Origin of the sequence: Haladaptatus sp. T7 (assembly GCF_026008575.1) — an archaeon.
GTDB lineage: Archaea > Halobacteriota > Halobacteria > Halobacteriales > Haladaptataceae > Haladaptatus > Haladaptatus paucihalophilus.
This window is the reverse complement of sequence record NZ_BROP01000004.1, coordinates 115,344-173,014: the sequence shown is the minus strand read 5'-3', so window position 1 is coordinate 173,014 and position 57,671 is coordinate 115,344. Positions and strand designations below refer to the sequence as shown.

Sequence of the window (57,671 nt, the reverse complement as noted above, 5' to 3'; positions counted from 1 at the left end):
AGACTAAAGAAGTCTTCGGCTCTGCTCCTAAGCCCGGGAGCCATTCATCCGAACATGATCGTACTGGAATCTTCTTAGCTCTTGGCGGAGGTGCCAATGGACAGGATGTCAAAATGGACATCACGGATTATGCACCAACAACACTAGGTCTCCTTAATCAGCCGGTTCCAGCACCAATGACTGGATCTATCCGAGATGATGTTTTTGACGTTGATGCAACAGTTAGTGAATACGACGGGAGGGTGGCAGCAAAACGTTCGGTTCGTCAAGTGACAAAGACAGTTAAAAATTCGTAATTGGTAAAATCTGTTAGAATAGAGATGGATGAGAAGGCATCTAACCGCTGCTAATTGTGAATCCAGGGACACAACATATTTAAAAATTGTAATATTAATATACAATAAATATTTATATGGGGATAGAGTACTTAGCACCATATGACAAATGCAATATGTCTAACCAATGTACCATATTATTAGAATTTCTATATGTAGTTTGTATCAGTTAATTATATCAACCGAGATGAGCAATATTCAAGGCACAAGAAATAATCTATTCTATAGTGACCCCATCTCCGTCAGTGCCTAAAATACTCACACCCCTTCTTTTCCCGATTATTGCCGCAGCGGGTGCAATAGTACTCCGAAAAACTGGGCTGCCCTGGATTAATTGGGCACTTTTACTCCTCATTTCGATTTATCTCATTCTTACCTTAACTCAGCCAGAACTCAGCCGCAAGGAAGCGGCAATAGCTTTGTTTGGAATCGCGCTATCGCTGGCTTTTCTTCATGCATTCCGCTCCCCATACATATCAATTAATGGAGATATACCTTTTGAATCATTTGTGTTCAAAGAGACCCTTTCGAAGGGATGGAATCTTACTCGGTATAACGGTAGTGAAAAATGGATGCGATATATCGGATTGACATCGGTGACAGTGTACCCTACTATGGTTGCCCATATCACGGGATGGAAGATCGATGTATTCCGGGTTGGCTATCGAGTAATTGAAGCAACAATACCAATTACCATATTTGCGATCTTCGATCGATTGACTGATCGTCGCACTGCATTTGCAGCAGCTGCACTTTTTCCCCTTCAATGGGTATTTATTACGCTTATCGGAAGCATCGCAAGGATGAATATAGCATATGTGTTATTTTTTGACATAATTCTTTTGCTCACACGACCATCAATCACGTCGGAAAGACGTGATTTTATTTTGGTAATCCTGCTCATAACAATAGTTCCAACACATTATACGGTGGCCATTATATCAATTATTATATTTATTGGATACATTATATTTAAAAGTATAATTGAGACCATTCACAATAGTCTGTTTACAAGTCATCTTTCCGAGGCACCCCCTCTTTCTGGAAACGTTGTATTGATTTTAGGTGGAATTGTCTTTGTTTGGTATGGATATGTCTCTACAGACATTCTTGTCGGAATCGCTAGCGGTATTATTGGTCTAATTGCATCAATAGAATCAATAACAGCCTTTAACATAAGTGGAGGTGGGAACGGAAGTGGAAGTGCTCCACTTGCAGCAACACTAACAAAAGGAGTGTACTACGGAACTATAGGTATTGGTGGAATCGGACTCGTGGCCGCCTGGCGATCTCAAGGTAGAGACTCGCTCTCACCGATGTGGGTTGTATTCGGTATTGTTGCGTTTATTGGTCTCGGTGCGACGTTCATAACAACACGGTTCTTTGGGGGATATGGCCCGTTTCGAATGTTTTACCAATTACTCCCTTTTATTTCTATTCCCATCATCATCGGAGTTAGCGTTTCCGCGAGGGTAGTTAACAATGTTCTTAACATTAACCGTGAGCTACTAGCTCATATTGTTGTTGCAGTGTTTCTGGTTATCCACCTGTTTGCAGGAACATACGCGTTTTACGATTTGACTGGAACTCCCCATGGGGAGTTATTCGCTACAGAGGGAAAGCGGGTGGATACGTCGCTGGTTAATCCGTCAGAGGACGAGATGGCACGGTGGATAAACGAATATGCAACTACCGGAGTTCCGATTTGGGCTGATTATCATGGCGAGCACATCATTGCGAGATATAAAGCAGTTGAGGCCCGGGATGGGTTAGGCCTAGTGGGTGTTCGACGTCAATCGATATCGGACTACATTATTCTGAGAACAGAGAATGTTGATCAATCAATGGTGAATACAAAATACCGAGGAAAGTACGATCTTTCCCGATTAAGACAAGTAATCGAGAAGAAAAACAAAGTATATGCGAGTGGAGCAGAAGTCTACCGTTAATTCTATGTGCTACTATTCATAACTACGGGTTAGATACTCCACATAAATTATCTATGAATAGTATCATTTGGCACTGTCTAATTTGGCACCTCCTCGATCGGCTTTCGTCCATCGAGCGATTGGTGTGGTCAGAGATGGTTGTAGTAGTGTCCAAATAATGCAAGCCATTGGCGGACGCTCCGCCGACTTCCCACGCACGAATTATGGAAGCGGCCAATCCGCATCTTGAGAGTGTGAACACTTTTCGATCAGGTTTCGGTCAGTGTAGTCGGCCTGACCCCTCAATCCAAGTCGTGAGAAGACAGTCCGATAGTCGAACTGGTCAACGAGAAACACGGTGTCTGAGAGATTCGGTTTCTCCTCGAGCAACCAGTCGCGTGGAGCCGGACGGCGAACACCCTGACGGGCATCGCCGTCCGCTCCCAAATTTCTTCTAAATCTGGTGCATAGCACTCGCTGACCAGGTCGGCAAGCATCTTGTCCAAACCATTCAACGACCTGCTCGCTTCTCAAACTGGCTTAACTAGACAAGTACCTATTGTTTGTACATCTTACACTGGTTAAACGATGCCATTCAATGAAGTCATTCTCAGCTGTGGCGGGAATCATAAAACTACCAATTGAAGCTATGAGTTCGGTATGAGACATACTCTGGTTAATTGTGAAGCCGTCCCTCTGTGAGAAGAATTTATTCGTGAAAATACGCTAATATTCTTAAGTTAAATGCCCTTTAGCTGATACAGAACGTCGCCAAATCCAAAAATCCACTCTTCAAGGAGAAAGTAACCACATAACAAGGACAACTGACAACACATCATTTCGGAATCGTTAGTCTCACGGTTGTTTGATAATCTAGAAGGGATTCTCATCAACGCTGAGGAAAGACAAATACCCAGTAAAAAGTCATTTATGCGTTTGTCACCAAGATAATTGAGGAAGATTCCAAATTTGGTTTAGTGTGGGTCGAATAATGTTGATTGTCTAAAATCACATATACCCAAGGTCCTTCAATCGGTCGCTAACGTCTTCTTTTGGCGAGTCTCGTTTATAACTGTCCCCATCAAAAATATCCCTCCGTTCCTCAACAGGAAGTTCCAACCACGGGACAGTCAACAATTTATCAACGTGATTTCCACGCCAATGGAATTGGCCAGAGATGGGTATCGGACTTCCACGTTCGCTAATTAGATGGCCGTGGTCCGATGTGATAACTGTTTTTCCGGGGAGCTCATTGAGCATATCACTAAGCTCTTTGAACGTCCAGGAGAGTGTTTCTTGATAAGCATTTAGATACGTCTCCGAGTCAGTCTCTGGCGTTCCAAGGCGATTAAATTCAACCCCTAGTAAGGGATGACTCTTAGCAGTTTCTCCGATAAATGGTCGATGTGGTTGGAGATAGTGTGCAATCAATCGTTTGTTTGGATATTGCTCAACAGTTTCGAGGACGTCCTTATTCATAGTTTCAGGAAGGATTGTCCCCCATTCTGGATGCCAATCATGTTGGTTCCAGACCTCAATTTCCGCATGAAAGCTGCAGTTGATTTCCTCACGATGTTTGTAATATTGGGGGTTCGCGGATGCATAAACAGTATCCGTGAATTCTTGATTTCGAAAATTCCCCTTTAGAAATTCCACAGTAGCCGAACCTCTCGACTCTACTGCTCGTAGTTCACCGCTAAATGGATTGAGGTCTCGAAATATGTCATAGCGACACGCGTCCAAAAGGATCAAGTTGTCCCAATCCTGAGCCATGATATCAATTCCGTTTGGGTTTATATCGTTACCAGCTCGCTTATGATGGTAGATTCGGTTGAGTTCACGACCGAATATTTCAGGTTCGGATAAAGCAGTCCGAAGATCCTCTATCGAGTACATTTACTTATGATTTATATTCACGCTGTATAATTGTTTCTGAAATCCGGTTGGCTATAAAAAGACACATATTAGTGAAATTCAGAAATGCGATTAAAATAGATTAAGAATCATATGTCATGGTTGATTATTTGTGAGATTTCGTTTCGGACGTCTGTATGGATCCCCACCAACAATCCGTATACGAGAGCGGAAAAAGTCAGAACCAGCGTGAGTTCAGTAAGGTTACTAACATTGATCATATTATCGATGAATTGAATCATAATACCCATAATAACGCTTGCAATCATAAACCAGCTAATAATATTCGGGAGAGTAACACCGATCATCTTATCTATGAAATACCATTTGATCAGTACCATCACCCCATATGACAGCAATGTTGAAATTGCGGCACCTGTGATACCAAATAGAGATACTAGACCGATGTTTAGCAAGATATTACAAGATGCACCAATCAAAGTAGCAATAGCGGTAATACGAGGACGATTCATTGCACGTAAAGAATAACCAACAACCTGATCGACACCTTGTACGATTTTTTGCCCAACAAGAATAACAAAAACAACTCCAGCAAATGCATACTCTGATCCATATACTATAGAAAGAATTTGTTCAGACAAAACTAAGGTGCCAACAAGAGCGGGAAAAACTAGGACCAACGAAACGGCCAACATTTGTTCTATCGTGGTCTGAATTTTGGCATCTTGTCCATTGCTATCCCACGAACTAACTAAAGGAAAGAAGCTAGTTCTGGCCGCATGACCGAGTAAAACAGTAACACCAGCGAGTCTCCATGCAATTTCGTATCCACTAACATAACTCTGAGAAAGGAAGAACCCAATTACGAGAACGTCAGTCCAATTATAAACACGCCAACCAGCCTCGGACACCATTTCAAACTTTGCGTAGGAAAGAAGGGATCGAAAATTGGCAATTGTCGCATTCCCCCAATTAACTCTAGCGATATAAATTGACCAAAAGGAGAGTAGAATCAGAGTTACAATATACGCATAAATCGCTACATCAACAGTCGGTACAAAATATATACCTACCGATCCAAAAATTAATAATCCAAGTTGCTCAGAGGCAATCAATGGTGCTGTTTCAGCTACTCGTAGCTGTCCATTTATTATCCGACGAAATATGGTATAGATATCCTTTGCAATAACACCTATTATGAGTGAATATTGGATATTCGATCCGACATATCCATTTATATAGCTTCCGGATGCGAAAACAATAGAAATAAACAGCAGATAGAGCACCAGTTTTGGAAGTGCAATCGTTGCAAGAATATCTTCAGGAGGCGATCCTTCACTGATTCGTTTTTCGACAGCACCACTAAATCCAAAATCAACAAATAACACAGAAACACCCAAAATAGCCAAGAACAGAAAAAAGACGCCCATTTCATGACTATCAAGGATTCGTGCGAAGATAATTAGCGCTAAGAATGATGCAACTGCATTGATTATCCGAGCAGTCCCAATGCGACCAAATGAGTTCCAAACATTCATAGATATATAATACGATTTAATCTGAATTTAGACATAACCCAGTTCTCTTAGGCGACTTTTAGTTGCTTCATCAATTTCCCGTGACTTTCCTGCTGCAATCGCACGTTGTTTAACTTCCTTTAGACCATCATTAAACGAGGCAGAGATATTCTCGGGGATGCTTGACACTACTAATTCCTGGCAGCAGTGATTATCTGGATCGAAACGATACGTTTCCTCATTACCTAGTGAATCATACTGATATTTTTTCTCATCCTCATATACACATCGAATTGCTCGGTCCCAATACTCCTTTTCAGACGGTGGGTCCTCACCTGCTCCCATTCCAATAAGTTCCGCCATGACAGGCTCAGATTGGATTCTTTGGATTGACTCATCATGTGCAATTGCCGTTATTATATCGCCCAACTGTAGATGAGATATAAGCTCATCATTAGTAATATTTTGTGACTCTTTAGGTAGATTTATTATTTCAAGAGGAACATGGAGTAGTGACTCAGAAAGGCTACTTTTGTGATCAATCAAATAATCCTCTGCTGGATCACCCATATTCTCTCCGTGATCTGCTGTAATTATGAATGTCGTTGGACGATTAGTTTGTGATTGTATCTCGTCAATCATATCATTAACAATGTTGTCCAGATACTCAACACTCGCCTCGTAAAACTCATGTCGATATTGTAAATGAGTACGATACTTTTCGGGATTCTCTTGAATTTCCCAGACGCTTTCACCTTGACTTGTCCAGGTAATTGGTCCTGAAAGATGGTCGCGATCAAGTCCCCAAATATACTCGTAAGGAGTATGCGCATCCATGAAATTTATAAACATAAATTTAGGAGTACTCTGGGACGTTAACTGCTTTGTTGCTTCGCGAGCGATAAGTCGAGCGCCATCATCCATTGGGTTTGGTATCCCAATGGCAGATGTGGTGCTTTGGATTTGCGTAGCAACACCGTTAAGAAGACTTTTGATCGGCTTGTCATCATTTATACATGCCTTGAGATACTCAATATAGAGTCGGGCTCCTCTTGCATCCGTATTATGGAAGAACGCCGTTGCATTCACTGCATCGGCATAAAATTGGTAACGTGGTGCATCTATGAACTCATTGAAGAATTTATCAAATCCATAGGAAGGACCGGCAAAGACATTGGCGCTAATTCCTATAGTTTCGAATGAGTTGGGGATGTCCGATAAAAACGTTTCTTCCTTAGAGATGTCTTCATAAGACTTTTTATGTGTATGAACACCATGTTGACTGGGTAGAAGTCCAGTTAGGATGCTGGCGTGACTAGGTACACTCCAGGAACTTGCAGCACGACATTGTTCATACGAACAGTCTGATCGAGACCGCAGCTGGCTTGCAAACTCATCAAATACATCTTTTCGGACAGAATCCAAACAGATGAGGACAATATTTCGACCCTTCATTATTCAATCCAAATTATGACATAGTTGTCAATACAATCCATAACTATTGGTTGTAGATATTCCATCATCGTATATTAATTTGATGGTTTTGTTTTATTAATCGCGGACTTATACACGGCAAGTGTCTCTTCTCCACATGATTCCCAACTAAAACTACGTGCTCTTTTCCTACTTTTGTCCTTAAGACGGTTCCGTAGATCTGGGTCAGTAAATATATTATTTATTTTCCTAACATATTTTTTTGTATCCTCCGGATTACAAAGTATACCAGCGTTGCCGACAACCTCCGGTAGTGATGCAGCATTAGAAGTAACTACCGGTGTACCTACCGCCATGGCTTCCAAGGGAGGGAGTCCAAATCCTTCGTACCGAGAAGTATTTATATAGATATCTACAGCGGCATACAATGCTGGAAGATCTTCATGTGGAACGAACCCGATGTTGTTTATTTTATTCGAAATATCAAGAGCATTAGAATATGATTCTGAATTTTGTAATGGTTTCGTACGTACTAGATTCACATCATCTGGCAATTTTTTAATTATATCTAATAATGTTCCGATATTTTTAGTTGGTTTGTCAGTTCCAAGGTGGAGTAAATAGCGCGTGTTTTTATTTAAATCATACTTATTCCGAATTTCGGTAATCTCTTTATCAGATACATCTCGATACTGTTGATCAACACCGTTGTATACAAGTGATGTCTTACCTTGAGCAGATGGATATAGCTGGAGTAAATCTTTTTTTGTGAATTCAGAAATTGCAATCAGATTGTCTGCAGTTTTGATACCATGAAACAGAATACGTCCAAGTACTTGATCGATTGGCCCCGTCGGACGCGTTAGCCAGACCAGGTCGTGAATTGTCACAACAGCCGGAGAGAAGGTGTCATAATATGCAAGACTTGCCATATTTTGGTCAGCGATGTGATACACATCGTATGAATCTGGTATAAAACGAGAAAGTGAGAATATAGCAGCAAGACGGGAAGTGCGATCATCAAGCCTGGATAGAAAACCACAGGAATAATGAATTCCTAATGGAACCTGAATTTTTTTCTCGCTCCCATCATATCCTCGCCGAATCAGTTCAACTTCTTTTTTATCAATGTAATATTCTGTAGCCTGCACATTGGAGAATGAATTTAACGTTCGGTACAAAGATCGAACGTACCTTCCTACTCCTTCGTCAGGTGGAACGCTATTTATTAGTGCAACTTTAATTGTCATTATCTACAGCCTCCTTGTATATTTCTAAATAATTTTGGGCTGCTTTTTCCCATGTGAATTTTTCAACTCGTTTTAATCCCCGATTGCGAAGTGAACTTGCAACATCTTGATTATCTAACACCGAGGCAAGTTTATCCGCTAGTGTCGATGCATCTCCAGGAGGAACAAGTTCCGCTGCAGTATCAACAACTTCCGAAGCTGCCCCTCCTTGAACGCAGACGATAGGTAGACCAGCAGCCATTGCTTCAAGATACACAAGACCAAATGATTCACCATATGATGGGAAAGCAAAGACCGAAGCCTCATCATAGAATGCAAATAGTAGATCATCATTAATTTCAGGTATTATTGTGCAATCTTCTTCAAGATTGAAGTCATTTATTGAGCGCCGAATTTTAGGTGCTTCTGGTCCACCGCCTGAAAGAAGAACTAGTTCCGTATCAATTGAATAGTTTTCAAGGAGATGGTTGAAAGCTCGTATTAATGTCACAGTATCCTTGTACCCGTGAAATTTCCCGACAAACAGGATAATATCCGATTCTTCACGTAGATCGAACTTTTCTCGGACATTATGCGAGAAGGAATTGCGGTATGGCTTAGGATTTATGCCGTGATATATGACTTCAGGCTCTTGCCCAATTCTTTTTTGTACTCGAGAACGATTATATTCAGAGATAGTAACGAACTTGCCCATAGATGCAAGGAGTCGTGCTCCTATCTTAGCATCAAGCCAATACTTTATTTTCATCGAAAATTTATTGGTGACATTACTTGGTTCGTCGTAGTGATGAAGAGTATAAACGAACGGGGTGCCCGTTAACACATGACTAGCGAGTGCGGGAAGTCCTAAGCTCCCATAATTAACATGGACAAGGTCATGAGTGCGAAAAGAAACACTATCGCGGATCAAACTACCAACAAGACCCCGTTTATCAGCAACATTTATATTTGATGGCATATCAGTCCACCAATTATGTTCTGTTGGGTTTTGTACAGAGAGAGCAGTTGGATAAACCGTTATCTGGTCACAAAGTGAAGCTAATGCCCGTGTGAGTTCTATAGTTACTCGGCCCTGCCCACCGTAGTCAATGGTTCCTTGAAACCCGACATCCATACAACTATGGCGAACCTCGTCAAGTATGAATTTAACTATCTAAGCACACGTAGATAATATCATATTAATTAATAATATTTATTAATTTAATCATTATATAATTGCCTACTTAGTGAGTGTAGTATTATAGCTGTAAAGCAGGAAAATATGCCTGCGAGAGTGAAGAAAGCTGACGTAATTGCCAGACTCATCGGAAATGTCCCGGTTGATATATAATTTGAAAATGTCCAATAGCCGAATCCGAGGCCTGCAAACGCACTCACAAACCCAGGAACTCCAAGGGAGGTAATTGGTCGGTCACGCTCGACCGTCTTCAATATGTTACTCACGAGAACGAACCCATGGGAGACGGGATTGTGACTGCTCGCATCCTCGACATCGTAATTAATCGTCGTACCGACCTCCTCTATCTCATAATCGTGTTGATGTGCGTGGTAGAGGATATCAGTACTCGCGTTCATGTGGTCACCGATACTTGAATCGGTTGCCAGCGATTCAATCGCCTGTTCGTTATACGCCCGAAAACCGCTTTGAGTATCTTGGACGCGAGAGCGCTTGCGAACAACGCCCATACTGAGATTCGTGAGACCGTTGACGACAGCGAGTCCAAATCGACGATAAAGGGGCATCTCGGTTTCCGAACCCTTGGCGAACCGACTGCCAATGACGATATCGACGTCCGATTCCTCCTGTGTCGCAACGAGTTTGGGGATATCCGACGCGTCGTGTTGTCCGTCGCCATCAAGGATGACGAGATGGTCAACGTTGCGTCGGTGTGCCTCGACGAACGTCGTTTTGAGAGCAGCGCCGTACCCACTGTTTACATCGTGTTCTACGACGGTTGCGCCCGCTTCTCTCGCCCGCTCTGCAGTACGGTCATCGCTCCCATCGTCGACGACGAGGACTGCATCCGCTTGGTCGTTTGCGTCGGCGACCACTTGTCCAATGGTATCAACTTCATTGTACGCGGGAACCGCGGCGAGTGTTGACGTCTCGTTCTCGAACTCTTGCTCGGATTCCGTAATCGCATCGACGCAGTAGCCACCTTCTTTAAACATGGACCGACTTCGGTCGAAATCGATTCGACCTGTACCGGTATGAATGATGAGACCGGGAAACGACAACGACTGTGACGTGGTCTTGAGTGCGTCTCGGAGATCGTCTCTATCGGAATTTCCTACCGATGGAGTAACGACGTCTGCGCCGAGCTTATTCGCAAATCGTACTGCCTCTTTGTTCGGGGTATCGTCGTACGTTACGAACACTCTGTAACCCTGTTCGGTGGCACGAAGAACGCTCCGTGCGATATCGCCGCTGTTTTGATCGGTAGCGACGAGGCCAATTGCGGGGAGTTCTTTTAATTCCTTTAATTTGTAATTGTAGTTTTCCCCAGTTAGCGTTTCGTTTGACATTTTTAGTAAGATTGAATCGGCCGCTAGTCAAGTGTTAGTCAGATGCCGGCATACGATCTTTCGTGCACGTCGTGATTGGTGAGAGCCCACACTCAACACAAACGAATTTCTCACTCACCGTTTGTGTTAATGGTGCATTACAAGCAATACACTTTGCTTGTGCCTCCCGTGCAGCTTTTGGATATCTACTCATAATAAATACCAGTATTGGTACGCACAAAGCATTTTCTAATAACAGATAGGAATGTAGCAATGTTTGAAAAAACCAGAGAGCATTTATTTATAATTTGTTATTTCAAATGATATAATTTAATTAATATTAGAATGGGAATAGAGGGTGAGGAATCAACTTAAATCGATTATCAGCTCTTTAGCTTTCGTCTATCCGCGAGGAATACTTCCGAATCGGTGTAACGATTACAATCAACGGGTGACACAGTGTAGACGATAGCCGAACTCGCATCAGCACGTATACTGCTTTTCTGTTATCGGGATGGTCACGACAAGTGGATCATCTCCACTCACAGTAAAGATAAGATTTCGACGCTGCGACACCGAAACGTACGAACGGCGATCTAACGTCTCAGGGGATGATGGATACAACTGTGCGCCGACCGTCGTCCACGACCGCTGTGCAACGACTGGGCAGTTCGGCACAGGCCCATCATCATGGAGCCAAATGTACACTCCCTTTTTAGAAGGCGTTGAACGACCCAGATAATATTTCGATGCGGTTTCCGTCATATGGCCGTCGCTCGTCCACTGGTCGGTATGCATCGCCGCGAACGTCGCCGTCTCGAACTCCGATTGGGTCACGAGCGGCTGGGCAGACGTCGCTCGCAAGCCACTGAACGCGAGAGGCGCACTTACAACTGAACAGAGAATGACAAACACGACAAGTGCGGCCTGAATCGAACGCGAATTAGATCGTCGAGCCAAGAGGACCACTCCGAGGCCGGCCAACACGGCGAACGGGATGTGGACGAAGGTCTGGGCCCGAATAGCGAGGTCTTGATACGGAACGGTCAGCCCGCCGGTCAGCGCGAAGCCAATTATTGACAGCGTGCCGAGAAGCAAGGCAAAGACTACGGACCCATCGAGACCGGCATCGACGAGCCGCGGAATCCCGCGGACCGCGACGATACCGACGAGAGCGATGGGAAGGACGTACACGAACACTAATTTGTCCGTCGTCGCTGTTCCCGGAAAAATCGGCGTCACAGCGTTCGCGGTGATGAGACCTGCTCCGCCGAGGATCACCACGGACGGCAAATCCCGCTGGATGCGGGGACTCGCCGTCGAGAGCCAGATCGTGAGCATGACGAGGACGATGATCCACGCGACGAACAACCCCGGAGCCGAGGAGATTCGGCTCAACTCGTCGAGTTTGAACGTAGTGTAGTAGACGCTGACGTAGGTCCAGAACCCGGCGACTATCAGCACCATCAACAACCCGCGTCTGTCCGCCGACGAGCGGAGAGAAAGCGCCAAGAGCGAAACGATAGCGAACCCACCGACGATGGTGCTGAGGTTGTGCGTGAGCGGAAAGAGGACGAGTACCAATCCGGTCACCGCCATCCACGAGCGACGGTTCGTTTGGAGCGTACGGGCGAACGCGACGACGCTTAGAACGACGAAGACGTGTCCCAATCCTTCGCTCGTCACCGCCGTCGAGCGGCCGAGGAAGATACCGTTCGTCACCAGAACGATGCCAGCCACGAACGCCGCGATTCGAACGTCGAACCGCGACCACCCGAGCCGAGAGCCGATTCGACGAGTGACGACGACGGCGAAGAGACACACCGTCGCGCCGATGCTCGCGGTGAGAAGTTGAGCGACGTACAGTGGTTCGATTCCCGTCAACTGACTACAGATGGCGAGGAGCGCGGAAAACGTGTACTCATCCGGATTGAAGGACGCGATCGAGGCGGGGATGTGTCCGTGTCGAACCGTCTCGCGGGCGAGTCCGGCAAATTTGAACCCATCCGTATTGAACGCCAACGGACTCCAGTACAGCGGAATCGTGCGCATTGCGAGCGCGATGAGGACGACGGCCAGCGCGACGAGGCCTACCGAACGCCGCTTCCTCATTGGACACCCCTCCCGTCCGACGAGCGTCCCGGCTCGGTCGCCCCGACGGATTGTTTCACCAATCGTGCGGGTTGTCGCCGCGAGAACAGCGCCGCGACGAGTCCCGCACTCAGGAGCATGACGGTGAGACCACCGAGGACGCTTCCGACGACGACACCCGGCGTCAGCGTCGTCGAGATTCGAACCCCGTAGACGACGAGGTAGTTCAGGCGGTCGAGAACGAACAGCGCGCCCGTCCCGAACACCAGCGCCCCGCCCACGGCAACGACGCCGATGCGCAACGCGTCCCCGACGACGAGTCGGAGCACGCGCGTCGGCCACGCACCCGTCGCTCGGTAGACGCCGATAGCCCGTTGGCGCGCGTGGACCGCTTGCGCGAAGACGGCGGTCGTACTCCCGACGGTCATGAGACCCGCGAGGGAGACGAGGACGACGAGCAGCAGTTGCAGGTTTCCGAACGCCGTGGTCAACGCTCGACCGATTCCCGTTCCACCCGCTCCGTCACCACCACCCGCATAAGCGGTAACGAGTCGGTCATCCCCGCTGACGGTGTACGATGTGGAAGCGATGGGTTTCCCGCCTGAGACGAGCGACAGAGAGTGTGAACCGGGAGTCTGTTGCCCGAGTCGAACGGTCTTAACCACGGTGTCGCCGGAAGCGACCGAAACGGTCCGCCGTACGTCCGCACCGCCGCCCGAGAGGCGAAGGTCACGGTCGAGGGTTTGGTTCCACGGGTTGAAGAGTCGAAGGCGGGCACGCGTTTGCGTCAATAGACTCGGCGAGGTCGGTCGAACCTCAACGCTGGCGACGAGCGTCCGGGACGCCGACCCTGACACGTGCACTGTGTGCGTAATGGTCCGGTTTCCGGCGGTGACGCGGACGGTCGAGTTCCCGGCAGCCCCGAACGGAATCCCAACGCTGCCGTTCCCGTCGGTTCGAACCGTCGTGTCCGAGCTGTTCCTCGGAGTGGAGACGCGAACGGAGGCATTCTTCACGGGAGCGCCAGCCACCGTCGAAACCCGGACACGGGGAGTGCTGTTCGGCGGTACGGCCTCCGGCAGCCCACGGATTTGGATTGCATCGGGGGAGAGGACGGTTATCGAGCGCGTCTCATTCCCAACGCCGAGTTTCGCAGTCCCCGGCTCCGGTGTGGGCAAGTGGACGGTTACAGCACGCTGTGAACCCGAATCGAGATGGACGGAGACTGTTTTCGAGGCGTCTCCGAGTCGCGCCGTCACGTTATGCGTCACCGGTTCGTCCCCGAAGTTTCGGAGGCGAATCGTCACCGGCAGGCGTCGAGTCGCTTCGATCCGCGGCGGTGCGGACACGTCAATGCGTTCGACGGGCGTACCGGGATGACCTTCGAGCCGTTTCGACGTCCGAACGACGTGGACGGAGCCGTTCGATCTCGCGGACAGTTGTCGGGCGACGGGAAGTGACACGAGGAACTGATCGTCGTATGGTCCTGGTGCAGTGTAGGTGCCGACGATGTGGACACGTGCGAGTCCAGACTGAGTGCTGCCGCCGAGGGTGATATCGTCCCCTATATCGACTTCCGCGGTCCGCGCCAAATCAGCGCCAACGACGGCTTCGTTCTCGGACTGAGGCGGGCGACCGCGTTCGAGCGTCGCGTTCGAAACGGACGCGAACGCCGAGTAGTTCACGCCGCGGGCGACGACCGGTTGGCCATTCCGGACAGTAAAGAGGAAGATTTCCGCACTCGCCGGGATTCCCTTCTCTCGGAGCGCATCAGCGTACCGCCCCGGTACGGTGCTCGCCATGGGGTGAGGGGCACCCGGCTTCGTAATCGTAGTTCCCTGTGCGCTCATGAGCGGCGTCATGACGCTGGCAATCGACGCCATGAGAAGAATAACGGTGATGAACACGGTCAACGTCGCTACACTTGGGGCGAGCGCACGCCAGTCGAGCAGTTGCAATGTGAACAGTCGGCGAAATCGGGATTGCGTGGGCTTTCGCGTCTGGTCCCGTTCCAGTTCGCCGGTGACGCGCGCAGGCGGTGGGCTGACGGTCGGCCACACGGCGATTGCTCCTGCAACGAGTGCGACGAGTAGCGTCCCGACGTACAGGGGAACTAACACCGTGAGAACCAATCGAGTGACGTGGACCGACAGCGACGTCGGGAGGCCGAGCGAGACGGCCGCGTTGACGGCGACGTTCGGGAGGATGATGCCGAGTGCGTAACCCACACCGATGCCGATGGCGGTGAGCAGTCCGGCCCGCAGTGCAAACAGCGAGAGGACGGTGCGCGGCCGACAACCGGTCGAGCGGAGGACGCGAATCGACTGCCGTCGGTCACGGACGGTCATCTTCATCACGCTGTAGATGGTCACGCCGACGAGCACCGTCCCGCCGACCGCGGTCAGCGTCAGGACGGCGAGGAGCTGGCGCGTGCCGGTGACGAAAAATGCCAGTGCAGAACGGAGCGTGACCCCGCGGGATGGAATTCCATCATCGTTTGCCTCACCATTCCCGGAATCCGCGGGCGTGATGACGTACGCGCCGGACGCACCGAGTTTCCTGACCGTGTCCGACTGGGTGACGTACCAGTCGGAGGGTATCAGTTGCTCGCCAGACGTCCGCGGCGTGACGGCAACGGTGAGGGTTTCTCGGTCGCCAACGAGTCGCTGTTTGCCCTTTGCCGTCCTCGTACCGCTCGATACGCCTGCCGGCGGTGGGGCAGGTATCGAGACGTCTGAATCAGTTTTGAACGCGGACGCCTGTTGTTTCGAGATACCGGCGACGTAGCGCGTTTTGCCGTTCGGTAGTTCCACTGTCGCCATGGGGATGACGAGCGCGTTCTCACCTGCCGCGTCCCGCGCACCGGCGACGGAATCGTAGTGGACGGCGGTTCCGTCCGTGCCGTACTCCGCCGCGATGCTCGTCGTTTGCGTGCTCACGGCGGCGACGACGATGGTCGTCCCCGTCAGGAAGCCGACCGTCACCGCGATAACGAGGATGGCGAGCTTGTCGCGGCGCGACCACCGCGTCAACAGCGCGCGTCGATACCCCACGGAATCACCTCATGGCGACGGCGCGCCTCGTTTGGCGGGGGTAGTTCCGTTGCCCGCGGTTACGTTAATCCAGAGGTGCACTTCCCGATAGGCGTTGTTCGCGGTGGGGTTCGAGGGAGCGCCATCTTTGTACAACAGGTAGAGCACGCGAAGTCGCTCACCCGTCATCTCTGGCGTGATTGTATGGGTTGTTTGCCACGTCTCGTTGTGGCCGAGCGTGGTCTTGAATCGTTGCAGCCGTTGCTGGTCGTTGACCATGGTCGAATTATTCCTCATCGTCACGTTCTGTAACAGCACGACGGCGGTGTAGCGCTCGCGGTCGTGTTCGTGATTCTCGATACCGACGATGACGGGCTTGCTCTCACCCTGGGTGAAGTTTGCCGGGTAGTTGTCGGCGACCAGTTTCCCGTCGTCGTTCTTCGTCAGCAGGTAGAACTCGCTGAACGATTCGCCCTGCTTTGGAACCGCGACGGCGTAGGTCACACTCGCCGTGGCGAGGAGAATACTGAGAACCAAAACGACGTTCAACACGGCATCGGCCCGCGTATCGGGTTCGAACAGTTCGCCCCGTGCACGCCCGAACCACGTCCGGTAGGGAACGGAAAACCGCTCTTCTGTCGGCAGTTGGTTCCGTCGAACCGTCCCAACAGCGGTCATGCACAACGTGAACGCGCTGAGGCTCAACAGAACGGGAACGAGTCGAATCCCCCACGGGGTGAAGTTGAGTACCAATCCGATGAGCGGGACGATTGCGATGCTCGTCCCGAACGACAGCGCCACTCGTTCGAGACCATCGACTCCGGTCCCTGGACGTGGCAGTCGGGAATCTTCGGAATCGGGCGACGGTTCAATCGGCGTCGATTCGGCTGGCGCGTCCTCCGGGAAGAGCGCCGCAATGAACGCGTATCCCGGTGGGAAAAGGACGAATGCGAGACCGACGGCGGGACGGAGCGGTGTCGTGTTCAGACCCGGTATCAGAACGACAGCGAGCGTGAGAAAAACGAAGAGACAGATCGCAGCCAAATCCGCAGGAAGAGAGCGTACTTGCCGAGGGAGAAGAAGCTGAAGGTCGACGTCACGAGCCATTGGTTTCCCATTACTCCCTACCATAATAAAAAATCCCCGATGGGGTAGCGATTTCTCCATTCTTGGCCTGAAAAACCATTTGTCGAAGGAGACAGTGCTCTACTGGTTGAGCGCTCACCATGAATATAGGGATGTAGATAGTAAAATTAGAATTTTAATACATTTGCAAATGTAGGTGTTTGTGAAACTCTCAGAGCATTTTAAGAATTTTCAATATTATTATCCGTAAATTTTGAATACTTCCTGCATCTGATAATCAGTAGAACGCAAACAACCAACCATACATCACAGGAAAATGAATTCTGAATGAACTATACGCGAGCACTCTTGACACGCTGGTCGCGGCGAGACCGACTGGCAGTACTCATCATCGCAATCACTGTTGCATTTCTCGTCGGCGCGACACTCCTGGTCTCGGCGGCGAGCACTCAATCGGCGGCTGTCGCGGGGGGCGCGAGCAACTCGATGGTCGTACACCAGTATCCCTCGTCCGAAATCGCACAGCAGAACGCAGCCGAGAACGATCTCGTCTTCCCCCTCACAATTATCCGGTATAACGGGGCGAACCACACGGTAGTGGGAGTACCAGCAAACGCACCGTCCGAACTGTCTGCCCTCTCGGTATCGTGGCGACGTGCAACCATTCCAGCACCACCGGACACCGGCATTCGTGGAGCAGTCTCGACACCGACCCACCACCGTGTACAAACCAATTCGGGAACTCGTGTCTCCGTTCAGGTCGTACCTTACGTGACGGATGATTCCATCTTCCCGCATGCGTGGTACGTCGCAAATCCATCCACGGTTCGTACGTACGGAGAAACCGGTGCACTCGTCGTACAGACGACCGCGTCGAGCGGGCAAGGCCAGCGCCTCTCGCAAACGGGAACGATAACACCGTCCCTGTCTGCGTATTTCCTCCGCGGAATGGGTGAAGTGCTTCGGGCACTCACCGCGGCGACGATCGCTGCGAGCGTTCTGATTCTCGTCGTCCTCTACAACGTCACGAAGATGTGCGTCCGAGACCGAATCCAATCCATCGCCGTTATTCGGTCAACCGGTGGGACAGCGCGGCGTCTCGTCGGCATCTTTTCGCTCCGGTCCGGTTTATTGGCCTTGCTTGGTTGCGGTTTGGGCTTCGCTATCGGCGTGGCCGCGATACGGGCAGTCGTGAAAATTGCGATACACCTCGGGATGACCTTCTCGCTCGACCCGAGTATCACACCGGTGGTCGTGCGTATCGTACTGCCGATGTTGTGTTGTCTGGTCGGCACCGCGATGCTCGCAGGCGCGAGCGCTGCCTGGTCGACGGTGACACGGCCGCCAGCACAGCTCAATCACGACAACAGCCATCCGTCCGTCACACGAACGGAGCAAGAATCGTGGATGGGTATCAGTGTACTCCCTCGATTGCTCTCGTGGCGAGCAGTGATTCCGACGGCGACGACGTTGACCGTCTTTGCCCTCATCGTTCTTCTTTCAGGGTCGCTTGCTGGGGTGCTTGCGCCGCTCGCTACGGCCTCGACAGGAACCGTCACGGAACCGGGCGCACCGTACCCGATGGCGAGCCGCATCGATACCCAGTACGCAACGGCGTTGCGCGACCAGGGCCTCAATGCGAGCCCGGAAATCATCGCGGTACAGGTTGCTGATGGGCGGCCCTACCTAGCGAGAGGGGCGAACTATTCCGCCTTTGCCGCGGTTTCGAACGCGAGGCTCGTCGACGGACATCCGCCTCGCTCATCGAGAGAGGCGGTCATCGGGCGCGACCTTTCTCGGACGATAAATATCACAATCGGAGATACGGTCCTCGTTGGGGGCAGTACGTCGCCCGCGTTCACACAGGTGAGGGTCGTCGGCGTGTATCGTGCGCCCGGAATACAGGATGACCAACTCATCGTCCCGTTGGAAACCGCACATACCGTCTCGACGAAACCGGGAACGGTTCAATTCATCCGGACAGCGGGCGGCACACCACGGACCGAGAGGGGGCAATCGGGGACGTCCGAGGCTGAGAAGATAGTCATCAGTAACGTGGCTGCCCCACAGGCGGTGGGTGTCGACCAGCAACTCACAGTTACGGTCGGCGTTCAAAACATCGGCACGTCGGAACGGACTCGAACCATCTCGATGTCACTCGGTGAAAAGACACACCACAAATCGGTCACGCTCCAATCGGGTGAACGAACGACGGTTCGGATGAACGCGAGCGTTTCCCACCCGGGCAACTACTCCCTGAGCGTTGGGCCCCATTCACAGCCGATTACCGTCTATCGAAAACCCCCACTCGTCCTTCCGATTACTCCCAGCAAAGCACCACCGGGAGCGAACCTCGGCGTCAACGTTCGAACCAGTACCGAGAAAAACGTCTCGAACGCGAAGGTAACCATCGGGAACATCACCGCACCGACGGACGACCGAGGACAGGCGATAATACCGCTGCCGACGACGCCGGGGACGTATGAACTGACGGCACGCAAAGGAGCGCGGACGAAAACGACCCGCATTCTCATCTCGCCGGACGTCTCGCGACACTTGGTCGCGGACATCGACATTACACCGAACGAGGGGAACGTCGATACGAAACCCGAAGCCGCCATCCAAGTTGCGAATCCCTGGGGGAGAGACATGAAGCGAAACGTTTCGCTCGTCACACCACTCGAAACGCAGAGCCGGATCGGAACAGTTCCCGCATACGGTGTGAAAAGTGTCCCAGCGACGCTCAACGAAACCGATTCATCGAAGCAGTATCCACCGGGCCGGTACATCGCGAAAGTCGTTTCCAACGGAACGGTCCTTGCGACCGATACGTACGACGTAACGGGTGATACGCGGGTACAGTCGACGCTCGCGCAAAACACCGACTATTCGAGCGGGAGTGGACTCGGGCAAGCCGTGGAAGTCGTCTTCGGGAATTTCAAACTCCTCATCGCGGGAATGATGGTCCTCGCAGGACTCACCACTATCGGGAGTACGACGGCGACCTTCGCACAGGAGGTACACGCTCGTCGACGAGCCATCGGCATTCACCGCGCCACTGGCGCCACCAGATGGCAGCTTCTGAAGGTGCTGCTGTGGGACGTGGTTCGGGTATCGATACCCGCCTCCCTCATCGCGATTCTCTGTGCAGTCGGAATCGTCTCTGCCATGTCCCTCGGAGGGATGCTGACGGTCTTCGGAATCCAATTGACGGTGATGACCGAGCCGTTCTTGATCATCGGAACAATCGTCGGAGCATTCGTGCTCTCCTGTCTGAGTGTCTCGGTCGCGGTGCTTCCGTTCCTCCTGACCGACCCCACTGCACTGCAATCCGAGCGGCGCACGCGGTCCCTACCGAAGAAACCGACCTCACGCGGTCTGTTATCGCGGACCTCGTCGATTTTCGTAGTGGGGATAGTCCTGGCGTCCGCATACGGAGTTATTCAGACGGACCGAACAGCCGACAAGGGGAAGGACGGCAACGAGTAGGTTCGGAGAGCCGGTTTCGAAATCGAGAGATTGGTGATTCACGACTGGCGATTGTATCCAGTCGACGCGCGAAAACAACAGAGCAGCGACTTCGGGTGACGCAGAATCATCTCGTGGGTGGATACGTCCCTACCCACTCGTCCACCGAAGAGTCCGTTTTCCGCCGGAGCCGGAGTATTCGAGAGACGCGGTCACGTCACCGCGCGTAGTTCCCTTCGGGACTTCGAAGATGAGGGTTCCCGATTTCGTTGCACCAGCCTCAACCGACCGGGTCGTGTAGAGGCTACGAACGGCACCTTTGGAATCGGTCGGGTCGTATCGTCGCCCGCCGACCGTCACGTAAATCGACATTCCCGACGGAACGCTCTTACGTGAATTCGTGGGGTTTGCGACGGTAAAGTCCACGAAGAGGAACGTCTGGTCGGTCGTTTGCGTCGTCCCGCCGCTCTCGTACTCCGATTTGAATCGGAAGTTACGGACCGTCCCTTCGAGACCGTTTCCGAACGACGCCGTTTCGCCGAGCGTGAGGTCTGCGTTCGTCTGCCCATCAGTCGTGCTCGTGGTAGTCGTGGTCGAATCGGACCGTTCGGTTGTCGTAGCCGTCTCTTTCTGGTCGGTCGTGGTAGCCGTCTCGGTCCGTTCAGTCGTGGTCGCTGTATCGGTGTCTTCGGTCGTAGTGGCCGTCTCAGCGGCCTCTGTAGTGGTCGTTCCCTCCGTCGTCTGTGTCGTCTGTGACGTGGTGGTCGTTCCGGTACCGGAACTCGTCTCGTTCGGTGAACTCTCCGACGAGGAACACCCAGCCACGCTGATTCCGATGCCGGTACTGACCGTCGCGATGAAGTCTCTGCGTTTCACACAAGGGGGACCACCTCTTTGTTAATTATTCTATGCTAGAGAAAGTTATAAAATCGAGCGTTCAAAAATTACGCGATGATATCAAATTTCGGTGGCAAGAGAGTGAATAAAAAGTCGAGGATCACTTGGATAACGGTCACCCGACCAAACTAGTCCGGGGAAAACCATTTTTTACTAACTGGTTGAGTGTCGGTTGGGGGAATCAAAATGAAGCAAACCAGACGACAAGTACTCAGAGCCATCGGCGTGAGCAGCATACCGATTCTCGGGGGGGTTTCGAGCGCACAGGACATGACCACCAGCCAAAACGGGAACGCGAGCCGCGTTCGGGTCATCCACGCGATTCCGGACGCCCCGGAAGTTGACGTCTACGTCGATGGAAATCGCGTCCTACAGAACGTCGCGTTCAAGGACGTGAGCGACTACCTCGACCTCGACGCGGGGAAGCACACAATACAGGTCGCACCGGCAGGGCAAGGGCAGGGGAGTGCGGTCATCGACGAGCAGGTCACGCTCGACGCGAACACCGATTACACGATTGCCGCCGGGGGGACACTCGACAGTCCGCAGGCATTCGTGTTCGTCGACGAGAACGAGGTACCGTCCGGGGACCAGGCGCGCTTGCGGGCGGTCCACCTCTCGCCCGACGCACCGGCCGTCGATATCGCGGCTGACGGCGACGTCCTCGTCGAAGGACTGGAGTTCGGCAACGCCAGCGATTACGTCGAAGTTCCCGCAGGGTCGTACACCATCGAGGTCCGACCCGCGGGCATGAACGATGCCGTCGCCACGTTCGACGTGACCCTCGAAAGCGGCACGGTGGTTTCGGCGTTTGCCGTCGGACTCCTCCAGACGAACGACGAGGCGCAGGCATTCGACCTCCTGCCGACGATAGACGCTTCGAGCGAGACGATGACCACGACGACAACGACGATGTAGCGGTGGCGATAGCGGGCGAAACGACACCGATTTTTTCTGGTAGTTCTCGATGAGAGAGAAAGAGAGTGACAACCTTCGACGCGGCGTCGAGTGGTCCGGCGGTCTCGTCCCAGCAGGGCGGTAACGTTACAGCGCCTGCCAGTGTCGATGAAATAAGCCGATGCCTAAGGACCTCGAACGCGACCTCGGCCTCGTATCGACGACGACTATCAGCATCGGCGCGATGGTCGGGAGCGGTATCTTCGTGTTGCCCGGTCTCGCGGCGGCGAAGGCGGGACCGGCGGTCATACTGGCGTACTTCTTGGCCGGGGTGGTCGTCCTCCCCGCGGCGATATCGAAGGCGGAGATGGCCACCGCCATGCCCGAGGCGGGGGGTACCTACCTGTACATCGACCGGGCGATGGGACCGCTTCCCGGAACCATCGCCGGAATCGGGGCGTGGTTTTCGCTGGTGTTCAAGAGCGCGTTCGCGCTGGTCGGCCTCGGCGCGTACCTCCTCTTGCTCGTGGAGATTCCGCCCGGCCTCCTCACGGTCGTGGGACTGGGAATCGCCCTGCTGCTGGTGGCCGTGAACGTGGTGGGCGTCAAACAGACCGGCAGATTACAGGCGACCATCGTCAGCGTCGTGTTGCTCTCGCTCATCGGCTTCGTCGCCGACGGGAGCACGTACGTCGATGGGGACCTCTACCACCCCTTTTTCTCGCACGGCGGCGGGGGTCTCCTCGCGGCGACCGGATTCGTGTTCGTCTCCTACGCGGGCGTCACCAAAATCGCGAGCGTGGCCGAGGAGGTCGAAAATCCGGGACGCACCATCCCGCGCGCAATCCTCGGGTCGGTCGTCCTGATGATGTTCCTCTACACGCTCACGGTGTTCGTCATCGTCGGCGTCACGCCGCCCGACTCGCTCCACCACAACCTGACGCCGATGGCCGCCGCCGCCGTCCAGTTCGCGGGTGAATCAGCTCGGCTCGCCGTCGCGGGCGTCGCCGTCCTCGCGCTCACCAGCATGGCGAACGCGGGGATTCTGTCGTCGTCCCGATACCCGCTCGCGATGAGCCGCGATTCGCTCGCGCCCAATCGCTTCAGCCGAATCAACGGCCGGTTCAAGACGCCGGTCGCCGCCATCGCGTTCACCGGCGTCGTCCTGCTCGTCCTCATCGCGTTCGTTCCCGTCGACGAGCTAGCGAAGCTGGCCAGCGCGTTCCAAATCGTCGTGTTCGGCCTCATCAACGTCGCCCTCGTCGCGTTTCGGGAGAGCTCGCTGGACTGGTACGACCCCGAATTCGTCGCGCCGGGCTATCCGTGGGTGCAGTTATTCGGCGTAGTCGGGACCGTCGTGTTGCTCACGCAGTTGGGACTGATTCCGCTGGCCGGTGCCGTCGGCATCTTCGTCGTCGGCGTCGGTTGGTACCGCCTCTACGGGCGGGACAAGACGGACCGCGAGGGGGCCGCCCTCGATGCACTCCGACGGTCGATGGGCCAGCAAACGCTCGACAGAACCGAACAGGCGGTCGCCGACAGTCACGAGAACGTCCTCGTCGTCGTCGGCGAGGACACCGACCCGTCCCGAATACGGGCGCTCGTTCGAATGGGCGCGTTCGTCGTCGCAAAGAACGACGGGACGCTTCGAGTCGCCAAGATAGAGGCGGTCCCCGAGCAGACGACGCTCTCGTCGATGGTCGAATCGTCGGAAACCGACATCGAATTCGAAAACCGGGTCACCGAGTCGCTGCCGTCGATAGAAACGTCGGTCGTCGTCGATGAACTCGTGACGCACAATCCGAGACACGCGGTCGTCAACGTCGCCGACGAGATGGACGCGGACGCGGTGTTCGGCGAACTGGAACCCGACTACCTGCACGCGGAGTTGCTCGGCACCGGCATCGACTGGTACATGAACCACGCCCCCTGTGACGTCGGATTCCTCCAAAACCGCGGCCTCGGAGACATCTCGACCGTTACGGTGCTCGTCGAACCCGGCATCTTCAACGCGGCGAAGGTGTCCGTGGCGACGGAAATCGCGACCCACAGCGATGCGACTCTCCACTTCGTCACCGCGGTCGCGAACGACGCGTCGCCTGAACTGGTCGAGGCCACGGAGGATTTCTACGGGGAACTCGAAGACGTGTCGAGCGTGCCAACGGAATGGGAGTTGATACGCACCGACGACCGCGTTGAGACGCTCGTCGGTGCCACGACGGACTCCGACCTCGTCGTCCTCGGCACGATTCCCCATTCGACCCCGTACACGCTGTTGTTCGGCCACTTCTCGACCGACATCAGCGACCGCATCGACGGCAGCGTCCTGTTGTTCCATCCGAACGAATCAGACGGACGGACGTTCGTGCGAAAACTCCTCGAACGAGTCGCCTTTGGGACGACGGAATCGTCGTCGTCGTGACTGCACCCACAAAACGGTGAAATTCGAACCGTCGGCTGGACCGGAGGAGGACCGCGACGCACCGAGTCGAACCCCACTCGAACGTTTTCCCGAACATATTTTCGACGTTCCCCGCCGGTGAGAACGACGGCTGAATTACATATTTCGCGTCGTCGAAGCCCGACTTGTATGAAGGTACAGCGCTCGACGCTCGGCAAACTGCTCGCTATCGTCTTCGTACTGAATCTCATCGTGATGGGAGCGGGTGCGTGGTATTCCTACGAACACGCCCCGCCGATTCCGCAGAAGGTCGTCGGGCCGGACGGGGAGACGGTCGTGACGAAGGCGCAAGTACAGGAGGGAAAACGGGTCTTCCAGTCGGACGGCCTGATGAACCACGGGTCGATTCTCGGCAACGGTGCCTACTTCGGGTCGGATTACACCGCGAACGCGTTGTCGTTAAAGACGAAGTACATGAAGGAGTACTACGCGAAGGAAAAGTACGATAAACCGGTCAGCGCGCTCTCGCCGGAGCAACGGGCGGTCGTCAACGCGACGGTGACGACCGAACTCGAAGCGAGTCGGCCGAGCGACAGCGTGCAGTACTCGGCCGCGGAACTGTACGCCCACGAGCACGTTCGGCAACTGTACGTCGAACGGTATCACGACGGCGACCTCGAACGCGGCGTTCCGAGCGGGATGATCGCCTCGGAGGAGGACGCACGGGACTTCGCCGACTTCGCGATGTGGACGGCGTGGATTTCCCACACCCAACGGCCGGGGAGCGACCACACGTACACGAACGACTGGCCGTACGAACCCGCCGCCGGAAACACGCCCCCGACGGCATCGATGACGTGGAGTGTCATCGCGATGGTGCTGCTCGTCGCGGCGGCCGGAATCGGCGTCTGGCTCTACACGTCCATCGACCTTCCCGAACCCGAGACGAAGGGAATCACGGTGCCGTCGCCGAAGGACGTCGTGGTCTTCCCGAGTCAGAAGACGGCCGCGCGGTTCGTTCCCATCGCCGCCCTCCTGTTCGTCGCACAGGTGTTGCTCGGCGGACTGTTAGCCCACTACTACATCGAGCGGGGCGGATTCTTCGGCCTCGGGTCGCTCCTCGGCGTTAATTTCGTCAAACTGCTCCCGTTCGCCATCGCGAAGACGTGGCACATCGACCTCGCGATTCTGTGGATAGCGACACTCTGGCTCGGCGCGGGGCTGTTCTTACCCCCGCTACTGACCGGACAGGAGCGAGCGAATCAGAGCACGTACGTCAACGTGCTCCTCGGGGCGCTCCTCGTCGTCGCCGTCGGCGGGCTGACCGGCATCTGGTTGGGTGCGAACGGCTACATCGACGGCGCGCTCTGGTGGCTCATCGGCAACGAGGGACTGGAGTACCTCGAAGTGGGTCGCGTCTGGCAGTTCGGCTTGCTCGCCGGGTTCGGACTGTGGGCCGTCCTCGTCGCGCGTGGGTTCAAACCGCTCCTGAAAGCGGAGGAGTCGTTCGGCCTCGCGCACATGATCCTGTACGCGGGCGGCTCCATCGCCCTGCTCTTCACGGCAGGAATGTTCTACACGCCGAAGACGAACATCGTCGTGACCGAGTTCTGGCGCTGGTGGGTCGTCCACATGTGGGTTGAAGGGGCGTTCGAGTTCTTCATCGTCGCCATCGTCGGCCTGACGCTCGTGTCGATGAACCTGTTGCGAAAGCGATCGGCCGAGAAAGCCGTCATGTTTCAGGCGCTGTTCGTGATGGGAACCGGCGTCATCGGCGTCTCCCACCACTACTGGTGGATCGGCCAACCGGACGTGTGGGTGCCCTTCGGCTCCGTCTTCTCGACGCTCGAACTGCTCCCGCTCGTGTTCATTCTCTTCGAAGCCATCGGGGAGTACCGGACGCTCGCGCGGAGCGACGGGTCCTTCCCGTACACGCTCCCGTTCATGTTCATCATCGCCAGCGGGGTCTGGAACTTCGTCGGCGCGGGCGTGCTCGGCTTCTTCATCAACCTCCCGCTCGTCAACTACTACGAACACGGGACGTACCTCACGGTCGGCCACGCCCACGCCGCCATGTTCGGCGCGTTCGGGTTCCTCGCGCTGGGGATGGCGACCTACATGCTCCAGCTCACGACGAAACCCGACGCGTGGACGGAACGGCGACTCCGGTGGGCGTTCTGGCTGTGGAATATCGGCCTCGCGGTGATGGTGTTCGTCTCCGTCCTTCCCGTCGGCTTCCTCCAACTGGAAGCCGCGTTCTCCGGGAGCTACGACGCCGCTCGGAGCCTCGCGTTCTACAACAGCGACGCGGTACAGCTCCTGTTCTGGGCGCGGATGCCGGGCGACTCGATGCTCATCCTCGGCACGCTCGTGTTCGCCTACGACGTGCTCAAAAAGCAGTTCGTGCAGCGCGAGGTGACGACGCCGGTCCCGGAACCGGACGACCAACGCGTGCCGAGTCGGGTGTTCACGGACGACGACGACTGACCCGCCATCGACGGGTTCCAACCGAACCCGGCATCGACCGTTCGGCGGTTACTCCGCCACCTCGTCGGTCACGTACCGTTTGATAATCGTCCCCTCGGCGCGGTGCAGCGTTTCGCTGGCGGTCGATTTTGCGACGTCGGTCATCGCCGCGAGTTCGGTGAGCGTGCAGGTTCGCGGCGAGTCGTAGTAGCCACATTCGACGGCGGTTCGCACCAGACGCTGCTGTCGGTCGGTCAACAGACTCTCGGACGAGGCCATCTCGCGGACGTACTCCACCTCGAACGGGACGCCGAACAGGTCCAGTTGCGTCGCGAGCGCGGACAGACGGTCGCGCGCGGCTGTCACCTCGAACGTCGCGTCACCGTCGGTTATCGTGAGGGGGAGTTCGAGCGGAACCGCGGACTCCTGTACCGAGAGCAGGAGGAGGGGGTCGGTCGTCTCGAACTCGACGAGGCACGTATCGTCGGACGCCCGCAACAGGTCCAAGTGGACGATACCGTCGTGGTCGTCCATCTCGCGGAGTATCGGCGGGAGGTCGGCGGCCGTGAGTTCGAGCAATCCGACGCCGATATCGTCGGCGGGAAGGGCGGCCAGCACCCTGAATTTCGCATCCGGGTACGTCGTCGAGACGTCGCCGATCCACGTCTCGGCGGGAAGCGTGAGCGTGAGTTTCGCGGTTGCCATCGATACCGTACGATATCGTCGGGACCCCCAATAGCTCACGACGAATATGTTCGGGGGACGGTTTTCTGCCGACGGCATCCAACCCGTACCTATGGAAGGCATCTCGCACGACGACGCGGAACCGGTCACCGAGCGGGTTCACCACAATTCGTGGTCGGTGAATCTCGAAAAGCCAGAACACGCCGACGATACAGGACTCGTCTGCTCGCAAGCGGTCGATGCCGTCGAGCACACGGCGCGAGGAAACCACGTGAACGTGGTCACGCACGCGAATCACGGCCACCCCGAAACGTACCTCTTCGACGCGCTCGCCGACGAGTTCGGTTCCGATATCGAGTGTGAATACGTCGATCAGTGCGGGTGCGGCGGCCACGTGACCCGAGTGTACGTCGGCTGATTTACCATGGACGTGAACGACACCCGGAACGGGAGTCCGTCCGTCCCGTCCACCGAACTACTCGACCGAGACGAAGCGGACCCCGAGGCGGTTCGACGAGCGATTCACCGCCGGGGGGCGGAACTCGAACGGCGGGAGGTCGCGCGAGCGGTCGAACGACTCGGCGGCGAGGACGGTCTCACGGCGGAACAGCGAGCAGTCATCGAGCGGATGGCAACCGACATCGTGGACGGCATCGTGGCGACGCCCGATGCGGTGTTGCGAGACGCATCGACGGACGACGATGCGGTGCGAACGGCGATCGAACTCTTCGACCCGGACGGCTAACGGAGTCCGTCACCCGAAACCGACATCGACGAATGAGTCCAGTACATTCATGTTGTCTGAAATGACGTCGAACGAATGACTACGCAGTCCGAACTGCTCAGGGTTCTCATCGTGCTTGAATTCTCAAACGGGGCGACCGGGAGCGACGGCCACGGCACATCGGTGAGAACGCATCGGCGGGTCGTCTATTCGTCGTCAACTCGTCGGCAACCCGTCGGCCACGAACGTCACCCCTGCCGTTTCCGCAACGGTTGAGTCGTCCGACTCGGTATGGACGGTAGTGAGACGCCGCCTGTTCGGAACGCTTTGCGGGCTCGTATTCCTGATGAACTTCGGGCGAACCGTCTTCGCACCGCTGCTCGAACCCCTGACGGTGGCCTTTTCGACCGACCAGGCGACCATCGGCGTTTTGATATCGTTGGTGTGGCTCGGAACCGCACTCCCGCGAATTCCGATGGGGTACGTCCTCACCCGCGTCCCGCGGTATCAGGCCGTTCTCGCGACGGGATTCGTCCTCGCCGGGTCGTCGGGACTCATCGCGGTCGCAGATTCCATCGCTTCGCTTCGCGTCGGGACGTTTCTCCTCGGCGTCGCCAGCGGGGCTTACTTCGTCGCCGCCGTGCCGCTAATCGCGGAACTATATCCGAACGCGGTCGGGCGAACCGTCGGCATCCACGGTGCGGCGTCGCAACTGGCGGCGGTCCTCGCCCCCACCATCGTCGTCGGAATCTTACTCGTCTCCTCGTGGCGGACGGTGTTCATCCTGCTCGCGGCGGTCGCAGTCGTCTTCAGCATCGTGCTGGCGAGCATCGTTCGAGGGTCCCGAATCGCCGACGAGTCCGCCCCGGACCGCGCGTTTCTGTCCGCCGTGCGCTCCCACTGGCGGCTCATCGCGGTCGGTCTCCTGATGGTCGGCGTCGCGGGATTCCTGTGGCAGGGCTTGTTCAACTTCTACGTCGTCTATCTGCACTCGTCGAAGGGGGTATCGACGACGACGGCGAACCTCCTCCTCACCGTCGTGTTCGCGGCCGGACTACCCGCGTTCTGGTTCGGCGGCCGGCTCGCCGACCGCCTCCCCATCGTCCCGTACATCCTCGGGATACTGACCGGATTCGTGGTGTCGGTGGTCGCGCTCACCGCCGCCGGTGGCATCGTCGCGCTAACCGTCGTCTCGGTCGCCATCGGGTACTCGATACACAGCCTGTTTCCGGCCTTGGACACCTACTTCCTCAACTCGCTGTCGGACGAAAACCGCGGCGTCGTCTACGCGGCGTTCACCGGTATTTCCCTGCTGGTCGAGGCGAACGGCACTGCGACCGTCGGCGTGCTCACCGAAGCGGGCTATCGATTCGACGTCGTGTTCATCGGCCTCGCCTCGCTCGTCGGCTGTGTCATCCTCGTCCTCGCAGGGTTGTACACGACGAACCGACTGCCGGGGAATTCGCCACGCGACCATCGCGCGTAGGGTCCTCGAATCGCCGCGCGTCGTTCGATAGCCTATCAGAACCGCATTCGTCCGAGGGACGGCGGGGATTCGGGACCCGTATTGTAAAGAGACTGCCGGTGATACGCCACTGTATGCGAATCGCGCTCATCGCACACGACGAGAAGAAACCCGATTTGGTCGAGTTCGTCCGAGATAACATCGACCAACTGTCGGACGTCGACTGCATCTCGACCGGAACGACCGGACAGCGAATCAACGAGAACACCAACCTCGAAGTCGAGCCGAAAGCGTCCGGACCGCTCGGCGGAGATATGATGATCGGGGCCGCGGTAGCCACCGGGGACTGTCAGGCCGTGATATTCCTCCGCGACCCGTTGACCGCCCAACCGCACGAACCGGACATCAACGCGCTTCTACGGGTGTGCGACGTTCACGACGTGCCGCTGGCGACGAATCTCGCCAGCGCGAACGCCATCATCGACGAGCTAATAAAGCAAGCCTAACCGCCCGACGAAGGGGTCTGGCGTCGAGACGTGACGAGCGTCAGAGAACGCCCTCGTCGGACAGTCGCTCGATATCCGCCTCCGTATAGCCGTACTCGGAAAGGATTGCTTCCGTGTGTTCGCCGAGGAGCGGCGGGTGCGCGCGAACCCGCGTCGGCGTCTTCGAGAGGTGCATCGGACTCCCCGCCATCTCGACGTCGCCCGCGGTCGGGTGCGAAACCGACCACTGCATGTTTCGCGCGTTCACTTGCGCATCGTCGAACACGTCCTGCATGTCCTTGACGTCGCTCGCCGGGACGCCGTGGTCGTCCATCGCCTCCAGCATTTCTGCCGTCGTGAACTCCGCGAACGTCGGTTCGAGGAGCGCATCGAGTTCGTCCCGATGCTCGACGCGGGAGGCGTTGTCACAGAATCGCTCGTCGTCGATGAGGTCCTCGCGGTCGATGGCGCGACAGAACTTCGGCCAGAGGTTGGGCGACGGAACCGCGATTACCACGTAACCGTCCGCCGTCGGATACGCTTGATACGGGGCGAGCGTCGGGTGTTTGCTCCCCATTCGTTCGGGCGGAGTTCCCGTGGCGAAGTAGTTCGAGGCCATGTAGCTCATCCACGCGACCTGACCGTCGAGGAGCGAGACGTCGACCTTCTGTCCCGTTCCGTCCCCGAGTTCGCGCTCGAGCAGTGCGGCGAGGATGGCCTGCGTCGCGTACATTCCCGCGCCGATGTCGGCGATGGCCACGCCCACGCGAACGGGCGGGCCGTCCGCCTCGCCGGTGATGCTCATCAGTCCGCCCTCCGCCTGCATGATGAGGTCGTACGCGGGTCGGTCCTTGTCCGGCCCCCACTCGCCGTATCCCGAGAGGGCACAATAGACGAGGCCGGGATTGTCCTCTCGGAGGGTCCGGTAATCGAGTCCCCACTTCTCCATCGTGCCGACGCGGAAGTTCGAGACGACGACGTCGGCTTCGCTGGCGAGGTCGCGGAAGACCGTTTGCCCCTCGTCACTCGCGAGGTCGAGCGTCATCGAGCGCTTGTTGCGGTTCACGCTGAGGTAGTACGCGCTCTCGTCCGACTCCCCGTACGTCGGCGGGTGCCACTCTCGCGTCTGGTCACCCGTCCCCGGTCGCTCGATTTTGATGACGTCCGCGCCGAGGTCGCCCAACTGCATCGTGCAGAACGGACCGACGAGGACGCGGGACGCATCGAGAACGGTGATTCCGTCGAGGGGACCGATCTCCGTCTCCGGTTGGCGAGCTTCGCCGACCATCTGTTACGGCGCTCCCGCCCACTTCACTGGCAGTCTCCGCTCGACCCGCCGACCGGTGAGAATCGTTCGACCGTCCCTTTGCCGTTTCGTAGCGGAACGGCACTCCGTTTGCGGGACGGAATCTTCAATCGTCATAGGACGCTGTTCGGAAAAATCGCGCTAAACTGTTTCGGTGGGGTCGATTCGGAACGTGAGAGAATACGAAGGCGCGGCGTTCAGTCGTCGATTCGTCTGGACTCCGCGTCCGTGGACAACCCGGTGATGCTCCGTATCGGTTGCCGGGGGTCTCGCCCGCGTTCGAGTCCCAGAGTGACGACTCGAACGACGACGTAGGGACCGACGACCGAGATGGCAGGGAGTATGGTGAACGCCGCGACCACCGCGGCGAGAACGGGAGCTGCGCTCAGGACGAGCCCGTACATCCCGAGCAGGGTGAGTCCGAACAGAGACACGAGGGTCGTGTCTCTCGGAGCACGTCGGGCGGGTGGTGTCCGGTCGGCCGGACGAGATGGTCGTTCGTGTGGCAATCGTCTTGGTGCCTGTCTCATGGGTATGTACCTCTTGTTCGGTCGATATGCGTGCGATACGGCGAGTGTAGTTGCGACAGCGATGCCGCTACGGAGCCATCGGAAGCGAACTCGGTAGCGACGCTCTCACCACTTACGCGGTGCGGCGATGGTCCCCCGTGACATCGGGGGCTGGCTGACCGCCCTTCGAAGTGCGTCCGCCGTCGTAGCCACTGCTATCGGTCTGAACGTGGCTCGGTGGACGAGCGAAGCGAGAGACGGGAATCGCTACGTCGGTGAAGGAATCATGAACTGACAACCTCGCGTATTACGTTCATCGTATCATTGAGTTATAAAATTGCAGTGAATGATGGTATCCATCGACATGGATGAAAACGGCGGTACGGTAGCCGAGGCTACGGACGGCAACTCGTGTAGTGGGGGTTATCGACGCGATGACCCTCTTCGGGCTCAGAGTGCGAACTAACGGACCGTCGGAACCGGCGACCGGTCCAACAGGGTCCCGTCACTCCGACGAATCGAATATCGGACGGTCGTTCGACGGCGCGGATATCTGGGTCAGATAGTAGATGCCAACGAGGAAACACCCCTGTCCCACGGAGAAGAGGAGAAGTAACTCGACCGGAACGTGATACCGTCCGAGCAGACGAACGACGACCAGAGTGACGAACACACCGCCGATGAGAAACCACGAGAGCATTTTCAAACCCTCTTCCAAGAAGAGGAGGTCAGCGAGACGAGCACCCCTCGATTTGACGAGCGAGTCCTCCCAGGCTTCCTGATCAGTACCTTGAATGGACATCGACATATTGCTAAATGATAGCACACGATATCAATACCTGTGATTGTATAACTGACAGTAGTTCGGTATACCATCCCCAATTCGGGTAAGTCGATGCTGACTCCGCTCGAATGGATGCCGTGTGGACGCCTCCACGCCACCGTTTCGTTTGGTATCTTTCGACGACGCGGGCGAGAACGCGACCGCGTCGGGAAAGTCGAAAGGCAGTGCTCGTGACCTCAATCGAGCGTGCCGAACGTCTCCACGAGGTCACCGTTCACGTATCGACGTTGCGTAAATCCGAGCGCGTTCGTGAGCATGGTATGGGACAGGAACGTAGCCGTGTACTCCAGCATGCCGAAGGGATGGGCAACGCGTTGGTACGCGGGCGGTAACATCCCACCGATGACGTGAATCCCGGAACCATCCTCGCGGCGTATCGACCCTGCGGTCACAAGCCGCTCTTGACCGTCGGTGACCCCGGCGACCGTTCCGCCCGCATCCTCGAAGGCCGTGGGAGCAACGCCGGTCGCGGGGGCGTTGGCGATGGGATAGCCGAGCGGGGGGACGTTGAAGAATTCACGCTGGACGTTCCGCGTTCCCATCAACAACGGATGGTCGTCGTTCCGTCGGTCGAAATGAGGGATTTCACTCTCGAACGTGGTAACGTCGTCCGCCGTAATCCCCGCGGCCAAGTCGTTTTCCAGGAGTCCGAGGTGGGAGACGCCGACGTCGGTGAGAACGAGGGTACCGCCGTTCGAGACGAATCGGTCGAGTTCCCGGACGTACGCGTCGTCATCGGCCCCATCCGCGTGAGAAACGACGAGGTTTTCGACGGCGAGTCGGCTGCTCCGCCCGCGAAACAGCGCTCCGTCTTTGATGTCTTCGACGGTTAGCCCTGTCATCCCATCGGTGATATTGCCGTTGCCGTGCTGTTCGTGATGACCGCGCGTCTCACTGCTTTTCCGTCCCCGCCCGTCGGTCATGTACGCTTCGTAATCGGAGAAATAGGCAAGCGGGGAGACGCTGTAGCTCCGTTGTTCGTACCCGAAGACCGATTCGGGGTCGGGGGACATCACGGTGTCCGCGGTACTGCTGACGACCGTCCGATCGACCGTCGCCGTTCCCTCCCGCTCGCCACCGAGCGTTTTTACCTCGACCGTCCACTCGCCGCTGGATGGCGTCGGAATCGACCATTCGGCCGTCCGTCGTGGCCGGTCGCTAGCGGAGTCGTGCGAGCGCACGACCCGTCCGGTCGCGTCGCGGAGTTTCGTGAGGATGGGGCCGGTCGGCGAATCGACGGTTATCGAGAGTTCGTGCGTTCCGTCCGGAACGGAAACGCTCGATGCGGTCCACTGCTTGCCAACTCCGAGCTTTTCCCTGGCCGTCGTCGTATCGATATCCTCGAACGAAAGCGCACTCGACCGTCGCGTGAGGGAGTCGGTCTCGACGTATGCGGTCGTCGCGTTGCCGGTTCGGATGTCGGCGGTCACGTCGTTCGCGGCGTGTTCGGTGACGGTTCGAATCACCTCTTGGAACCCACGCGCTTGCAGGTCTACCAACCACGGTCGGAACACCATCCGGTCGAAGACGCGATTATCCCACCCCATCTCGTGAGCCATCATCGTGACCCCGAGGCCGCCCTGGTCCTCCGGGTGGCTCATCCAACTGATGAGCGTCCCCGAGGTCGTATACTGAATCGTGTCGAAGATGGTGCCGTATTCGTACCCCGATTCCGGAACGGAGGTGTCGTATCGGTCAACGTACTCCGGTGGAACGCCGTAGCCGTCGATGAGATACTCCCTGTTCAGGGCCTCGAACTGCTCACGACGGGCGTCGAGGTCACTCTCGATTTCGTCTCGGACCCGGATATTCGCCCGTCGATTGAGTTCGTAGATGTCGTGGAGTTCGCCGTGGTCGTACTGGTCGTTGACGATGAGTCCCTCGATGAAGTTCGAGGACCAGAACATCCCGTGGAGGTCCGACCCGTAGTTGAGGTTGTCGTACCCTCGAAGCGCCTCGACGATATCGAGTGAGTCGGGCACGATTTCCTCGTACTCCTTCGGCGACGTCGGAACGTCGTCGTCGACACCCGGCATATCGTCCTGCAAGTCCCTTCCGTTCGGCTCGGCGGGATAGTATGCCGGATTGACCCACCCGACCGTCGGATACCCGCGGTTCGGGTCGACACCGGTTCCGGTCACCCGTTTGAAGGAGTTGTTCTCCAGTTCGGGGTCCCCTATCGGGTCGTCGTTGACGAGATACTCCTGTCGACGCGCGGAGAACCCATCGGGATTCGTGTACGCGAACAGGAGGACGACGTCGTCCAGCATCGCCTCGACCGTCGGCTCGTCGCCATCGAGCAGTCGCTGGACGAACCGGGAACCGGCCTCCGCACCCGACCGTTCGTCACCGTGAATGCTCAACGAGAAGAACACCTTCTCCTTTTCCTGGAACGCCGTCTCGTCGTCGATATCGTTCGTCACCTCGACGACCCACAATTCTTGGGGGTCGGACGCCGTCTCTTCGAAGAGGTTCTCGTGTCCCGGACTCTGCCCCCACGAGCGGACGCGAACTCGGTCGCTGTGCTCGGCTTCGAGATGGTGGATTCCGTCCACCATCTGTTCGTAGTCAATGTAATCGACGCTGCCGTTGACGGGTGGGAAGGCGCCGTTTGCGTACTCGCCGAGTCGCCAGAACGGATTCGACCCCGGCGAGTATTTGAGGGTATCGACGGCGTCGAGTTCGGCCACGTCTCGCGCTTCCGTCGGCGTCAGTCGAAGCCACGCCGCGATTGCCGGGTCCGTCGTCGTTCGGAAATAGTCATCCGAGTAGGGTTCGAGCGCGTCGAACGCCGGTCGGCGCAGTTCGACCAACGTCGGAATCTCGTACTCCTCATCGACGCGCCCGAGGACGAAATCGTAGAGTTCCGTCGGCGCCGACGACGTTGATTCGGCGGCGACACCCTTCGAGAGCGACACTGCACCGGCCGTTGCAGCGGACAGTCTGACGAACTGGCGGCGTGAAATCGGGATGTCCTTCGAGCGGTCCAATTCGGTTGAGTGGGTACGTTCGTCGTGCACTTGATAACACGGCACGGGAGTGCCATCCAATCATACTTGCTTTCAGCACTAATAATTATTCAATATTAGTATTCTATTTAAATTATTGCTGTCAATTCTGATGAAATTGGACCCATCTCCGTTCGACACGGATATCGCATCACTATTGCCGAAAACGCGACCGGAAGGAGCGACGGAAAAGCTACTTGGACCCGTCGTAGACGGCACCGTTCCGTCGTCCGTCCGCCGCACCGCGGTACGTCCCGGAATCGAGCACCCGAATCGCCTGGACGTTGCCGAGTTGGGTGGGCCCGTCGTTCAACGTGTGGCCGCGGGCACGGAGCTTCTTTCGCACTCCCTTCGGGAGGCCGTCTTCCCAATAGACCGACGGGTCGACGTCGGCGTAGATACGCGGGGCGGCGATGGCCGATTGGAGACTCATTCCGTACTCGACGACGTTAAGCAGCACTTGAGCGACGGTTGTGATAATCGTCTTCCCACCGGGGGAACCGACGGTCATGTAAGGCTCGCCGTCACGGAAGACGATGGTCGGACTCGTGCTACTCAACGGCCGCTTGTTGGGCTGGACCTGATTCGGTCCGCCGGGGACGGCATCGAAGTCGGTGAGTTCGTTGTTCAGCATGAATCCGTAGCCGGGAACCATCATCTTCGTGCCGAAGAACTGCTCGATGGTACTGGTCCACGAGACCATGTTTCCGTCGCTGTCCGCGACCGTGAAGTGCGTCGTCTGTCCCTTGTCGGAGCGAAGGTCTGTCGCTCGGCGCTCGTTCGTCCCGGAATCCGCGAGCGGACTGACCCGATAGGGGTTCCCCGGTTGGAACGACCACGGGTCGCCGGGCGAGCGCTCCGGTCCGGCCTCGTCGAACGAGATGCGTCGGCGGCGTCGCTTCACGTACTCCTCGTCGAGGAGCCCCTGCCACGGTGCATCGGCGAACAGTTTGTCGCCCATGTACGCACCGCGGTCCGCGTAGGCGAGGTGGAACGCCTCGATGAGCACGTGGTAGCGCTCGAAGGACCGCGAATCGTACTGCCCGAGGTCGAAAGGTTCGAGAAGTTTCAGGATATGGCCGATGGTGAGTCCGCCGGAACTCGGTAGGGACATCGTACGAATCGTCACGTCCCCGAACTCCACGTGTTCGGGGTGGTCCATCGTCACGTTGTAGCCCGCGAGGTCGTTGACGGTCATACTGCCGCCACTCTGCTGGACCGTTTCGGCGGTCGCTTCCGCGATTTCACCCTTGTAGAACGCCCCGATGCCCTCGTCACGGATGAGGCGGAAGGTTTTGGCCAGGTCCGGTTGCACGAGCGGGTCGCCCTCCTGGAGCGGGTCGCCGTTCGGCGCGAACACCGAACGCGCCGCGTCGTTGAACAGGTCGACGTTGTTGGCGATGGATTCGGCCAACGGAGCGTCGACGGTCACACGGGGGCAGGCGTTCGACGCCAGCGCGATTGCAGGGTCGATGAGTTCCTGCATCGACTTCGAGCCGAATCGTTTGAGCGCCACGTCACAGGCACGGAGCGTCCCCGGGACGCCGACCGCCTGACCGCTGGTGTGTCGCTTTTCGAACGGAATCGGCTCGCCGTCGTCGTCGAGGAACATCTCGGGCGTCGCACCGAGCGGTGCGCGCTCGCGGTTATCGACCGCGTACACGACGTCCTCGTCGGCCGAGTACACGAGCATGAACCCACCGCCGCCGATGCCGGAGCTGTGCGGTTGAACCACGTTGAGCGCGAACTGCGTCGCAACGGCGGCATCGACCGCGTTGCCCCCTTCTGCGAGGACGTCCGCACCGACCCGTGTCGCTTGCGGGTGGACGGTAGCGACCATCTGGTCGCCGGTCGCCGTCGCAACGGTTCCCGACCCTTGTTTCACGTTACTCGCGTCACCCGACGCCCCGCCCGCGCTCGCGGACACGATGCCTACCCCGGCGGTCGCCATCGAACCTTTCAGGAACGTTCGTCGCTTGGTCGTTCCGCTCTCTCCGTTCGCTTCCGTCTCGGAGCGTCCTCCCTTCGCGTCTTTTTCTCCACCCATACTTCCAAGATATGAAGTGAAGAGAAATAAGTATATTTTACTAATTTCGATAATAAGTATTGTATAGTTTTTAATATTTTAAATTTAGGTGGGAGAACGGACAAAACCGGAACCGAAGACGCGTTTCTTGTTCCTGTCGGCGTATTCGTTTCGTCCCGCCGTTGCTCTCGTACACCTCCTATCGGTCAAATTGAAATGTTTCGCCGGACGCCTCTCGCATCGATGGTTCCCGACAGCAGGTGTTCGGACGGTTCCGAATCGAAATTGAATTGCAGCATCTCGATTCAGCAGCTATAAATCTTGTATTATATCCACATAATTAGAATAGATATATGTATAGATACAACATTAACGAATATATGGGTAGAAAGGTCACCCGCAGAGGGATACTCGCGGTAACTGCATCGACAGCGTTCCTCAGCCACGCCGGAACGGGGACGATGAGCGGAAGTTCGTCGGATCGCGATCACGAGGACGAGGAGGAAGGGACCCTCCATCGGTTCGCGACGAGCGCCACCGGCGCGGAGGTGACGGGACTCTACGTCACGGAAGAGGGGCAGTTCTTCTTCAACGTCCAACACCCGAGCCGAGAAAACGACGACCCGTACAACGAGGGAACCATCGGAGCCGTCGTCGGGGTCAACATGAACGACCTCCCGCGAGACTTTCCGAGCGTTCAACCCTCGGAAAGCGAGAAGCAGGCGGCCGACGTGCGGTTGGCACGGGGGAGTTACCAAGTCCTCGCACAGGGTGGCGACGAAACCGACAGCGGTGAGTCGCTCGGCATTCCGACCACGCCGGACGGAACGCCGGTCGGCGACCTCGACGGGTCGGAGTACTCGGAGTACGGGTACTGGCCCGATTTCAACGGGTTCGTCCCGGACGACGAGGCGAGCGACGAGGGCTACCTGTTCACCAACTTCGAGACGCAACCGGGGATGATAACCCGATTGCACCTCCGTCAGCGCGGGAAAAACGGGGGCTGGGAGGTCGTCGGTGCAGAAAACGTCGACGAACCGCTCCGCCGCGTCGAGGGGACGAACATCAACTGCTTCGGGAGCGTCAGCCCCGAGGGGGTGCCGATGAGCGCGGAAGAGCAGTACTCGCACCCGGCCACTCGGTTCTGGAACCGGCCGAAACCGGCCACCATCGACGACAGCCCCGGCATCTCCGGGGACGGAGTGCAGGGGAGCTTCGGACTCAACGGCGTCGAAAAACAGGCGTTGTATCTCGGCGGGACGCGGGACGGTGAGGAAGTCGAAGTACCCGAGAACGGAACGGCGACGCTCATCTCCGACACCTACGCCAACCCGTACCGCTACGGCCACATCGTCGCGATGGGGAACCCGACCGCGGACGACGTGACCGACGTGGAGGCCACGAAACTGACCACGTTCGGCCGCGCGGCGCACGAAGTCGCGGTGGTCATGCCCGACCAGCGAACCGCGTACACGAGTTCCGACGGCACCGGGAAGTGTTTCTACAAGTTCGTCGCCGACGAGGACGTGGCCGGACGGGGAGACGTCACGGAGTACGGTTCGAAGGGAACGCTGTACGTTGCGAAAGCGAACCAACAGGGGAAACTGAACGGCAACCCCGCCGAGGTGGGCTTCGAACTCGACTGGATACCGCTCGGCCACGCCGACCTCGACGAAATCGAATCGTGGATTGCCGAGTACGACGGGGTGACACAGGCCGACTACCTCGCGATTCGAGAGGAGGTCGATGCGTTGGACGACGACGCGAGCCTCGCGGACATCGACGCCTACGTCGAGGAGAACGGGAACCCGTTCTACATCACGCCCGAGGAAGTCGACGCGTGGGCGGAACAGTACGAAGACGGCGGAATCGGCTGTATCGACGAGGAGCTTCGCCGCGTCCCGTTCCTCGAAACCCGGCGGGCGGCCGCGGCCGTCGGTGCGACCGACGAGTTCCGCAAGATGGAGGGCCTCAACATCCGCACCGGGGCCGTTCCGGGTGAAGACTTCCTCTATATGGCGATTTCGGAGACGAGCGAGACGATGAACGACGAGGAAGGGGACATCCAACTCGCCGGTGACGAGTGGGGTGCGGTCTACCGACTGCCGCTGGAAGCCGACTACGACGTTTCGCGGATGGAACCCGCGGTTGTCGGCGGGCCGAACGCCAACATCTGCGGCGGCTGTCCGTACGACGCGCGCCCGGATTCGAAGAGCAGCGTCTGTCCCGACTGCGGGTACAACCCGACCGAGGAGGACGAAAACGGGACGAGCGGCGGCGGCATGAAAAAGCTCGGGAAGGCCGCATCCGACCTCGTGACCGGTGACGACTTCGAGGAGGAGAACGTCATCTCCAACCCGGACAACCTCGTTGTCATGCGTGACAAACGCGTCATCATCGGCGAGGACACGAGCAACGAGGGACACGCGAACGACAACATGATCTGGATTTACACCCCCGAAAGCTGTTAGCTCCCCACCCCCGATGTCGGCGAACTCAGCACCGCATCACATCGGCGTGGTCACGGCCGTTCGTTTGGTTTCCGAACCAGCGGAACGATTCCAAACTGACCGCGTACGCGTCCCCGGTTCTCGAATACCGAATCGCGTACGCGGTCGGATACCAGCCCATCGTCGGAAACGCCGTCGGCATCGTGATGGGCCGTCGAATCTCGGTGCAGAGGTCGCGGAAGAACGACCGCGTGACCATCGGTTCGAAGAATATCAGTTCGCCGTCGAACGTGCCCCAGAGGAACGTGTGGGTGAACGGCTCGCCGTTGAACTCCGGTGCGGTCAGGTCCATCAAGTGGTTCCCCATCCCCGGTTCGACGGCACCGAGCGACTCGTAGTCGGGAGGTCGTTGACCGGACGGAAGGGGTTCCGTCCCTCGCTGCAGCGTCTCGCACGTGACCGCGGTGGACGCCCGCGGACAATCGCCGTTTCTGATTTCGGTTCGCTTTTCCCGCGGCATCAGATAAAAATGGAAGTCGAAGTGCGGGACGGCGTAAACGTCCGGTGGCGGGTGGCCGGTCGGATTCCAGTTGAGCATGAACCAGCGGAACGGGATGGAAGCGGCCGTCTCCGGAAACCCGAGCACGGTTTCGTGTCCGCAACACGGCGCTTTGCCGTCCGGGATGTTCCACTTCCCGTCGGTCGGTGCGGTCGGTAACCCCTCCAGCGCGTCGGCGGAGAACCGGACGCCGACGGAGCGGGGTTTCCCGGAACCGGTGCTCGCAACGAACGTCCGAATCGTCCCGTTTCCGACGGCGGCGGGCGGTCCCCACGCGATTCGCTCCGACGGTGGACCCGCGTCCGTCGTCCCTCGCTCCGGGGGCGACGTCGAGGGTGGCGACTGCTCGTCCGTGCCGGTCGCGTCCGTTCTGAGGGTGGCGTGCGCTCCGATGGCGCCGACTCCCAGCGTTTTCAAAAGGGTGCGACGATTCGGCTGCATTAACCGTTCGGGTAACGACCGGGTCCGACGTTATTCTTACCCCCACCCGGTCACCGAACCGTCCGTCGCTCGACGGTATGGACGACGCTTTACAACACGCGTTCCGACCCGTTCGGCCGTCAGACCACGCGAACCGGAACGTCGAGGACGCCGAGGACGCGCTTCGTCGTCGAACCGATGAGCGGCTTGTCCGGGTCAGAACGCCCCCGTCTCCCCATCACCACCAACTCGATGTCCTGGTCGCGGACGTACTCGACGATTTCGTCCTCCGGGATTCCGGACTTCACGACGGTAACGCAATCGACGCCGCTTTCGTCGGCCCGGTCTTTCACCGCGTCCACGAATCCCTGTCCCTTCTTTTCCAGTCGCTTTCGGGTTTCCTTGATGTCGCTCGGCGTGGCCACGAAATCCGCGTCTCCCATGTCCATCACGTACAGCGCATGGACCGTCCCGCCGCTCTCGGTCACGAGTTCGACCGCTTGCTCCGTCGCGCGTTTCGCCGCTTTGCTTCCGTCGGTCGGCACCAAAACGTCGTCGTACGATATCGAACCCGTTTCGTCCATACGTACCCCCTCGACCCGATAGCTAATGAAACGATACCCCCGTTTCGAACGCCGTTAGCCAGGGTGAGAAGGAACCGCCGCTCGACGCGAACGCCACTCAACCTTCAAGAGGGTTGGCCGGTGAATATCCGACTGACAACGATGGATTCAGGAGACGAGGAGTGGTCGCCGTGATACCTGCGCAGTTCGCGGAGTTGTTCGGGTCGAATCCGGTCGTCAACGGACTCGTCGGGGGACTGATTATCGCGTTTTTCAACCTCCTTGGGGCGTCGTTGGTGTTCGTCTGGCGGGACCCGTCCGAACGGGCGATGGACGGCGCGCTCGGGTTCGCCGCTGGCGTGATGCTCGCCGCGAGCTTCACGAGCCTCATCCTCCCCGGAATCGAAACGTACTCCAACGGCGATCCTATCCCCGTCTTGATAGGGATGGCCGTGGGTGCCCTCTTTTTGGACCGGTCCGACGTGCTGGTACCACACGCACATATCCTCCTCTCCGGCCAACGCCGACCGGATGCCGCCAATCCCGACGCCGACTTGGCGGTGGACGACGAGCGACTCGCCGGTGTCGTCCTGTTCATCCTCGCCATCACGCTTCACAACATGCCAGAAGGACTCGCGGTCGGCGTCGGGTTCGGAAGCGGAAATCTCGGGACCGCCGTCCCGCTCATGCTCGCCATCGGCATTCAGAACATCCCCGAGGGATTGGCGGTGTCGGTGGCCGCCATCAACGCGGGACTGGACAAACGCTTCTACGCCGCGTTCGCGGGGATTCGCTCGGGCGCGGTCGAGATACCCCTCGCGGTCCTCGGCGCGTACGCCGTCCAAACCGTCTCGGCCTTGCTCCCCTACGCGATGGGATTCGCCGCCGGAGCCATGCTGTTCGTCATCAGCGACGAAATCGTCCCGGAGACGCACACGAAGGGACACGAGCGTATCGCGACGTTGGGGACGATATTCGGCGCTATCGTGATGCTGTATCTCGATATTTCGCTCGGATAGCTCATTATTTGGGACGTGCGGCTTCTCGAACGCGGCGCACGCGCTCGTCGGTCCGCGAATGGCGCAAGAACGGATCCCAACCGAACATCCACGATTGCGTTCGTCGCGTCCGACCGCCGTTCGGGAGAGACAAAGAGAAGACGGTCGTCTCAGTCGGCCGCCTGACCGCCGTCGATGGGGAGCGTGTGCCCGGTGATGTACGAGGCGTCGGACGAACAGAGGAACGCCACCGCACCGGCCATTTCCTCGGGCTCTGCGCCGCGCCCCATCGGCACGTCGGTCATGGCCGACGTATCGAACGGCATCGACGTCAGGTCGCCGCTTTCTCCCTCCGTGTTGGCCTGGATGTTGGTGTTCGTCGGACCGGGAGCGATCGCGTTGACACGGATACCGCGGGTGGCGTATTCGAGAGCGGCCGTTTTAGTCAGCCCGACGACGCCGTGCTTGCTGGCGGAATAGCTGGCGAGTCCACCCATTCCGACCAACCCGGCCTCGGAGGCCGTGTTGACGATTACCCCGCTCCCCCGCGCTTCCATGACGGGGAGTTCCGCCTTCATGCAGGCCCAGATACCTTTCAGATTGACGTCGAGGAGTTTGTCCCAGAGACCCTCTTCGATGTCGGCCATCTCCACGAAGCCGGTGAGGATTCCCGCATTGTTGTGAGCGAAGTCGAGGCTTCCGTACGTATCGACCGCCACGTCAACCATTCGCTCGACCGACTCGAAATCGGAGACGTCGACTTCGACGAACGTCGCGTCACCGCCATCGTCCTTGATGCGGTCGACCGTTTCGCGGCCGGTCTCTTCGACCACATCCGCGACGACGACGTTTGCACCTTCCTCGGCGAATCGCAGTGCCGACGCGCGTCCGATTCCCGAGCCCGCTCCCGTTACGACCGCCGTCTTTCCGCGTAGTCCATTCATGATTATTCCTCGACGGTACACGTGAGCGATTCGAGACCGTACAGGCTACGGAGCGGCTGTAAGTCCGTCAAATCCGCCTCTATCGTTTCGAACCGGTCGAGCAGGACGTCGAACGCGACGTCCGCTTCGATTCGTGCGAGCGGAGCGCCCAAACAGTAGTGGACACCCTTTCCGAATGCGATGTGGCGATTCGGACTTCGTTCGGGACGGAACTCCTCGGGAGCGTCGAAGAGTTCCGGGTCGCGGTTGGCAGCACCGAGCCACGCCGTTACGACGTCTCCTTCCCGAATTTGCCGTCCGTTCAGTTCGACGTCCTCCAGCGCAACACGGTCCAACGATTGAATCGGAGAGCGGTATCGGAGCACCTCCTCGATAGCCTGTTTCCGATCTATTTCTCCCGTTCGAATCGCATCGGTTATCCCTCGCTCTTCGAAACACCAGAGGGCGTTCGTCAGGAGGTTCGTCGTCGTGATATTCCCCGCAACGAGAAGGAGCATACAGAAGCCGACCTGTTCTCCCCTGCTCAGCTCCTCGGTCGTCGCGGCGAGCGTAATGAGGTCGTCCCCGCTTCCGTCTTGGCGCTCTTCGAGCAACTGGGCGAAGTACTGTCCCATCTGTTGCTGTGCCCACTGCATCCGCTCTTGGCTCCGTTTGATCGAAGATTCGGATCCGTCCTCGGGACGTGCGACGAGTGCGTCCGACCACTCTTTAAACTCGTCGCGGCGTTCGGCAGGAATTCCCAACAGTTCCGCGATGATGGTTATCGGAAGTCGTATCGCGAACTCATCGACGAAATCGAATCGGTTCTCCCCGTCGATTTGGTCCAGTACCTCTTCGGTTAACTCCTCGATTCGAGGCTGGTACTCCCTGAGCGTCCCCGGTTGGAATCGCTCGTTGACGAACCCGCGGAGTCGGTCGTGTCCCGGCGGGTCAACCATGATCATCGTCTGAAACATCGCTCCGTCATCGTCCGTGGCGTTCTCGGAGCCGGCTCGATTCGCGGTAAACGACTCGTAATCGGTAAGAACCCGATTGGTTTCTTCGTACCGAAAGAGGTCCCAGTGCTGTCGCTCCTCGTCGAAGTGTACGGGAGCGCTTCGACGCATTTCAGCGTACCACTCGAACGGTTCCAACTGTCCGTTTCGACTACGGATCGCTTCCGGCAGTTCGCTTTTTCCCACGACTGCATCTGTGGACTGCATGAGTTAATTGACCAATTAATCAATTATAGGCTTTTTTGTTATTCCATCTGATGTGAGAGGGGAGAAAGACGGGTTATACAGATCCAAACCCCCACAAACAGCACCTTGAGGGCCGTTATTCCGAATGCAGTGGTTTCTCGAATTCGGTTCGGAGGTCGTTTCCGATTTCGAAACGAGAACTCGGCGGTCTATCGATGACACACCGCCTACGGGAGAGCGACGACTAGTCTTCGAGAGAGATGTCTGCTACGATTCCGTCGATTATCGTCAGAACCCGTTCGACGGCGTCATCGCGGTTCGTCGTCGCCTGTGTGTGCAGTCCTTGCTCGATGAGAAAGCAGATGTGGTCCGCCGTCAGTTCAGCATCGACCGACCGGAACTGGCCGTCTTCTATCCCCGCCCGGAGTATTCGAGCGATCACCGCCCGTAGACTGTCTTCCGCTTGCGTCGTTTCCTTTCGGAAGTCACCGTCCCACGTCGCGTGCGCCCACAGTTCGACGTACACCCGTGAAACCGCCGTCTCGATATCCGTCGGTGGGGAAAATATGGCTCGTTCGACTTGTGCTGGTGTCGGGTGTAGTATCTGCCCCACGAACCGTCTGAGTTCATCCTCCGCATCGGTAATCTGTTGCTCATCCTGCTGTCCGACGAATATCTCGACGAAGACGTCGAGCATCGAGAGGAGGAGGTCGTCCTTACTATCGTAGTAGTGATAGATTATAGAGGGATTTTGACCCAGTTCGTTACCGATATCCTTGATCGAGAGGTCCGCGTATCCGTGTTCGGCGAGTGCGCGAAACGCCGCCTCTCTAATCCGCTGTTGGGTGTCCGGATAGCTGCTCATCGTAATATCGTTATGTTGGGTATAGGACTAGAAGGTGACTTCAATATTGCCCATGGCGGGAGCGATCGAGGGACCCACTCAGTCCAACGACCGCGCCGAGTTGGCGACGACGATGAGGCTACTCGTTCCCATCGCCACCGCCGCGAACAGCGGGTTCAACAACCCGAACGCCGCGAGCGGGACGGCGACCGCGTTGTAGAGGAACGCCCACGCGAGGTTGCGCCGGAGTCGCCGGTTCGTGCCGCGAGCGACCGCGAACACCTCGGGGACGGCATCGAGGTCGTTGCGCACGAGCACCGCGTCCGCGGCGTCGCCCGCGAGGTCGGTGCCGCTTCCGAGCGCGATGCCGATATCGGCCGCCGCGAGCGCCAGCGCGTCGTTGCTCCCGTCGCCCACCATCGCCACCGTCCCCCGAGATTTGAGGCGTTCGATGGTCTCCCGCTTGGCCTGTGGGGGAACGCCAGCGAACACCTCCGAGACGTTCGGGTCGGCGCGGAATCGGGAGACTGCACGCTCGTCGTCGCCCGTGAGAATCACCACGTCGCGGTCGCCGCCGATAGCCGCGACGGCCGTCTCCCACTCGGGTCGCGGAGTGTCTCCGACGACGACGACGCCGCGGACGCGGCCGCCCCACGCGACGACGACGGGAACGCTGCCCGCGTCGCGGGCGTCGGCCATCGTCGATTCGTCCGACGACGTGAGGGCAACGCCACGAGACTCCACGAGGCTCGGGTGGCCGACGACGACCTGCTCGCCGTCTACGACGCCGGTCACGCCCCGGTCGTGCGTCTCGACGTCTTCGGCGTCGGGCGTTTCCTCGGCCGCGTCCGCGATGGCCGCCGCGATGGGGTGAGCGGAAAAGCGTTCGAGCGCGCCCGCACGAGCGAGCACCGAGTCGGTGTCGTCGGCGTCGGTGTCGTCGGCGTCGGTGTTGTCGGCGTCGTCGGCGTCACCGTTGACCACGACGTCCCGGACGGTCATCGCGCCGTCGGTGAGCGTGCCGGTCTTGTCGAAGACCACGACGTCGGCGTCGGGGACGGACTCGAACACGGCGTCGGAGGCGACCACGATTCCCCGGTCGGCCGCCTCCCGAATGCCCGACGCGACCGCCAGCGGCGTCGCCAGCCCCAGCGCACAGGGACACGAGACGATGAGCACGGTGAGTCCGGTGAGGAGGGCGGTGGCGACCGTCGAACCCGTGACGAGGTGGTAACCCGTCGTGACCACCGCGAGGACGAGCACCGTCGGTACGAAGAGGGTCGCCAGTTTGTCCGCGAGTCGCTGGATGCCCGACCGCGAACTCTGAATCTGCCACAGCCGCTCGACGAGTCGGTCGAGCGTGCTGGTCGCGTCGGTGCCGACCTCGACGACGATGGGGTTGTCGGACGCGATGGTGCCGCCGAGCACGTGGTCGCCGGGACGTCGCGTCTTGGGAATCGACTCGCCCGTGATGAGCGACTCGTCGATGGCGGCGCTGCCGTCGATAACGGTCCCGTCCACCGGAACGCGTTCACCCGGTCGGACGAGAACGCGGTCTTCGGGCACGAGGTCCTCGACGGGGACGGTTTCGTGGTCGTCGTCCTCGGTGATGCGGGTGGCGTCGTCCACGTGCGCGCTGGTCAGTTCCGAGAGGCCGCTCGTGGCGCGCTGCTTGATGCGGTCCTCGTAGTAGTTCCCGATGGTGACCACGATGACGATGGTTACCGTCACGTCGAAGTAGACGTGGGTCCCCCCGACGAGCACCGCGACGGCGCTGTAACAGTAGGAACTCACGGCCGCCAAGGACACGAGCAAGTCCATGTTCGGCTGCCCAGCGCGGAGGCTGACCACCGCACCGCGGAGTATCGGATACCCGGTGTAAAAGAGGACGATGGAGGACATGAGCCAGACGTTGCCGAACAGGTAGAGGCCGTCGAAGCCGCCGAGGTCCACGAGCGGCGCGAAGCCCAGATAGCTCGGGTACAAAAAGAGGACGTACCACATCATCACCATCATCCCGAAGACGCCGCCGCCGATGAGGAAGCGGACGAGTTGCGTGTCGGTGCGCTCGTCGTCCGTGTCGTCGGGGTCGCCGACGCCGTAGCCGTAGCGGTCGAGGACGCGATGGACGTCCTCCAAGTCGGTGTCCGCGTCGTGGGCGACCCGAAGCATGTCCGTCGCGTAGCTCGCGTCCGCCCCGTACACGCCGTCCGCGTCGGCGGCGGTCGATTCGATGAACGTCTCGCAGGTCGCACAGTGCATCCCATCGACCGCGAGGTAGGTGTGGTCCGCGTCTTCGGGCGCGTTTTCCGTCCCCGTTTTCCGCTCGCTTCGCACCTCGTCGGCGTCGGCCGCCTCCACGTCGTCCAGCGTTCGCGCGATTTCGAGACAGCCACGACAGCAGTAGCCCCCCGCGACGTCATCGTCGATGACGGGCGCGTCGCCGGTCGGTAATCCACAGAGCGTACACTCGTCTGTTGCGCTTCTGTCGTCCGGGGCGCGTCGGTCGTCCGTCGCGGCGGTTGATTCGCTCACCGTTTCACCCCACCAGTCGATAGTTCGGCGACGGAAGCGGGAGCGCCACCCGCGGCACGTCGATGCCGAACAGCATCAGTCCGTGTGCGAGCATCAGGTAGCCCAGGACGACGAACGCGATACCCAAGATACGGTGCAGGTGCTTGCTCGCCGACAGCGACCCGAAGACGGTGCCGTAGACCAGCAGCGTCGGGAGCGTTCCGAGACCGACGAGCGCGAGCAGGAACCCGCCGCGGAGCGGGTCGCCGAGCGCGAACGCGTAGACGTACGCGGGGTACGTTATCGGGCACGGAAGGAGCGCGTGAACGACCCCGAGGCCCGCGATGCGGGCATCGCCGACGAAATCGTCCACCCGGCGCGTCAGCACGCCGCTTAGTCGCCCGAACAGGTCGTTCAGCGGTCCGATGGACGGATGCTTGACCGACCCGCCGACGTACGAGAATCCCATAACGGCGATGAATCCACCCGAGAGCAGTGCGGTCGTGGCCTGAATCCCGGTGCCGACCGACAGCACCGCGCTCATCGACCCGACCGTGACCGCGCCGAGCGCGGCGAGAAGGGCTCCGACGGCGGCGTACCCGGCGGTCCGGCCGAGGTTGAACACGACGTGCTGGCGCACCTGCAGGAGCGTCAGCGTCCCGGTCTCGGTACCCTCCATCTCCCGCAGTCGGTCGGCGTAGACGCTCACCAACGGGCCGCACATTCCGAGACAGTGGCCGCCGCCGAGGAAGCCGATGACGAGAAACACCACGGCGTCCACGTTCCCGGTCGGGAGCGCCACGCCGTGACCGTGGAGCGGAACGAACATCGTCGTCAAGCCGTGGGTTCGGCGACGTCGGTCCCGTGGCCGCCCTCCGTCGGCGAGACGAGCAGGTAGATGCTCGTGAAGATGAGACTCACGTTGATAGACGTGACGACGCCCGCGTACAGACTCTTCTCGAAAGCGAACGCGACCACCGGAACGAGTGCAAGGAGAGCGATAATACTCACACTTCGAGGCGAATGCTTCGACAGCTCGGCTTTGAGCCGAGAATCACGTTTCGACGGGTCCATACCCGTAATTGGGACTACTGTACTTATGGTACTTCGCCGATTTCCAGCCGATGAGAATTACGGACACATAATTTAAAAAATCTCTTCGTAGCCTGGGGTATGTCGACAGAACTGGAGCAACGTTCGGTTCAAGAGAGCGACTCGGCGGAGCGTCCACGCGGATACCTCGTCGGGTCGGCCTCCGACGGCATCGAACGGGAGTTGGAACACGACGACTTCGACCCCATCGGGACGCTGACGCTGATTTTCGTGTACTTCATGATTTTGGTCTCGATGTGGGTGTTCATGTACTTCGTCGAGTTCCTCGGCCGCGGTATCACGGTGGTGGGATAACATGGAGATACACGAGTACGAGAAATTCTGGCTCGCCGCGTCGCTGTTGTTGATAGTTGGCATCATCGCGACCGTCACGTACGGTGCGGTCGGCGTTGGCGTCTCGATGATCGACGACAAGGGCGGAACCATCGACCCGAAAGCGGTCGACCAACATCCGAAATTCGGTAACCCCGGCGTCTACAAAACCGGGGCGAACGAGTACGACGTGTACGTCGTCGCCAAGCAATTCGTGTATCAACCCGGCACGAACGAACCCATCGTCGTGCCCGCCAACAGCACGCTCACGTTCCACGTGACGTCCGCGGACGTGATACACGGGTTCGAGGTGGTCGGCACGAACGCCAACACGATGGTGATTCCGGGACAGATAGCGACGTTCACCGTCGAAGTCTCGGGTCCGCGGGAGTACGGTATCCTCTGTAACGAATACTGTGGCGCGGGCCACCACGGCATGGAAGGAACGCTGAAGGTCGTCCCCGAGGACGAGTTCAACGCGACGGCGGGAGGTGCTTGAGATGTCGCTGTACGTAGACGAGTATCCCGAGGAAGCAAAAGTCATCAAGGCGACGTTCCTCGTTTCGTTCGTCGCGCTCGGCATCGGCGCGTTCTTCGGACTGATCCAGGGACTCCACCGGACGGGATTCGTTCGGGTCCTTCCCTCGACCGACTACTACACCATCCTCACGGGGCACGGCGTCCTGCTCGCGTTGGTGTTCACCATCTTTTACCTCCTCGGCCTCTTCACGTGGGCCGTCACGCGGAGTTTGGAATCGCCGCTCCCGAACATCAAGTTGACGTGGGCGTGGTTCGGGTTGACGACGACCGGCGCGACGTTCGCGGCGATTGCCATCCTCGCCGGCCTGTTCCCGAGCCTCGATATGAGCGCGGACGTGTTGTACACCTTCTACGCGCCCTTACAAGCCCATCCGCTGTTCTACGTCGGATTGGCGATGTTCATCATCGGGACGTGGATGGCGGGCGCGGACTGGTTCCTCGCCTTCCGCAAGTGGCGAAGCGAGCACCCCGACGAGCGCATTCCGCTCCAGACGTTCATGGTGCTGACGACGATGGTGATGTGGTACCTCTCGACCCTCGGCGTCGCCATCTCCGTCGTGTTCTTCTTCATCCCGTGGTCGCTCGGCTTCATCGACACCATCAACCCCCTCCTCACCCGGACGCTGTTCTGGTACTTCGGCCACCCGGTCGTCTACTTCTGGCTGATGCCGGCCTACCTGCTGTGGTACACCGTGCTGCCGAAACTCTCGGGTGGTCGCCTGTTCAGCGACCCGCTCGCGCGCGTGGTGTTCGTGTTGTTCCTGTTGCTCTCGACGCCGGTCGGCATCCACCACCAGTATCTGGACCCCGGCATCGCGGAGGGCTTCAAGTTCATCGCCATGACGAACACGATGTTCCTCCTGCTCCCGAGCCTGCTGACCGCGTTCACGGTCGTCGCCAGTATGGAACACGGCGCGCGCCAGCGCGGCGGTAAGGGCTATCTCAGGTGGCTCGGCGTTCTCCCGTGGCGCGACCCGGCGTTCACCGGGATGGCGCTCGCGGGACTCATGTTCGCGGCGGGCGGGTTCTCCGGCATGATCAACGCCGGGATGAACATCAACTACCTCGTCCACAACACGCTGTGGGTTCCCGGCCACTTCCACCTGACAGTCGGGACCGCGGTGGCGCTAACGATGATGGCGGGAGCCTACTGGCTCGTCCCGCAACTGACCGGACGGCGGCTCTACAGCCGTCCCATCGGCCTGTTTCAGGTCGTCACGTGGTTCGTCGGGATGGTGCTCATGTCGAACGCGATGCACCGTGCCGGGCTCCTCGGCATTCCCCGGCGGACCGCCGAACCCCAGTACCAGAGCTTCGACTTCACGGCGACCATCGGGTCGGTGGCCGAACTCCGCGCGCAAATCGCTATCGGCGCCGCCCTGCTGTTCCTGTCGGTCGTGTTGTTCCTGTTCAACATCCTCCTCTCGTCCATCGAGGACCCCATCGAGATGCCGGTCGACGGCCGGATTCCCGCACCGCTTTCGGGAGCGAGCGGAAGTCCGGTCGTCCTCGACAACCTGAAACTGTGGACGGCCATCGCGGCCATCCTCGTGATTCTCGCCTACGTCATCCCGCTGGCGAGCATCATCAGGGACGCCGGGCTGTTCGGCAGGACCGTCGCCGTCCCGGTGCTGATAGACGGCTTCAACCTGCTACTGGGGGTGATAGCATGAAACTCACAGCAGCCGGTGCTCTCATCCTCGTGGCGATGAGCATCCCGATAGCCCTCGAACTCCGGACGTTCTTCGGGTTCTTCAGTATCGAAGTCCCCATCGTGGTCGTCGCCATCGTGGAGGCGCTGTTCGTGCTCGCCGTCCTCGCCGTGTACGACGGAGGCAAGCGGTCGTCCAGAGCGAGCCACTGAGCCACCCGGCAGTGACTCAGTGACGGTCTGACGGAGTATCGAACCCGGAACTATCGGGGCGACAGGAATCGTCGTTCGACCGCTCGCCCGTCCTATTTCTGTTGTCGTCGAAAAAAGAGGGACGACCGCGCGAGCAGTCGTCCGTTCCCGGAAACGAGTCGAATCGCCGTGTTCAGTGGCCTCGACCGGCCATCCGGCGCTCGAACGCTTTCGAGGCGAGCAGGACGAACACGACGAGCGACGTGCCCGACAGGAGCGCGACCGCGGTGTTGGCCGAGATCAACACCGAACCGCCGCCCGTGGACAGGAGTGCGTATCCGGCGACTCCCGTTAGGGCGAGTCCGAGGACGGTGAAGACACCGAGCGCGATTTTGATGGGGTCGATCCGAGTTCGGAGTGTCGAAGACATGGTACGGGTATTCCTACTTCTCGACAGCTAATCAAATCGGGTTCCGATTCTCACGGCGTGGAAACGGGAGGACAGCGCGGGAGTGATGACGAAAGTGACGTTCGACGAGTGGATCGAGTTCGAGAGCGAGACGCGACCAAGACGGCCCGAATTGAGTCGCTCGATGGTGCTTCGGAGACGAAACCACGGCGACGGTCGACGAACTGAGTATCACCACGACGAAACGGGAAGTACGCATTAGTATTGTAAGATTCGAACAATATCGTATGGAGCGACGACCGACACGATGGCGATTTCGGTCGTCCGAGCAACACGGGTCCGCTTCTATTCGCCCGTCACGGTGGTATCTCCACCCGAACGGTCTCGTGAGACCGTTTCTGGTATTCTGAAACCTGTCGTCGATAAAAATACGAAGTACAACTACTAATCAAGAAATGTGGAAAACGGCAACATATATAGAAAATTTTCATACTCATCTAATCGACGCTTAGTATTTCCGTTTATTAAGGCTCGAAAGCCGCTTTTTCCAGCAATAGTATTGCACATAACATACAATACTACTCGAATCGTTGCTCGAACGTGACGTTCCGAAGTTCGACGGAGGGGAGCCACGTATCGCGTCACACTGAACCCGGGAGCCTTTCGACGAACTCCACAGACGAGTCGCTCGCTCGAAGGATAAACCACATTCTACGATATGAACTGGACAGTCCGGTGTGTGCGACGGGCGTATGTCGGAGCCATGCTCGGTTTACCGCCTACCTTGGTCTCCGGGGGCGGTAGGACGGCGAGAAGGACAAGAATCTTACCGTATCGTCCCACAGTGCTACGTAACGAACGCAACACGAGGAAACATGAGCGAAAATCAGACCACTCGAAGGACGAGTAAAGTACAGCGCGTCATCGACGAATACGGGTTGGATACCATGGGTGACCGACTCGAGGCGTATTGGACCGGCGACGGCAACGACCAGTACAGTCTCCGTGAACTCGCGGACCTGTTCAATCGCGAAGTACTCCGGGCCGCACTGACCGACGCCGGGATATCGACCCTCGACGGCGAAGTAAAGAACACCTACCGACTGCTGACGAGCGACGAGATTAGTAGCGGCGTTCGGACGGAAACGGAGAACTCCCTCGAACGTGACGGACTCGATGTCACGAAGTTGAAGCAGGATTTCGTCTCTCATCAGGCCATCCATACCTACCTCACCAAATACCGAAGCGTGGACTATCCCGCCGAGGACAGCGGGAAGACGCGACTCGAAAAGGATACGGAGACGATTCAACGACTGCGCAGTCGAACGAGCGCGGTGACCGAAACCACGCTCGAAAATCTCGCAAAATCCGGCGAACTCACACTCGGCGATTTCGAGTTGTTCGTCGATCTACGCGTCGTCTGTAACACGTGCGGTCGCTCGTATTCTGTGGACGAACTTCTCCAAGACGGCGGTTGCGACTGTCCGCCGGACAACTGATTAGCTCGCCCCATCGGAGCCGTCCCGTCCTCGATATCTCACGAAACGTTACGAATATAGTACTGTAACGTTCTGACACGGAAAATGTACCATTTATATTGAGGGACGGACAACGAATGCGTATGCAACTATCGGACCGAACGTTGAGTCAGGTACATCTACACGCTCGTAACATCGGCGGTATCGACGAAACGGAGATCAGCTTTTCTCCGGGAGTGACCGCCCTCACCGGTCGCAACGCGACCAACCGAACGTCACTGCTCCAGGCCATCATGGCGACGCTCGGAAGCGACCAATCGTCGCTCAAAGGGGACGCCGACGAGGGTCGAGCCGAACTCACGCTCGGCGACGAGACGTACACCAGAACGCTGACGAGGCAGAACGGAACGGTTTCCATGAGCGGTGATCCGTATCTCGACGACCCCGAACTCGCCGATCTCTTCGCGTTCCTGCTCGAATCGAACGAGGCCCGTCGAGCCGTCGCACGCGGAGACGACTTGCGCGACCTCATCATGCGACCCGTCGATACCGACGCGATTCAGGCCGAAATCGAGGAGCTAAAGAACGAGAGACAGCAACTCGATGACGAGCTCTCCGACCTCGAATCGCTCAAACAGCAACTCCCCGAGCTCGAGGAAGAGCGAACGCAACTGCAGGACGAGATTGCCGAGAAACGGACCGCGCTCGCGGAGAAGGAAGCCGAACTGGAGGCCGCCGACGCGGATATCGGCGAGTCGAAATCCGAGAAGGCAGCGCTCGACGAGAAGCTCGAAGAGCTGAGCCAAACCCGTTCGCGCCTCGAAGACGTTCGATACGACATCACGACCGAAGAGGAGAGCATCGAAGCTGTCGAAAGCGAAGTGGACGACCTCGAAGACGAGGCCGCTGACGGTGCTGAAGTCTCGGAGGCGGACCTGTCGGCGGTGACGGAGCGAATCCAGCAACGACGGGAGGAGAAACAGCGGCTGGAGTCGACCATGGCCGAACTGCAGACGATCATCCAGTTCAACGAGGAGATGTTGGACGGAACGAGTCCGGAACTACTTTCGGCGCTACGGGGCGGCGAACACGATGCTCATTCGGGCGATTCCATCACCGACCAACTCGTCGACGACACCAAGACGGTCGTCTGTTGGACGTGCGGCACGGAGGTCGAGGAGCGAACTATCGAGGGAACTATCGAACGACTCCGCGACCTCCGAAAGGAGAAACTCGCGGACCGTAACTCGCTCGAAAGCGAGATTTCCGAACTTCGAGACGAGAAGCAGGAACTCGAAGAGACACGTCGCCGGCGCGAGCGAACGGAGCAGCGACGTCGCCAACTCGAATCGGAAATAGAGGACCGAAAAGCCCGTCTCGACGACCTTCGGGAGACGCGGGCGAACCTCATGGAGGAAGTCGAAACCCTCGAAGAAGCGGTCGAGGAACTCGAACAGGAGGAGTACAGCGACGTTTTGAACCTTCACAAGGAAGCGAATCAGATCGAGTTCGAACTCGACCGACTCGAATCCGACCTCGAAGACGTGGAGGACGAAATCGGGGCTATCGAGTCGCAAGTCGAGAAACAAGAGCAACTGGAGGACAGGCGGGAAGCGATCAGCGACGAATTGGCGAACCTGCGCACTCGCATCGAGCAGATAGAGACCCGAGCGGTCGAGCAGTTCAACGGGCACATGGAAACCGTCCTCGACCTGCTCGATTACGACAACCTCGAACGGATTTGGATCGACCGAACGAAACGGGAGGTTCGAGAAGGGCGCAGGAAGTCCACGAAAAGCGTGTTCGACCTCCACGTGATTCGGAGCACCGAGTCGGGAACGACCTACGAGGACACCATCGACCACCTCAGCGAGAGCGAACGGGAAGTGACCGGCCTCGTGTTCGCCCTCGCGGGCTATCTCGTCCACGAGGTCTACGATATCGTTCCGTTCATCCTCCTCGACTCGCTCGAGGCCATCGACTCGGACCGTATCGCGGTACTCATCGACTACTTCAGCGAGTCGGCGGGCTATCTCGTCGCCGCGCTGCTCCCCGAGGACGCCGCCGCCGTCGACGAGAAACACGAGCGCGTGACCGAAATCTGAACCGCAAATCCGTCGGAACGACGGGTCTCATCCGGGGTCGAATCGCGGGACCCCGACGGGCGGCCGACGCTGCAAAGAAAGACACGAGATTGGAGTTCCCCCAAGATTTGAAATAATAACCCGGAGAAGAGTAACGATACCGTCAAAGGAGTAGTGATGCCACCGTACCGACCGAGAGCCGCCCACTATCCCGAATTTCTTTCAAAAACGCATCGTTAGTTTTATTATTCATTGAAATAGTTCGGTTTTTGAAACATGCTACCGATGCGGTCGCTCCGTCTACACGTCGCTTCGGCAACCGTCGGTGGGTCGTCGGGAGCGACCCGAGAGCATCGAAATCGTTCTTTCGAATCACATAGTTCATATTCTTATAAAATTTCCAGATGTGACCGCTGACTTCGAGGAACTTCAAACCCAGTTGGTACTTGTCCCCAACCTTCACGTCGTAACCGTGTTTTCGTAGCGTCGTCTGGTGGTTGTGAACCATGCTTTTTCCCCATTCGATCCGCCAGCGAGGCCGGTCACACCACACGACCCTCGACACATCAACTCCTCGGCCGGTGCGAGCTTTTTTGGTGTTTACACCGGATATTTTGCATCCATATCAACGTAGCTCGTACATTCATTCGGCATATCCATTCTGGATACTGGAACAGGAATTTGAACATCCGTTTCGAAGTGATATACTGTGCTACTCCACGATTTCGACTCGTGTCGTCGTGAAGTACGTTCGACCGGCCGCCGGTACTTCTTTTGTCGCAGTTACGTCAAACGCCGCTGTGGAGACGATGTCGCTCGCCGACCGACCGACGCGGAGTTCGTAGGGGCCTTCTTCGACAGCGAGATTCATGTCACGATCGTGGAACGCGAGTTGTGAGGCGTCGATTTCGAAAGTGACGCGTTTCGACTCACCGGTGTCGAGCGACACCCGTTCGAACCCGATCAGTTCTTGAACCGGTCGGGCCTGACTCGGAGCCTCCGCGCTCGCGTACAACTGGACGACTTCGTGTCCGTCGCGGTTGCCCGCATTACGGATCACAACTTCAGCGCTCATCCGTCCGGCCGGGGCGAGCGCGTTCGTCGATAGCGATAGGTCACCATATTCGAAATCGGTGTAGCTTAACCCGTGACCGAACGGGTACAGCGGTTCGCTTCCCATGTAGAC

The 57,671-nt window shown here is 57.7% G+C and carries 44 protein-coding genes and 1 pseudogene (2 of these 45 cut by a window edge); 18 read left to right on the top strand and 27 right to left on the bottom strand.

Translation table 11 applies throughout. From position 1 onward, the window contains the following. Positions 1–296, top strand: the 3' portion of a protein-coding gene (locus OPC11_RS12665) for an alkaline phosphatase family protein (RefSeq protein ID WP_264782117.1). Its footprint begins 1,363 nt before the window's first position; the window shows 296 of its 1,659 coding nt (coding positions 1,364–1,659); its start codon lies off the left edge, out of view; the stop codon is at positions 294–296. A gap of 266 nt (positions 297–562) precedes the next feature. Further along, entirely contained in the window at positions 563–2,284 is a 1,722-nt protein-coding gene (locus OPC11_RS12660; protein ID WP_264782116.1) for a DUF2206 domain-containing protein, read from the top strand. Positions 2,285–2,412: 128 nt separating this feature from the next. Here OPC11_RS12660 and OPC11_RS12655 read toward each other — a convergent pair. The 10 genes and pseudogenes from OPC11_RS12655 to OPC11_RS12610 all read right to left on the bottom strand — a co-directional run bounded on the left by OPC11_RS12655 (position 2,413) and on the right by OPC11_RS12610 (position 17,074). Further along, positions 2,413–2,760 (bottom strand): annotated as a pseudogene (locus OPC11_RS12655) (hypothetical protein). 511 nt (positions 2,761–3,271) lie between these two features. Further along, positions 3,272–4,159 (bottom strand): hypothetical protein, encoded by an 888-nt coding sequence (locus OPC11_RS12650; RefSeq protein ID WP_264782115.1) that lies wholly within the window; start codon positions 4,157–4,159, stop codon positions 3,272–3,274. A 107-nt stretch (positions 4,160–4,266) separates the two neighbouring features. Next, entirely contained in the window at positions 4,267–5,676 is a 1,410-nt protein-coding gene (locus OPC11_RS12645) for a flippase (RefSeq protein ID WP_264782114.1), read from the bottom strand. 27 nt (positions 5,677–5,703) lie between these two features. After that, the gene (locus tag OPC11_RS12640) at positions 5,704–7,110 is read right to left on the bottom strand and encodes a sulfatase-like hydrolase/transferase (RefSeq protein WP_264782113.1); all 1,407 of its coding nucleotides are present in this window, start codon (positions 7,108–7,110) and stop codon (positions 5,704–5,706) included. 74 nt (positions 7,111–7,184) lie between these two features. Next, the gene (locus OPC11_RS12635) at positions 7,185–8,240 is read right to left on the bottom strand and encodes a glycosyltransferase family 1 protein (RefSeq protein ID WP_264782112.1); all 1,056 of its coding nucleotides are present in this window, start codon (positions 8,238–8,240) and stop codon (positions 7,185–7,187) included. A gap of 88 nt (positions 8,241–8,328) precedes the next feature. Further along, the gene (locus tag OPC11_RS12630) at positions 8,329–9,453 is read right to left on the bottom strand and encodes a glycosyltransferase family 4 protein (protein WP_264782111.1); all 1,125 of its coding nucleotides are present in this window, start codon (positions 9,451–9,453) and stop codon (positions 8,329–8,331) included. A gap of 86 nt (positions 9,454–9,539) precedes the next feature. Beyond that, positions 9,540–10,865, bottom strand: coding sequence for a glycosyltransferase family 2 protein (locus tag OPC11_RS12625; protein ID WP_264782110.1), 1,326 nt, complete (start codon positions 10,863–10,865; stop codon positions 9,540–9,542). A gap of 462 nt (positions 10,866–11,327) precedes the next feature. Further along, positions 11,328–12,956 (bottom strand): sodium/phosphate symporter, encoded by a 1,629-nt coding sequence (locus OPC11_RS12620; protein WP_264782109.1) that lies wholly within the window; start codon positions 12,954–12,956, stop codon positions 11,328–11,330. Then, positions 12,953–15,988 carry an FtsX-like permease family protein gene (locus OPC11_RS12615; RefSeq protein ID WP_264782108.1) on the bottom strand — a complete coding sequence of 1,012 codons (3,036 nt, stop codon included), beginning with the start codon at positions 15,986–15,988 and terminating at the stop codon, positions 12,953–12,955. Before OPC11_RS12615 ends, OPC11_RS12620 begins: the two co-directional genes overlap by 4 nt. A gap of 9 nt (positions 15,989–15,997) precedes the next feature. After that, the gene (locus OPC11_RS12610; protein ID WP_264782107.1) at positions 15,998–17,074 is read right to left on the bottom strand and encodes a DUF1616 domain-containing protein; all 1,077 of its coding nucleotides are present in this window, start codon (positions 17,072–17,074) and stop codon (positions 15,998–16,000) included. Between the two features lie 750 nt (positions 17,075–17,824). Here OPC11_RS12610 and OPC11_RS12605 point away from each other — a divergent pair. Beyond that, positions 17,825–20,542, top strand: a complete 2,718-nt coding sequence (locus tag OPC11_RS12605; protein WP_264782106.1) for an ABC transporter permease — start codon at positions 17,825–17,827, stop codon at positions 20,540–20,542. A gap of 129 nt (positions 20,543–20,671) precedes the next feature. On the opposite strand, the gene OPC11_RS12600 is transcribed toward OPC11_RS12605, so the two are convergent. Beyond that, positions 20,672–21,397: a DUF4352 domain-containing protein gene (locus OPC11_RS12600; protein WP_264782105.1), complete on the bottom strand. Its 726-nt coding sequence runs from the start codon at positions 21,395–21,397 to the stop codon at positions 20,672–20,674. 207 nt (positions 21,398–21,604) lie between these two features. On the opposite strand from OPC11_RS12600, the gene OPC11_RS12595 reads away from it, so the two are divergent. The 3 genes from OPC11_RS12595 (at position 21,605) to OPC11_RS12585 (ending at position 27,203) form a co-directional block, all read left to right on the top strand. Further along, entirely contained in the window at positions 21,605–22,336 is a 732-nt protein-coding gene (locus OPC11_RS12595) for a DUF4397 domain-containing protein (RefSeq protein WP_264782104.1), read from the top strand. 160 nt (positions 22,337–22,496) lie between these two features. Further along, positions 22,497–24,737 (top strand): APC family permease, encoded by a 2,241-nt coding sequence (locus tag OPC11_RS12590; protein ID WP_264782103.1) that lies wholly within the window; start codon positions 22,497–22,499, stop codon positions 24,735–24,737. A gap of 168 nt (positions 24,738–24,905) precedes the next feature. After that, on the top strand, positions 24,906–27,203 hold the full coding sequence (locus OPC11_RS12585) for a cbb3-type cytochrome c oxidase subunit I (protein ID WP_264782102.1): 2,298 nt from the start codon (positions 24,906–24,908) through the stop codon (positions 27,201–27,203). Between the two features lie 48 nt (positions 27,204–27,251). Here the strand turns inward: OPC11_RS12585 and OPC11_RS12580 are convergent, their stop codons facing one another. Then, a complete protein-coding gene (locus tag OPC11_RS12580; RefSeq protein WP_264782101.1) occupies positions 27,252–27,887 on the bottom strand; it encodes a helix-turn-helix domain-containing protein in 636 nt (211 codons plus the stop codon). A gap of 91 nt (positions 27,888–27,978) precedes the next feature. On the opposite strand from OPC11_RS12580, the gene OPC11_RS12575 reads away from it, so the two are divergent. From OPC11_RS12575 to OPC11_RS12560, 4 genes are all read left to right on the top strand, one after another. Then, the gene (locus OPC11_RS12575; RefSeq protein WP_264782100.1) at positions 27,979–28,284 is read left to right on the top strand and encodes a CGCGG family rSAM-modified RiPP protein; all 306 of its coding nucleotides are present in this window, start codon (positions 27,979–27,981) and stop codon (positions 28,282–28,284) included. 6 nt (positions 28,285–28,290) lie between these two features. Beyond that, positions 28,291–28,611: a hypothetical protein gene (locus OPC11_RS12570; protein ID WP_264782099.1), complete on the top strand. Its 321-nt coding sequence runs from the start codon at positions 28,291–28,293 to the stop codon at positions 28,609–28,611. 280 nt (positions 28,612–28,891) lie between these two features. Then, the gene (locus OPC11_RS12565) at positions 28,892–30,076 is read left to right on the top strand and encodes an MFS transporter (protein WP_264782098.1); all 1,185 of its coding nucleotides are present in this window, start codon (positions 28,892–28,894) and stop codon (positions 30,074–30,076) included. A 113-nt stretch (positions 30,077–30,189) separates the two neighbouring features. Continuing rightward, on the top strand, positions 30,190–30,561 hold the full coding sequence (locus OPC11_RS12560) for a methylglyoxal synthase (protein ID WP_007983211.1): 372 nt from the start codon (positions 30,190–30,192) through the stop codon (positions 30,559–30,561). A 40-nt stretch (positions 30,562–30,601) separates the two neighbouring features. Here OPC11_RS12560 and OPC11_RS12555 read toward each other — a convergent pair whose 3' ends face one another. The 5 genes from OPC11_RS12555 to ggt all read right to left on the bottom strand — a co-directional run bounded on the left by OPC11_RS12555 (position 30,602) and on the right by ggt (position 38,254). After that, entirely contained in the window at positions 30,602–31,828 is a 1,227-nt protein-coding gene (locus OPC11_RS12555) for a CaiB/BaiF CoA-transferase family protein (RefSeq protein ID WP_264782097.1), read from the bottom strand. Positions 31,829–32,043: 215 nt separating this feature from the next. Further along, positions 32,044–32,280: a hypothetical protein gene (locus tag OPC11_RS12550; RefSeq protein WP_264782096.1), complete on the bottom strand. Its 237-nt coding sequence runs from the start codon at positions 32,278–32,280 to the stop codon at positions 32,044–32,046. Positions 32,281–32,860: 580 nt separating this feature from the next. Then, on the bottom strand, positions 32,861–33,157 hold the full coding sequence (locus tag OPC11_RS12545) for a hypothetical protein (RefSeq protein WP_232423843.1): 297 nt from the start codon (positions 33,155–33,157) through the stop codon (positions 32,861–32,863). Positions 33,158–33,375: 218 nt separating this feature from the next. Then, positions 33,376–36,219 carry a M14 family zinc carboxypeptidase gene (locus OPC11_RS12540; protein WP_264782095.1) on the bottom strand — a complete coding sequence of 948 codons (2,844 nt, stop codon included), beginning with the start codon at positions 36,217–36,219 and terminating at the stop codon, positions 33,376–33,378. Between the two features lie 181 nt (positions 36,220–36,400). Further along, positions 36,401–38,254 carry a gamma-glutamyltransferase gene (ggt, locus tag OPC11_RS12535; RefSeq protein ID WP_264782094.1) on the bottom strand — a complete coding sequence of 618 codons (1,854 nt, stop codon included), beginning with the start codon at positions 38,252–38,254 and terminating at the stop codon, positions 36,401–36,403. 359 nt (positions 38,255–38,613) lie between these two features. On the opposite strand from ggt, the gene OPC11_RS12530 reads away from it, so the two are divergent. Next, entirely contained in the window at positions 38,614–40,704 is a 2,091-nt protein-coding gene (locus tag OPC11_RS12530) for an alkaline phosphatase PhoX (protein WP_264782093.1), read from the top strand. Positions 40,705–40,729: 25 nt separating this feature from the next. On the opposite strand, the gene OPC11_RS12525 is transcribed toward OPC11_RS12530, so the two are convergent. Both OPC11_RS12525 and OPC11_RS12520 read right to left on the bottom strand, forming a co-directional pair. Next, positions 40,730–41,683 (bottom strand): DUF5602 domain-containing protein, encoded by a 954-nt coding sequence (locus OPC11_RS12525; protein WP_264782092.1) that lies wholly within the window; start codon positions 41,681–41,683, stop codon positions 40,730–40,732. Between the two features lie 119 nt (positions 41,684–41,802). Next, positions 41,803–42,246 (bottom strand): universal stress protein, encoded by a 444-nt coding sequence (locus OPC11_RS12520; RefSeq protein ID WP_264782091.1) that lies wholly within the window; start codon positions 42,244–42,246, stop codon positions 41,803–41,805. Positions 42,247–42,407: 161 nt separating this feature from the next. Here OPC11_RS12520 and OPC11_RS12515 point away from each other — a divergent pair, with 161 nt between their 5' ends. After that, positions 42,408–43,244 (top strand): ZIP family metal transporter, encoded by an 837-nt coding sequence (locus OPC11_RS12515; RefSeq protein ID WP_264782090.1) that lies wholly within the window; start codon positions 42,408–42,410, stop codon positions 43,242–43,244. Between the two features lie 149 nt (positions 43,245–43,393). Here the strand turns inward: OPC11_RS12515 and OPC11_RS12510 are convergent, their stop codons facing one another. From OPC11_RS12510 to OPC11_RS12485, 6 genes are all read right to left on the bottom strand, one after another. Beyond that, complete coding sequence (locus OPC11_RS12510) at positions 43,394–44,167, bottom strand: glucose 1-dehydrogenase (protein WP_264782089.1); 774 nt, start codon at positions 44,165–44,167, stop codon at positions 43,394–43,396. Positions 44,168–44,169: 2 nt separating this feature from the next. Then, on the bottom strand, positions 44,170–45,369 hold the full coding sequence (locus tag OPC11_RS12505; protein WP_264782088.1) for a cytochrome P450: 1,200 nt from the start codon (positions 45,367–45,369) through the stop codon (positions 44,170–44,172). Between the two features lie 223 nt (positions 45,370–45,592). Beyond that, entirely contained in the window at positions 45,593–46,213 is a 621-nt protein-coding gene (locus tag OPC11_RS12500) for a TetR/AcrR family transcriptional regulator (RefSeq protein WP_264782087.1), read from the bottom strand. Positions 46,214–46,291: 78 nt separating this feature from the next. Continuing rightward, positions 46,292–48,727 (bottom strand): cation-translocating P-type ATPase, encoded by a 2,436-nt coding sequence (locus tag OPC11_RS12495; protein ID WP_264782086.1) that lies wholly within the window; start codon positions 48,725–48,727, stop codon positions 46,292–46,294. 4 nt (positions 48,728–48,731) lie between these two features. Further along, positions 48,732–49,535: a sulfite exporter TauE/SafE family protein gene (locus tag OPC11_RS12490; RefSeq protein WP_264782085.1), complete on the bottom strand. Its 804-nt coding sequence runs from the start codon at positions 49,533–49,535 to the stop codon at positions 48,732–48,734. 5 nt (positions 49,536–49,540) lie between these two features. Further along, positions 49,541–49,717, bottom strand: coding sequence for a hypothetical protein (locus tag OPC11_RS12485; protein ID WP_171970529.1), 177 nt, complete (start codon positions 49,715–49,717; stop codon positions 49,541–49,543). A 162-nt stretch (positions 49,718–49,879) separates the two neighbouring features. Here OPC11_RS12485 and OPC11_RS12480 point away from each other — a divergent pair, with 162 nt between their 5' ends. The 4 genes from OPC11_RS12480 to OPC11_RS12465 are packed head-to-tail and all read left to right on the top strand — an operon-like array spanning position 49,880 to position 52,535. After that, positions 49,880–50,113, top strand: a complete 234-nt coding sequence (locus OPC11_RS12480) for a hypothetical protein (RefSeq protein WP_007983178.1) — start codon at positions 49,880–49,882, stop codon at positions 50,111–50,113. A gap of 1 nt (position 50,114) precedes the next feature. Next, positions 50,115–50,630 carry a cytochrome c oxidase subunit II gene (locus tag OPC11_RS12475; protein ID WP_007983176.1) on the top strand — a complete coding sequence of 172 codons (516 nt, stop codon included), beginning with the start codon at positions 50,115–50,117 and terminating at the stop codon, positions 50,628–50,630. 1 nt (position 50,631) lies between these two features. Next, complete coding sequence (locus tag OPC11_RS12470; protein WP_264782084.1) at positions 50,632–52,344, top strand: b(o/a)3-type cytochrome-c oxidase subunit 1; 1,713 nt, start codon at positions 50,632–50,634, stop codon at positions 52,342–52,344. Continuing rightward, on the top strand, positions 52,341–52,535 hold the full coding sequence (locus tag OPC11_RS12465) for a hypothetical protein (RefSeq protein ID WP_007983171.1): 195 nt from the start codon (positions 52,341–52,343) through the stop codon (positions 52,533–52,535). The genes OPC11_RS12470 and OPC11_RS12465 overlap by 4 nt, the downstream gene beginning before the upstream one ends. A 172-nt stretch (positions 52,536–52,707) precedes the next feature. Here OPC11_RS12465 and OPC11_RS12460 read toward each other — a convergent pair whose 3' ends face one another. Beyond that, positions 52,708–52,944, bottom strand: coding sequence for a hypothetical protein (locus tag OPC11_RS12460; protein ID WP_007983168.1), 237 nt, complete (start codon positions 52,942–52,944; stop codon positions 52,708–52,710). Between the two features lie 854 nt (positions 52,945–53,798). Here OPC11_RS12460 and rdfA point away from each other — a divergent pair. Both rdfA and OPC11_RS12450 read left to right on the top strand, forming a co-directional pair. Continuing rightward, the gene (gene rdfA, locus OPC11_RS12455) at positions 53,799–54,422 is read left to right on the top strand and encodes a rod-determining factor RdfA (RefSeq protein ID WP_264782083.1); all 624 of its coding nucleotides are present in this window, start codon (positions 53,799–53,801) and stop codon (positions 54,420–54,422) included. Positions 54,423–54,544: 122 nt separating this feature from the next. Beyond that, entirely contained in the window at positions 54,545–56,506 is a 1,962-nt protein-coding gene (locus OPC11_RS12450) for an archaea-specific SMC-related protein (protein ID WP_264782082.1), read from the top strand. A 691-nt stretch (positions 56,507–57,197) separates the two neighbouring features. Here OPC11_RS12450 and OPC11_RS12440 read toward each other — a convergent pair. Next, positions 57,198–57,671, bottom strand: partial view of a glycoside hydrolase family 3 N-terminal domain-containing protein gene (locus OPC11_RS12440; RefSeq protein WP_264782282.1) — the 3' portion only. Its footprint extends 1,779 nt past the window's final position; 474 of the gene's 2,253 nt are visible here — the last part of the coding sequence; its start codon lies off the right edge, out of view; it ends in the stop codon at positions 57,198–57,200.

Excerpts from the sequence above, each read along its gene's own strand:
- OPC11_RS12525 (WP_264782092.1), bottom strand. The coding sequence starts at position 41,683 with ATGCAGCCGAATCGTCGCACCCTTTTGAAAACGCTGGGAGTCGGCGCC.
- OPC11_RS12640 (WP_264782113.1), bottom strand. The coding sequence starts at position 7,110 with ATGAAGGGTCGAAATATTGTCCTCATCTGTTTGGATTCTGTCCGAAAA.
- OPC11_RS12510 (WP_264782089.1), bottom strand. The coding sequence starts at position 44,167 with ATGAATGGACTACGCGGAAAGACGGCGGTCGTAACGGGAGCGGGCTCG.
- OPC11_RS12645 (WP_264782114.1), bottom strand. The coding sequence starts at position 5,676 with ATGAATGTTTGGAACTCATTTGGTCGCATTGGGACTGCTCGGATAATC.
- OPC11_RS12625 (WP_264782110.1), bottom strand. The coding sequence starts at position 10,865 with ATGTCAAACGAAACGCTAACTGGGGAAAACTACAATTACAAATTAAAG.
- OPC11_RS12480 (WP_007983178.1), top strand. The coding sequence starts at position 49,880 with ATGTCGACAGAACTGGAGCAACGTTCGGTTCAAGAGAGCGACTCGGCG.
- ggt (WP_264782094.1), bottom strand. The coding sequence starts at position 38,254 with ATGGGTGGAGAAAAAGACGCGAAGGGAGGACGCTCCGAGACGGAAGCG.
- OPC11_RS12590 (WP_264782103.1), top strand. The coding sequence starts at position 22,497 with ATGCCTAAGGACCTCGAACGCGACCTCGGCCTCGTATCGACGACGACT.
- OPC11_RS12475 (WP_007983176.1), top strand. The coding sequence starts at position 50,115 with ATGGAGATACACGAGTACGAGAAATTCTGGCTCGCCGCGTCGCTGTTG.
- OPC11_RS12545 (WP_232423843.1), bottom strand. The coding sequence starts at position 33,157 with ATGTCCATTCAAGGTACTGATCAGGAAGCCTGGGAGGACTCGCTCGTC.
- OPC11_RS12520 (WP_264782091.1), bottom strand. The coding sequence starts at position 42,246 with ATGGACGAAACGGGTTCGATATCGTACGACGACGTTTTGGTGCCGACC.
- OPC11_RS12650 (WP_264782115.1), bottom strand. The coding sequence starts at position 4,159 with ATGTACTCGATAGAGGATCTTCGGACTGCTTTATCCGAACCTGAAATA.
- OPC11_RS12450 (WP_264782082.1), top strand. The coding sequence starts at position 54,545 with ATGCAACTATCGGACCGAACGTTGAGTCAGGTACATCTACACGCTCGT.
- OPC11_RS12570 (WP_264782099.1), top strand. The coding sequence starts at position 28,291 with ATGGACGTGAACGACACCCGGAACGGGAGTCCGTCCGTCCCGTCCACC.
- OPC11_RS12630 (WP_264782111.1), bottom strand. The coding sequence starts at position 9,453 with ATGGATGTCGGGTTTCAAGGAACCATTGACTACGGTGGGCAGGGCCGA.
- OPC11_RS12500 (WP_264782087.1), bottom strand. The coding sequence starts at position 46,213 with ATGAGCAGCTATCCGGACACCCAACAGCGGATTAGAGAGGCGGCGTTT.
- OPC11_RS12610 (WP_264782107.1), bottom strand. The coding sequence starts at position 17,074 with ATGGCTCGTGACGTCGACCTTCAGCTTCTTCTCCCTCGGCAAGTACGC.
- OPC11_RS12555 (WP_264782097.1), bottom strand. The coding sequence starts at position 31,828 with ATGGTCGGCGAAGCTCGCCAACCGGAGACGGAGATCGGTCCCCTCGAC.
- rdfA (WP_264782083.1), top strand. The coding sequence starts at position 53,799 with ATGAGCGAAAATCAGACCACTCGAAGGACGAGTAAAGTACAGCGCGTC.
- OPC11_RS12560 (WP_007983211.1), top strand. The coding sequence starts at position 30,190 with ATGCGAATCGCGCTCATCGCACACGACGAGAAGAAACCCGATTTGGTC.
- OPC11_RS12580 (WP_264782101.1), bottom strand. The coding sequence starts at position 27,887 with ATGGCAACCGCGAAACTCACGCTCACGCTTCCCGCCGAGACGTGGATC.
- OPC11_RS12585 (WP_264782102.1), top strand. The coding sequence starts at position 24,906 with ATGAAGGTACAGCGCTCGACGCTCGGCAAACTGCTCGCTATCGTCTTC.
- OPC11_RS12595 (WP_264782104.1), top strand. The coding sequence starts at position 21,605 with ATGAAGCAAACCAGACGACAAGTACTCAGAGCCATCGGCGTGAGCAGC.
- OPC11_RS12465 (WP_007983171.1), top strand. The coding sequence starts at position 52,341 with ATGAAACTCACAGCAGCCGGTGCTCTCATCCTCGTGGCGATGAGCATC.
- OPC11_RS12620 (WP_264782109.1), bottom strand. The coding sequence starts at position 12,956 with ATGAGGAAGCGGCGTTCGGTAGGCCTCGTCGCGCTGGCCGTCGTCCTC.
- OPC11_RS12575 (WP_264782100.1), top strand. The coding sequence starts at position 27,979 with ATGGAAGGCATCTCGCACGACGACGCGGAACCGGTCACCGAGCGGGTT.
- OPC11_RS12505 (WP_264782088.1), bottom strand. The coding sequence starts at position 45,369 with ATGCAGTCCACAGATGCAGTCGTGGGAAAAAGCGAACTGCCGGAAGCG.
- OPC11_RS12470 (WP_264782084.1), top strand. The coding sequence starts at position 50,632 with ATGTCGCTGTACGTAGACGAGTATCCCGAGGAAGCAAAAGTCATCAAG.
- OPC11_RS12490 (WP_264782085.1), bottom strand. The coding sequence starts at position 49,535 with ATGTTCGTTCCGCTCCACGGTCACGGCGTGGCGCTCCCGACCGGGAAC.
- OPC11_RS12460 (WP_007983168.1), bottom strand. The coding sequence starts at position 52,944 with ATGTCTTCGACACTCCGAACTCGGATCGACCCCATCAAAATCGCGCTC.
- OPC11_RS12530 (WP_264782093.1), top strand. The coding sequence starts at position 38,614 with ATGGGTAGAAAGGTCACCCGCAGAGGGATACTCGCGGTAACTGCATCG.